Origin of the sequence: Chitinophaga sp. CF118, assembly GCF_900112615.1 — a bacterium.
In the GTDB taxonomy this organism is placed as follows: Bacteria; Bacteroidota; Bacteroidia; order Chitinophagales; family Chitinophagaceae; genus Chitinophaga.
The window spans coordinates 1,095,756-1,153,426 of sequence record NZ_FOMK01000001.1; the positions used below are offsets into that span (position 1 = coordinate 1,095,756).

The following is a 57,671-nucleotide window of genomic DNA, read 5'->3' on the forward strand; positions in this document are numbered from 1 at the left end:
TATATGATTGAGGGCTTAACCTGCATAATATTTTTCATAATAAAGCATCTTCGCTATAATTGAATCTGACTCAAGGTATAGCTAATATGCGGATTTTTTATGGTCAGATTTAAAAGACCGGCCGTGCCCGGTCCTCCGGTAATAATGAAGTGTCAAAGCGCTCGCAGCACCTTTGCAAGCACCTTAATTGCTTTTTCTATTGAATTGTTCCAAAGTGGACTATAATTAATCCTTATGTAATGATGAAAGAAATCAGAAGTAGAAAAGATGTGCCCCGGGCAAATACCAATGCCTTTTCTCAGCGCTGCTTTCTGCAAAGCAAAGGCATCTGTTTCCGGAGGAAGTTCAACCCAGATACTTAGCCCTCCCTTCGGAACGGATATCTTTGTACCATTAGGAAAACTGGCAGAGATAGTACTTATATACCTGAGCATCTGCGCCTGAAGGGTTAGCCGCATTTTACGGATATGTTTATCATACTGACCACTTTCCAGGTACTTTCCAATGGCGTCCTGCAAAACGCCGTTGGTTGACATATTTGAACCATATTTCAACTTCTCTATAGCCGTATGGTATTTTCCTGCCGATACCCAACCCACACGAAAACCGGGTGCCAGCGTTTTTGAAAAAGAGGAACAATAAAGCACATTGTCGAACTGATCATAAGCTTTTGCGGGCAGGCTACCGTTTTGATAACTCAGTTCTCCTAATGCATCATCTTCAATAAGAGGAATATTCCGCTTTCCCAACAGATGAACCAACTCCATCTTGTTTGCTTCCGGCATGGCACAACCGGTCGGATTGTGGCAGGAGGGCATAAAAACACAGGCTGTTACTTTATTTTTTTTCAGTCCTTCTTTAAGATCATCCAGGCACAGACCTGTTTGCGGATTGACACCGATCTCCAATGCCCGTAGACCTCTTTGTTCAAGACTTTGTAGTATGCCATGGTAAGTGGGAGATTCTACAGCAACGATATCACCTGGTTTTGTAATAGCGTCGAGACAAAGATTAACAGCCTCCATGCATCCATTGGTAACAAGTATTTTTTGCTGATCTATGCTGTGGGGCCATTCAAATGTTTTTAAAGCGATCTGTTTCAGCAATCCCGAATGTCCATCTACCAGCGGATATTGATAATTATCATTCCTTGCTTCATACAAAGACATGGTTACAAGCTTATTCAATTTGGTGATCGGCAGATGCTCATTAACGGGTGCCAGGATGGAAAAATTGACAATACCGTTTTCCTTTGCATTTTTCATCATCGCAGTTGCCATTGCAGTAATGTCAACCGTAGCAGGAAGTGCCAAACTGTGCTTTTGTTGTGATATGCTTAATTTTCCGGGCGGCACATTAACGAAATAGCCAGCCTTCGGTTTGGCATATATCAAACCTTTGGCTTCTAATATAGCAAAGGCCTGGAAAACAGTATTCAGGCTAACACGAAGTTCTGTGCTAACCTTCCGTACTGATGCGATCTTTTCCCCCGGCTGTAAATGGAGGTTTTTAATGCTTTCCTCTATCTTAAAAGCCACTGCTTCATATCGAAAAGTTTTCCCCGTCATTATTACCGCTGTTTATACGAATAAAGGTAAGTCGTGATTCCGGATATAGAAAACTGATCTCATTTTTTTCACAAAATCTGCATCTGTTTTCTTTTTATAAATAATGTCAATTTTGTGGAAAAGCAGGTATTGCTGTACAGTCGAAAAAAAATAATGATTGGAATAAAGAAGATATGAATAAAATAACAACCAAACCCGTAATTTTTATTACAGGCGGAACCGGATATATTGGCGGCACCTTTCTTCAGCTCATGTTGATGCGCGACTATTTAAACAGGTTCACTATTTCGGCACTGGTTCGCCGGCGCGACGATGCGCAAAGAATGCGGCAGTTAGGCATTGAGCCCGTTATTGGGACTTTGGATGATCTTGAAATTATAAGAAGGGAATCTGCCAAAGCTGATATCGTTTTTAATACAGCAAACTGTGATCATCGGGAAAGTGCTATAGCCATCATACAAGGACTCACAAAGCACTCGAAAGAAACTGGCAAGCGGCCCATTCTTATCCATACTTCAGGGGCAGGCGTACTATCGGATAATTCAAAAGGAATTGGGGTAGCTCCTGAGGATGATCCAACAGCAACCATATGGGATGACACTGATTTTGAGGCCCATACTTCTATTCCAATGCATGCACCTCATCGATTTGTTGACCTTGAAATTTTCGCTGCTGCCAAAACAGGGCTGGTGAAAACTTACCTTGTAGTTCCCCCAACTGTATTTGGTCAGGGGCTTGGCCACTTCGCCGAACAACGTATGTCCATCCAGGTTCCCCGGCTCGTTTATCACTCACTTATGCAACGCAGGGCGATGTATGTGGGCAAAGGTGAGAACCAATGGACCAATGTTCATGTAGTTGACCTGGCTGAATTGTATCTTTTGATACTCGACGCCGCTTTGAAAGATGCTGCTCCAGAAGGCTTGCAGGGATTTTATTATCCTGCCAATGAATATTTTACATGGTCCGCTGTTGCTCACCGTATTGCACAGGTGCTGCATGCAAAACAACTACTTGCGACGCCCGTTGCCACAACTGGTTTGCAATCGGGATGGTTCTGGGGAAGTAATGTCCGGATGAAATGTTCAAACGGGGTCCAACTCGGATGGCGACCAAAAAATGGAGGCACTCAAAAAATGTTAGCAGATGTGGAGTGGGATACAACGCTGATGTTGCGGATGCTTTCCATGCATAAATAATTTCGTACCATAAAGATTTTAAAAAATGAATGATTCAACAATTAAAAAAAATATGATTAAGTTAATTGCCTATTACAAAAACCTTGAAGGTAAAAAATTCAACCTGGATTATTATTTGAACAGCCACCTCCCTATGATTAAAAGATTAACCGGAGATGCATTGAAGCAGGTTGCAGTAGATAAGGGATTTTCAGGAGGGGAGCCTGGTTCAAAGCCATTCTATCTGATAGTAGCGCACTTGTATTTTGATAATATAGATGCATTTCAAAGTTCGTTAGTACCACACTTTGCAGAGATCATGAGTGATGTACCTAATTATACTGACATAGAACCCGTATTTCAGATTAGTGAAGTGTTACGATAGTTAGATTACAAACTGTAAGAAATCAAATTAGACATGGCGAATAAAACAACAAAAATGAAAGCCTGGCAATTACACGCCTTTGGTTTAGAGAACCTATCATTAGATACCGTTGAAATACCGACTCCAAAACCAAATGAAATTTTGATAAAAGTTGGAGCAGTATCACTGAATTTCAGGGATAAAGCCATTGTTGATGGAATTTATGAACCGGAGATGGTTCCGAAACCGTTAATCCCGGTATCAGATGCTGCAGGTACAGTGGTTGGCATCGGTTCAGATGTAACCCGTTTTAAGATCGGTGATCGGGTAATATCTCATCTTTATTCACACTGGATAGAAGGCACACCTGCTCCAAATGAACCGGATTTCTGCGTGGGTATGCCATTACCCGGTGGATTGGCGGAATACATGATCCTGGAAGAAGAGTCTGCTGTTTTAACTCCTTCAACATTAACAGATGAAGAAGCCTCGACTTTACCCATTGCTGCGCTCACTTCATGGTTTTCACTCGTGACATATGGTAATCTTAAAGCTGGTGAAACAGTCGTTCTGCAAGGCACCGGGGGAGTCTCCATTTTTGGATTACAAATTGCTCATGCATTGGGAGCGAGGGTGATTTTAACTACCAGCAGTGATGAAAAAGGAGAAAAAGCAAGAGTACTGGGAGCTGATGAAATTATCAATTATGTTAAGACGCCTGACTGGGCAAAGGAAGTGCAAAGATTAACCAATGGTAAAGGAGCCGATCAGTTGCTGGAAGTTGTAGGAGGTGAGGGCTTAAATGATTCTGTACAAGCCACAAAGGTTGCCGGTCAGGTTGCAGTAATCGGATTTATGGCTGGTCAAACTACAAACCTGGATTTGATGAGTGTTATATTTAAACAAACCAAAGTTCAGGGTATTGCGGTAGGTCACCGTAAAGCATTTGAAGAGATGAATAAAGCTTTCGATAAATATAATATCAAACCAGTTATTGAAAAGGTATATTCATTTGAACAAGCTATTGATGCATATAAGCATTTGGCAAAGGGGGCGTTTGGTAAGATTGTAATAAAAATTTCATAAGGCAGACGATCCCGGATAACAATGTGATCATTTGCATTTGTACCAATCGGATTATTATTGAACAAGGCAGCTGTTTAAATTTTTAAGACTTTTTAAATCTATAAACAGCTGTGTTCTTATCACCTGTTTTCCCCAGAATACCTGCTTCGATAGCTTCTTTCAGATCTCGGCTTGCAGTAGCACCTGATATGTTTTTAAAATTCGCAAGGTAATTTTTTCTGGTAAAAGAAGCATCTTTTATTAAGATCTGAAACTGCGCCATTCGATCTTTTCCTTTTATAGGAATAAGCTGGTTCAAGTTTAATTCTTCCAATGCCTGTTCTATAACAGACAGAATGAATTCGATAAAAAAGGTGGAACTTCCGGATTTATCCGAGATATTGAATGCTTTATAATAGTCTTTCTGTCTTTTTTTTACCACCGTTTCAATTGGCAGGAACTCAAAGACCGGATAATGATCTTTGAGAATAATGGTTTGCCAAAAACGTCCCATTCTCCCATTTCCATCTACAAATGGATGAATAAACTCAATTTCGTAATGGAAAACACAACTTTTAATCAAAAGCAAGTCCTCATTATTCTTTAAATAAGCAAATAATTCATTCAGTAATGGTTTTACCATCTGTCCCGGTGGTGCAATATGGGTAATCTTTGAACCTTTTACAATTCCAACGGCCGTACTGCGTATCTTTCCAGGTGCCGCAATAAGCCCCTGCATAAGTATTTTATGCGCTTTTAAAAATGATGTTTGGCTATTGGGTTTAAATTCATTGATAGCATCATAAAGAGCTATTGCATTTTTCACCTCAAGGATATCTTTTTGAGGAGCCAGCACCCTCTTGTTGTTTATAATGGCCGTCACCTGTTCTTCAGTCAGTGTGTTACCTTCTATTTCCAAAGAAGATTGTATTGTTTTAATCCTGTTTGTTTTACGTAACGTAGCGGGAGCTTTTTGTAAATGTGTGGCATTAATCTCCCCTATTTTCTCGGAAATGGAGACAATTAACTGAAGTATTCGATTGGTAATCTGGTATGGTGGATTCATTTCTGGCTACATTGATAGTATCATGTGATACTATCAAATGTAAATATTTACATTTATCCGGCAAAAAGAAAACTAAAAGATTTTTTACTTTGGGAATGAATGACTAAATGCTGCGGGAGAATATAAAATAAAAAAGGAGGCAATTGCTCTCCTTTTTTATTTTTCGGTCAGATTGATTAGACAGGTTTCAAACTACTTCATAATAGATTTGGTTCAAATTCAAGAGATTGCTAAATTGTTGGGGTGGAAAATAATAGTTTCACGTTACATTAAATTATGCCTACATCAGAATCATCAGATATAATATTTTACAGCAGCCCCCAGGGGGATATAAAAATTGAAGTTGTTTTTAACGATGGGACATTCTGGCTTACGCAAAAAGAAAATGGGAGAACTATTTGCAGTTGAAAGCCATACAATCACTTACCATCTTAAAGAAATTTATAAAAGTGGTGAATTACAGGAAGATTCAACTACTCGAAAAATTCGAGTAGTTCAAAATCTCCTAACCGTAAAGAGGAATAATATGGTTCTACCTGATCCCCAGTAATCCCGTTAACTATTATTATGTCAACGACTCCAAACACAGCACCACAAAAGGAATCCATACAAAAGACGGTCTTCCCGGAACTATTCGACTTGATCCCTTGATCCCTTGATCCCCAATATTTGGAACTATTTTAATTTTTCGTTCGGGGCGAGCGGACAGATTTCGAAATTGAGTGGCTACCAGCTTTACCTCTTTCGTAGCTGTTCGAATAATCATGATGGGGTATTTACAATTTCGGAATTGGATTCCGAAATTGTAAGAAAAGTAATTTATTTATTTTTTTCAACACATGATGAAAATCAATTAAATACGCATTTAAATTCATTTTAAAAAACCAAGCCGTAGATGATCTGTAAGGGTTGAATGTATTGATATTAATACATGTATATCATTTGTAGTAGTGCGTTTTATACAAGTGTTGAATACAAGTTTGACATTTGCCGTTCATCTTATAACAATGAAGTCTTAAGTAAGAATATAAATATCGAAGATGAGCTTGATCAAGCCCGTCAGCGACCGGGACTTTTATAAATTAAATCAATAAGCAGATGGGCCTATGCAAGCAACAATCGTATTGACAAAAGCGGATCATCACCTAATTTAATCAACAAAGAGCAAATTATGCTAACAATAAAAGAAATGGAGAAGCGTCTCGGATTTACTCCAGGTCCAACACTTGTTGAATTGGCAAAAAGAGCTTACGAAACGTCCTCAGCCTTACCGTCTCATGCGTTTGCCAAACTTTGGTTTATACTTCCTTGGCTTGATGCAAAATATGATGGTTATAATACTTGTTTTGGTGGCAGCGGCACGCCAAAAAACGTGAAGGCTTTTGCTTTTACGGGTGGAGATCTGGTTCATTTTGGCTTTCTTACTGCACCAGACCTTGAAAACGAAGAATCCCCTATTGTGTGTATTGACCCTGGTGATCACGCTCAAATTGTAGCGCCCAACCTGCGTGCGTTTCTCGGATTATTGAGTATTGCTTTTGGTGAAGTCATGGGAAAGCATACAAATGAACATTGGTTTGCCTTTCGCCAAAAATGGTATGGTAATGAGCCTGATCACCTGCAGGAAATGGAGCGCTTATCTCAGACCATTCTAACTATTCCAGGCGTTACCCGCCCGAGCGATCCTGAGCGCATCGTTAAAATGACAGCTGATATTACATTTGAACTGTCCTGGGATTGACAGGTAGCAGCCACTTTAATTTAAGGGACTGACAAAGTAAACGAAGGGTTATGCGAATCCTACAACTGAACAGCATTTCAGAAAGTGATAAAAATAAATAAGGCATCTGCTAGCTAGCGGATGCCTTGTCCAATTTCGTAGCGAGGAGGGGATTCGAACCTCTGACCTTCGGGTTATGAGCCCGACGAGCTACCTCTGCTCTACCTCGCAATGTGGGTGCAAAAGTATGGGAAAGATTTAACAAAGCAAGATTAAAATAGAATTTATTTTTTTCTGAAATATTTTATCTGCTCAAGCCGCACCAGCGCCTGTTCTTCAGAGAATTCATCTTTACTCAATTGTTCTATCCACCTGTAATTTCCAAATCTCAACTCACGGATATGCGGACCTTTATTAAGTAAATTGTATTCATTACAACTATCACATTGAATAATATCCCAACAGAGATCAGGGATATCATCTCCTCTTTCAAGAATAAAAGTATCGAGTTGAATTTTGCAGTTACTGCATTCCTGAGATAGTGTTTCCACTACTACCCTGGCCTTTCTGAATAAGGAACTAATTCTGATCAGTGTACCTAATACAATTCCATACAACCAGTTGTTTAGCTGGTGTTTGAATTCTATATTTAAAATGGAAGCGAGTTTATAAAAGAGATCGGTAATAAACTCTCTTTCTTCAGTATCATAATCTGATTTGCTGAATCCTGATAAATGCTGAGAAAGAATTGACTTTAACTGCCTGCCGGAAGCATTGTTCTCAACAGCCTTTATTAAAGCATCAAGTGCATCATTAAACAGCAAAGTCAGTTGCTCACAAAGTTCAGAAGATGAAGGATTCACTCCTCTTCGTTCCCATTCCTCTGCAGAAAATTTATCCTTCCGTTTAAGTGCTAAAAGTTTATTGATAGTGTTTAACTTTTCCATCTGATGAGTGAATATAGCATATAGGTATCAATATTTTTAATATCTATAAAAAATGGCTGATTTCATTTCTTCCTTAAGAAAAATATCATAAACCTGCTTCTATATGATAACTCTTTCTATTTTTAAATAAGTACTTATAAATTGTTGTTTATCCCCTATAAAAGTGTTAACTTAATACTACTTGGCAATCGATTGCATAAAACCATAAATTCTGAACTAAAACCCTCAAAATTAAATTTTCACTTATGAAATTTCACCTCATCGTGCCTCTTCTGCAGAGGCACAGAATCTTCTCATGTAAGTCGGCCTCACTATTACTGGCTTCTCTCCTGTTATTTTTTCATAGCCATGCCCAGGTAACCCTTTCAGCCAATGGTCCGGGCAGTACCTACGAACTAATTGAAAGTGTACTGGGTAGTGGTACAACAGGCGAAGTGCCGGACTGCGGACACACTTCTTTTGGACGTCACATCACAGAAGTGTTTGATGCAGATCTGAATAAAAATGTTTTCATTTTTCATATCCACACAACCCCGGATAATGACCGCTGCGGATCCAATACAGATCGTCAGCGAAATGAGATTAAAACATTTGGATCATCTCCTGCAAATGTAAAAGCCGCCTATGGAGAAACTGTTACCTATCGTTGGAAATTTAAAATAGATGCGGGCTTCATACCCACTACCGGATTTTGTCACCTGCACCAGATTAAGGCCGGCGATGGCGATGATGGCGCACCTCTGATCACCCTTACACCACGTGCCGGTAGTCCGCAAAAACTGCAGGTTATCTATACTCCAGGCGAAGGCTTACCTGGTAGTGGAGAAAAAGCCAGCACTCCTCTGGCTCCGTTTAAGGGTGCCTGGGTAGAGGTAGTAGAAAAGATCAAATTCAGTTCCACTGGTACTTACCAGGTAACCATCAAAAAAGTAAGTGACGGCACTACCCTATTATCGTATACGAACAATAACATCGATATGTGGAGAAGTGGTACCACTTTCTGCAGACCAAAATGGGGAATTTACCGTAAGCTGGTAACAGGTATGCGCGATGAACAGGTACGTTTTGCTGACTTCTGCATTGCTGAAGGCAGCGCTACCTGCGGCAGCACTGCTGCATTGACTACTCCAGAGATTGCATCTGTAAATGATAAAACCGATGCTACGGCTGCAATATCTGTCAACATTTTCCCTAACCCTTTTCAGCAGACCACCAACATTGATCTGCAGGTAAAAAAAGCAGGTAATACTATTGTAGAAGTATTTGACATGCAGGATAAAAGAGTTGCGAGAGTACTTAATACCAGCCTGAAACCCGGCATCCACCGGAGCTTACTGGATACAAAAACGCTACCGGCAGGTTCATATGTAGTAAAGATTTCTCATAACGGAAAGACTTATACGAAGGTAATTTTGAAACAATAAAAAGAATGGGCTTCCCATAAAAATAAAGGTTGTGAGAATTGCTTAAACAACTACCTTTCTCCATTAAGGAAGAGCCTGTATTCTATGTGAAATACAGGCTCTTCCTGTTTATAAACAGATAGTATATATAGCTTCAATTGATTATTAAATTGCGACATACAGAAAGCATCTGATAAAAACACATCTGCTTCTATTTCTTAATCATGATTAAGATTTTTTCCGGCACTTCAATAGAACTTTGATAAAAACTTAATCATATGAGCACAAGAATTAAAATCAATGAAGTAGCGCCTGATGGTTATAAAGCGTTATTCCCTCTGGAATCTTTTTTATCAAAAAGTGAATTAAGTAGCACTCATAAAGATCTTATCAAGATAAGGGCATCTCAGATCAATGGCTGCGCTTTTTGTATAGATATGCATACTAAAGAGGCACGCAAAGCCGGAGAAAAAGAACAACGGATTTATGCTTTGAATGCATGGCGTGAAACTTCTTTCTTTACTGAAGAAGAACGTGCTATACTGGCACTCACAGAAGAAGTGACCCTTATTCAGCATCACGTATCTGATGCTACATATAAAAAGGCATTGGAACTGCTGGGCGAGAAATACCTGGCACTGGTAATCATGGCTATTGTTGCTATCAATTCATGGAACAGGATAGGTATTACTACTCAGTTAATGCCTCCACAGGAATAAATTATTCTGGCCTGGAGTTTAAAAACCCCGGGCCAGCTTTTTTATTGTAAACTTTCAATAAAAGGAAGCCATCCCCAGATAATCCTCATTCACTCCCCCGGCATCTGTTTGTTGAATAAATGACCCTAATTTGTTGATAACCAGCTAGCCCGTTGCATAAACATAGAGCAGTGAAGAAAAAGCACAGCTTTAGCTATTGTATAGGTTTTGTTCTTACAAAAGATTGAAAATGCATGGGGTTTGCCCGCCAACATTGATTGTTAACAAATTATCCATGACAAGGGTCTCTGATTAAGGGTTCGGCCTAAATTACTGTCTGCCGGGTCCAATCCATTCAATTCTTTGCGAGATTGATGATTTTTCAACTTCTTTTGGTGAATTATTATCAATCCAATCATTATCTATATAATTATTTTTAATATTAAATAATAATAACAATTGTTTAAGAGTTTTATATTTGCCTGGTTTTGCTTGCAGCAGGGAACGCAGCAGGCAAAAACTGAATATCCAGGAAGAACCCATTATCCCTATGAAGAGAAAGACCAGCCAGGTGTTATTGAATTTTTTCAATCGCACTACGTGTAAGATTATTGATCTACCTAATGCTAAGAACTATTTTCTTTTAGTGATTACCGCATCTTTAATGGTAATCAATCAGGTTAGTGGTGCTCAGGATATTGGACACACTGATGTCTCCCAGCCTCCGGTCCAGGCCCCGGAAGATACTATTCCTCTCATACTGGTAAACCTCACTTCAGTAAATATCAGGTGCAGCGAGTCGAAAGACGGACAGATCATTTTTTCTGTATCAGGAGGAACCCCACCCTATAGTTATAGCATCCCCGGATATGTGGTTCAGTCAGACAGTATTATTAAAAACCTGGATGCTAATAAATATACCTGTCGCGTTACAGATAGTAAAGGCGAATTTATAGAAGGGATTATTACGGTACAAAAAGAATGGCGCTATTGCCACATATTTGTACCTTCTGCATTTAGCCCTAACGGCGATGGACTTAACGACATTTTCCGGGTAAAGATTCAGGACGATATCAGCGAATTTCATATGCAGGTATATGATCGCTGGGGCCACCAGGTATTTGAAAGTAAGGATCCCTTAAAAGGATGGAATGGTTCAGTAGGAAGTGTTCAATCATTACCCGCAAGTTATTTATGGGCAGTAACTTATCTGGACAACAGAAAACAACCAATGAAACAACAAGGTTCTGTAACACTGGTAAGATAGCACCGGCGACCCATGCAGCATCGCCGGTACTTTATAAATTACTGATTATCAATTGTAGCCTCTACAACAGCCTGCACATTCGTTGGCAATGCAGATAAGATATCATAACCGCTTGCAGATTCGATAGCATCTACAGAAGTGCGGTAAGTTTTCCAATCACTGTTTGTTGTATTAATATTAGGAGTATTCACCGCTATCACACGGGTAGAAGTAGTAATACGGGCCAGATCTCCATTTCCGTTAGGAATCACTACCACCACTTTCCAGATATTTGAAGGAACGGTTACATGACCACCGTCTATGGTATTGGCAGATCCATTAGACCCTGTACCACCTGTGCCATAACTACCCATTACAACATATACTTCATTACCGGCAGATACAAGAGTTCTCACATACTGCTCCATATTATTCCAGGTTTGCTGATTATTCTGCGGAGCCTGCGGAATCATATTGTCCATCAGGAAGGTAGCACTATTGGCCGCAACAGAAGAAGTACGGTCTCCCGAAGGGCAATTATGCCCTCTGTCGAAACCAGAGCCTGAATAAGAAGTGCTGCCCACCTGGTACCAGCTACCGGGCAGAGTTACATCCGCACGGAAATCGTCCTGCCGGTCAGTACTGCCAATATCTGAGGAATTAATGTGCCAGCTTACCCAGTTAGGCGTACCCCGCACGCTGTTGTAAGAAGAGGTATAGTAAGTTTTGTCCATCAGGTAGTTGGTGTTAAAAACAACAGAAGTTGAAGCATTACTTGGATTCCCCATTAACAGATTGCTGTTGTCGCCGGTAGTACCACCGCCGCCGCCGCCGGTGCCTGTTGTAACAGTAATATCATCAATGTTGATACGGTTGGTACCACCACTGATTTTACGGATAGATAAACGATAACTGCCGGTTACAGAAGCTGTAAAAGTAGCAGTTTGAAGAGAGGTGGTAGAAGTAATGGTACTGCCCACCTGGGTGTAGGAAGATCCACTGTTGGTAGAGATCCACAGTTGCCAGGTACTGCTACCGTCACTCCCGAAAATACCATGCGAAATGGTGATAGTTGTAGCACCTCCAGTCGCATCAAAGTTCATGTTTACAATACCTGTGTTCCTGATACGTAAGGACTGTGTACCGTTTTTAAGATCGGTAGATAAATTGCCGATCAGGGCGTCATTCAGGCTCCAGCTACCGCTGCTGAGTGTAACGTTTCCGGTAGCATAAGCGGTTTTTGTACCGGATTCAAAAGTTTCTGATAATGTAGTGGTTAATTCTGTTGTAGCTTTCCGGGGTGTTTGATCGACAGAATTTGCGGAAGGTGTTATTGCATCTTTTTTACATGATGCGAAAATGGCTGCTGCACACAGCACAAACAGGATTTTTTTAGTGGCTCTCATATAAATGGGTTTTATGAGCTCCTAATGTATGAAGTATACCTGCAGTACGCAGTCAGAAAACGAGAATTATTATAAACTTAAAATTGGCGTTATATTACCTGTATGCTTCGCCCCATTGACAACTATTTTTTACAAAAAGAAGAACCAGTAAGAAGTTGCTTACTATTTTTAAGAGAACATATCCTTAAACAGGATGTTAATATCTCGGAAGCCTGGAAATACGGTATGCCGGTTTACTGTTATAAGGGAAAGATGTGCTGTTATCTCTGGGTACATAAGAAATATCAGCAACCTTATATTGGAATCGTAGAAGGAAAATTAATAGATCACCCGGATCTGATTGCGGAGAAAAGAGCGAAGATGAAAATACTACTGCTGGACCCTTCCAGAGACTTACCTATTGAAACAATCAACCAGATTCTGACGGCAGTAATTATGCTTTACCGGAACTAACGGAAATACTTACGTCTTACCGGAATGATTAAATACCGTTTCCAGCTGTTATGATGCATATGTTTCTGGTACACCATAAATGCAAATACAATCAGGATACCGGCAATACCTTCTCCAAACACAACCATATTCACTCCCATATAATGAGCAAGGAAACCTATCAGCAAACTACCAATCGGTAAGATCCCCTGGTAAGCCATAATATAATAACTCAATGTTCTGGCACGCATTTCTGAAGAAGCATGCATCTGTATATAGGTATTGATAGCAGAGTTCTGCACCATCAATCCGATACCAGTGATAGCAGTTGATGCCAGCGCCAGGAACAAGGTGGAGGATACAGACAATGCAATCAATGCAATAGCGAATATAGTACCCGATACAATTGTAAGTGTGTTCAGATCTTTGCCAGGCCGCAGTTTAGCCATATACACAGCGCCAATCAGTGCACCAAAACCGGCAGCACTTTCGAACCAGCTGAAAGTAGTAGCATTTCCCTGAAATACATCTTTAGCAAATACGGGTAACATCGTTGTAAAAGGAATCACAAGCAGGCTGGATGCTCCCAATACCAGGATCAGCGAAAGCAGATCGGGTGATTCTTTCAGGTAATCATATCCTCTGCGGAGATCTATCCAGATATTTTCTTCAGATCTGGCAACAACTGTAATATTCAGCTTCATCATCAGCAAACAACAGATCACAGCTATAAAACTCAGAAAGTTGATTATGAAACAAACATCTTCACCAAAAGAACTCAGTATGATACCAGCAAAAGCAGGACCTATCAACCTGGCGGCGTTAAAAACAGATGAATTCAGCGCTATTGCATTGGGAAGGTCTTCATTGTCGTCTACCAGATCTATCATCAGAGACTGCCGGGCAGTGGTGTCAAAGGCATTAATAACGCCTTGTACCAGGCTAAGAAGTGCAATCCAGGCTATGCTGTAATAGTTTAACCATACCATTCCCGCCAGCACGCCTGCCTGTATCATCAATGCTATCTGGGTGATCTTCACCACCCGGAATTTGTTATGCCTGTCTATGAAAGTACCAACAAAAGGAGACAATATGAGGGAGGGAATTAAACTCAGGAAAGTAACTAACCCAAGTAATAAGGCGGATCCTGTAAGCCGGTACACTAACCAGCTGATGGCAACTCTTTGCATCCAGGTTCCTATAAGAGAGATTGATTGTCCTATGAAGTGTAAGCGAAAATTATAATGTTTAAGTGAACGAAAGAGTGACATTGTATTAAAGTAAATTAGTAAAGTAACTTTACAAAGTTAGGGGTTTTATGTATAATAGCCAGGCTAAAAATTAATTTTACTTGTTAAATAAATGTAAAGTAGCTTTGCTAATATTGTGTAAATAAATATGTCATCTACAAATACTTATGAGGTAGCGGCCTCATTACGGAGCACTGTCACACGTCTTATCAGGCAACTGCGAAAGCAAAACATTTCATCTGACTTTTCCAATGCAGAACTGCTCACAATGGGACTACTGGATCAACATGGTAAGTTATTACCTTCAGAACTGGCTGAAATGGAAAGAATTTCTGCCCAGGCTATCTCCCAAATTGTGAACAGGCTGGCAGAAGCAGGATGTGTAGATAGGGTGGCAGATGAAACCGACAGGCGCAAACTGGTTATCTCCCTGACAGAAACAGGTACCCAACATCTGATTGAAACCCGCCGGATCAAAGAAGAATGGCTGGTTAAAGCCATGGACCACCTCTTCTCTCCGGAAGAACTGGTACTGATAGAAGCATTCCTCCCCCTCTTGCAAAGACTTGCAGAATATAATGGCTAAGTACAAGCCTATTCCATTTTAATAATATGCATTAAATTATTTATATTTGTTTATAGAGTTGATCATTATACAGGCCCGCTCCTAACTATGTGAATGATATGGCCTTTGACAGTAATTCCTAAATAGAAAAACGTTTATACCCTTATCTATGAGAAAAGTATGGTTATTGATCATTACTGGCTGTATTATGAATACAGCAGATGGTCAAATACTGACGAAGATAGCAGATAGTATCAGGATAAAAAATGGCATTCCGGAAATGAGTTATGCTATAATAGGCCCTACCAGCATCCTTGAATTACATACCAGTGGTCATCACAGGATAGACGATCCCAATACCAAAACACAGTCAGATATAAGGGACCTTTTTCATCTTGGTTCCAACACAAAAGCAGTTACTTCATTTATTGCGGCACTCCTTGTGGAAGAAAAAAAGATTAACTGGGATACCCGTTTCTTCGAGCTCTTTCCTACATGGTTATCAATGTCCAATCCGGCTTATGAGGATATTACCCTGGGAGATCTCCTGTCGCACCGGGCAGGCATACCTGCTTATACAGAAGGATCAGAATTTGCCGTACTTCCTATGTATGAAGGAGAAAAAGAACAACAGCGGAAAGAATTTGTGCAGCATGTATTGAGAAGTACACCACTGGGGCCCATCGGACAATCATATCATTATTCCAATGCAGGATATTCACTGGCAGCAGTAATGCTGGAAAAGGTGTCCGGCAAAACCTGGGAAGCTCTTGTTACAGACGTTATTGGTGAGCAACTGGGCATGCGGTTCAAATTCGGATGGCCTAATTCAAATAAGGATACAACACAACCTTTTGGACACTGGGTAGAAAACAACCGGATCAGGGCATTATTACCGGACAATCCTTACAAATTAAACCTTATCCAGCCGGGCACAGATCTCAGCATGCCGGTAACAGATTATGCCAAATTTGTACAACTGCACCTGAATGGATTGCTGGGGCAGGATAATGAACTGAAAGCGGATACTTATAAATTTATGCACTTTGGCCTGAAAGATTATGCAATGGGCTGGAATAATGGTCTGATAGGAGAAAAAACAGTTTCTTTTCATATTGGATCTGCAGGCACCTTTTATACTTATGCTTTAATAGACAGCGCGGAGAGAAGAGCCTATGTGATTATGATGAACTGTGCACATCCACTCGCAAAACAGGCAGCTACCATCTTCATGAATATCATGATGAAAACCAAAGTGGCTGATTAAATGATTACATATCTCCTTCAGAGACCAAAATTAAAATAGCCTGTATCGGTCTTCTGATACAGGCTATTTTTTTGTAAAAAAGTTTAACAATTCACCTTACTTGATCGCCTGTAATAAGTTACAGAATTCAAGTTTTTCATCGGACGTTAAGAAAACATTGGCTATTGTTTCATTAATCAAATCGCTGGTAAGCGAAAACTCATCGTACAGATCATGTTGCTCAACGCCATACTTTTTTGCTGTAGAAAAACGTACAGCAACAAGGATGTCTTTTGATGGTACTTTCTTTTCAACTAACAGCGGTCTGATAGAATATAACATTTCATTGTTAGCTGTTTCTATCTTTTTCCGGTAGTCTGTTTTGTTCCTCTTCGTAAAAAAATAACTGGTTACGAGAAAAACAATTAAAGAAAGTAACAATCCAATAATTGCTGTTAAAACAGTGTTGTTTTGTAATTGTTGCGTCATAGGTAAAAAGGTAAAGAACTCTTTAATACATTAAAAATATACACAATGTATGTACAAACTGTTTTATAAGAATTATATTTTTGGATGCAATATAGATGTTTTTCTATAGCAGAAATTTAACTACCTGGTTATCAATACACGACAGTATGGTGTTATCACTGATAAGTGTCACACATTATTTAATAAATGAGTACTTATACTTCACTTAAAGTTATTTTTTGTATTCCACAACAATCATCACCGGGAAGTGATCTGAAGGCTCCCTGGCAGTATATTTCTGCATAGAAACTTCTTTCGGAAAATTGCCGGTATTTGCAGTACTGTTATCCTCATTTTTATTCCGGTAGGTATCCGTCAGCACCCCGTATTTTTCCACCTTGAATTGTTTAGTCAGGAAGATATGGTCTATGCGACTATCTGTTTTACCATTAACATTAAAGGAGTTGAATGTACCGTTCAGTGCAAATCTGAAAGCAGCAGTTTCATAGGCATCTTTTAATATGCCGGAGTTATTGATCAACGCATAAGATTCATTGTTCTGATCAACGTTAAAATCGCCGGTTAAGATAACTGGAATATTTCCTGCCATCGCTTTCACTTTTGCAAGTACCAGTTTGGAACTTTCTGCGCGGGCCTGTACACCAACATGATCCATATGCAGGTTAAAGAAATAGAAGGTAAAACCTGTTTTAATATCACTGAATTTCCCCCATGAACAGATCCTTGGTAATACCGCATCCCATCCCTTGTTGGGCTTATCTGTAATAGTAGATAACCAGAAGTCCCCATTCTCCAGCAGCTTAAACTTTTCAGTGTTGTAAAAGATAGCAGAATGTTCACCCGCCTCTTTACCATCATCACGACCTACACCAATAAACGTAAATCCGGGCAGACTGTTTTTGATATCTCCCAACTGATGTCGCAAACATTCCTGCGTACCAAAAATATCAAATCCATGAAAGCGGATCATACCTGCTATTACCGGGTAACGCTGCTTCCAGCCATTGCCTTCTTCTTCATCGTCTTTATTATCATACCGCATGTTGTAAGTACCCACTGTTATCCTCTGCGCATCAGCAGCGGTGTAAGCCAGTAAGCCAAAACACACCACCCAAAAAAACCATCTTTTCATTTCTATTAAGTTTATTATGATTATAAAAGATAATACTTCCGCTATTGAACAATATTAATCTTTTTTTGTCCTACTGACATAGGGTTGTCACTTACCCTTCTTTTCTTTGTTATCAATAAAAACATACTACCATGGATATCATTAAAGCACTACTTAAAGAAATGGAACAGGAAGCTGAAACGACCCGTAAAATGCTTTCCATCATCCCCAACGACAAATATAGCTGGCAACCTCACCCCAAAAGCATGACCATTGAACAGCTATCCAATCACATTGCAGAATTACCATCCTGGGTTTCGATGACGCTGACTACAGATGAACTCGATTTCGCAAAGATCCCGTATACACCTGCAGGCATCAGTAATACTGCCGGTGTGCTGGAACTCTTCGAGAAATCATTTGTCGGGGGCAAAGCAGAACTGGAAAAGGCTACAGAAGCAGAACTGGAAAAGCCCTGGGTACTGCGTAATGGCGACTATATCATCAGCACATCCACCAAGGCAGAAACAATCCGGATGGCATTCTGCCAGACAGTTCACCACAGAGCACAGTTAGGAGTTTTTCTCCGCCTGCTGGACGTAGCTATTCCCGGTAGTTATGGACCAAGTGCAGACGAAGACAGCTCAGCATTTAAGGCATAAATAATTATCAGGACTGGCCACCGGTCAGTCCTGAATTTTTAAGTCGCAGGTTAAAGTGCCGGATTATATATTTGTATTACCTGCGCTCAATGGAAAATGAAACAAATAACATACAACGTAAAATCATCCATATAGATATGGATGCATTTTATGCATCCGTTGAGCAACGTGATAACCCTGAATACAGGGGCAAGGCAATAGTAGTAGGAGGCTCTCCCGAAGGCCGTGGTGGCGTGGTAGCAACCGCCAGTTATGAAGCCCGTAAATTTGGAATAAGATCTGCCATGCCATCAAAAAGGGCATTACAGCTTTGCCCGGAAGTTATTTTTGTAAGGCCCCGCTTTGATGCTTATAAGGAATCCTCCCGTAAGATCCGTGAAATATTCAGCCGCTATACAGACCTGATAGAGCCATTATCACTGGATGAAGCATTCCTGGATGTTACTACAGACAAATTGCAGATAGGCTCTGCCATAGAAATTGCCAAACAGATAAAACAGGCTATCAAAGATGAACTACAGCTAACTGCCTCTGCCGGTATTTCCGTTAATAAATTCGTTGCTAAAATTGCTTCTGATCTCAATAAGCCAGATGGCCTTACGTTTATAGGTCCCTCTGCGGTAGAAGAGTTTATGGAAAAACTACCGGTAGAAAAATTCTTTGGTGTAGGCAGAGTTACAGCAGATAAAATGAAACGGATGGGATTGCATACAGGAGCAGATCTCAAGAAATTATCTGAACAGGATCTTCGTCAGCACTTTGGGAAAGCTGGTGGTTTTTATTATAAGATAGTGAGAGGAATAGATACCCGCGAAGTACAACCTCATCGTGAAACCAAATCACTGGGCGCAGAAGATACCTTTGCCTACGATCTCACTACTATAGATGAGATGAATGCGGAACTGGATAAAATAGCTAAAACAGTACATGAGCGCTTGTTGAAATATGGATTAAAAGGCAGAACCATCACTCTGAAAATAAAGTACAGCGACTTTAAACAGATTACCCGTAATCAGTCATTCCCTCACCCTGTTAATGCTTTGGATATTATCATAAAAACAACACAACAATTACTGCTGTCTACTTATCCGGAAGATAAAAAGATCAGGTTACTGGGTATTTCTCTTTCTAATTTTAATGAAGTAACACTCCCACCGGAGAATAAGAATGGGCAATTATCACTGTTCGATGATATGTAGTTTCAAACAGGACTCAGAGATTTTGTAATTAGAGTTACATCGTGCTTGAAGCCATGTTTTCTTTTTCAAGCATAAAAACTCAAATGCAGCAAGCATCCTCATTAAATTTAGATACTTGCAGGAGATGATGTTTTATTTAAACGCTGTCCTGTATAACGCGAACGGTCACCAGTAGTTGGCCGGCATGCCGCATAGTATGTTCTGCGGCATGAAACAGTAAGCCCATTACAGTAGAAGGTAGTTGTTTACGACCTACTGTTCGTGCGTCCGTTAAAGTTTGTTCATCTGTCATTTTTAGTTTCGCTATAGCAGCTGCTATCTGGTCATCAAATTTATTTAATAACAGTCCCACGGATAACAACTCATCAGGCTGTCCTTCTGCGGCCAGGTATGCCAGTTGTTGATCAGAAAGCGCATGACCGGCAGCATAAGTCAATAAGCGGTCAAGTACGCCGGCCATATGCTGCAAATGAAATGCAACAGCCGCCACTCCGGCCGGTCGAAGCCAGAGTTGTGCATCAGAAAAATCAACCAGCAGTGCATGGATCTCTTCCTGTGCCTGCAATAATGTATGTGCTACGGGTTGCAGCAATGGGGAAATACCATCTACTGGTCCCCGCATCCATACTTCTGGCATATTAGTATGATTTTAATTTTAATACTACATGTTTAATATTTTGCCTGTTGTAGGTATAGGTAATATGTAGTAAGCCGTCTTTTGTCTGGATAACCGCCGGATAGCTGAATTCACCTTTGGGTTGTTTTTCCAGTTCATATACATCCTTCCAGTTTTCACCATCTTTAGAAACGGCTACACGAAGTTCATTACGACCATCAGACCAATCCGCTCCCATTTTAGCCGGATTATAGATCAATACCTGCAGTCCGTTTTGGGTTGTTACGGCATCAATACCTGAATTGGGGTTCATGATGGTTTGTTTTGTGAGCGGAGTCCATGTTTCGCCATTATCATCAGAGAATGTTTGTACTATCACATTTTGCCGGCTTCTGCACAACAGCTGCAACCGGTTGCCCGGCTGGAATAATGCAGCAGGCTGGATTACACCAAAGGTATCGCAATCTATAGCCACTTTCCGCCAGTTATGCCCGCTACTGTCTGACAATTCCACGTGGATATGCCATTGTTTTTCGTCTTTACTCTCAGTGCTGGAGGGGTGCAGGATATTTCCACTGGCCAGTTGTACCGGTTTATTCTTGATAGGGCCCAAAATCCCATCAGGCAGCTTCTCTTCTTTCGACCAGGTACGACCTTTATCAATACTGTATTTCATCAGTCCCCACCACTCCCTGGGAGACGGACCTACTTTATAGAACAGCAACAGTTTATTAGCCCTGGTGGTGATCAATACCGGGTTCCAGGCAGCATAGCGTATTTTTTCATCTATAATCCCTGTAGCTGCAATAGCAGGAGCAGACCATTTACCCTTTGTAAATACGGATGTATAGATACATACATCAGGAGCACTTTCCCGGCTGCCACCAAACCAGGAAGCCACCAGCTGGCCACCAGGCAGTTGAGTAATAGTAGATGCGTGAGCGGCAGGCACGGGAGGATGCTGCATCAGAAATTCCTGCTTTACAAGACTGGCAGTTGTTTGCGCCACGGAGGACATTAAACTGCCTGTTAAAATACACGACAATAATACTTTTTTCATAATCTGCTTAAATAGACAAGGCCACAAAGATAACGATGTCTCGCATTGTTATCTTTGTGGCCTTGTTCCCATCTAAATTATAAATCCTGCCTTATTATCTTTTTATATTATCAAGGTTGTGGTACATCCCAGAATATTTTCGCATCCCGGGTATCTTTTGCTTGTACGTCCTTGTAACTGGAGTTGTAAGAAATTTCACTTGCAGGATATCTAAATCTGGAAGGTGCACTTTCATATCCTGAAAGGGTAGAAGCATATGTTTTAGGGAACTTAGGATAATCAGTTCTGCGGGTTTCTGCCCATGCCTGAGGAGTTTGCGTGAATCCAAAATATAACCATTTCTGGTTCCATATCTTTTCCAGTTTCTCCTGTGTTGTACCTGTATACGCAATTGTTGGCTGGGCAATAAATGCGTCCACGTCAGCAGTAGATGGCTGTGTCAGAGCTTCTGCCTTGTTTGGATTCAGGTTATACATGAAATATAGAAATGCAATTGACTGACGAATACCTAATTCATAGTACTGTTGGGCCGATAATGAGCTTCCGACAGTACCCCAGCGTTCTACAGCTTCTGCCAGGAGGAAGTTAACTTCAGGAGCACTCATCATCACACCAGGTATCTTAGAGTTATAACGGTAAGTGGTAGAATCGAGAGTAGAAAAGGATGTAAGACTATCTAGCTGCGTTGTGCTACCCCAGTCGGCAGGCATTGCCCTATAAGTTTTATTTGGAATGAAAGCCTTGTTATCATCAGTTCTTCCAAATTTATCAAACATAAAAGGAATACGAGGGTCATTTGCAGGCAACATCAATGTATTCAGCATATAATCAGGTGCTGCATATGGCATTTTCAGGTCACCAAATGCGCTCGACAAATTATCCGTATAAACAGTTGTCTGCATCAGAAGTACATCCGTATTACCTGGATTATAATTATCTCCTACTCTATTACCATCTATCAGCAGGAATTGTTGATCCTGAGCTAATATCTGCTGTACAGCAGCTTTTGAAGTTGCTTCATCCACAAAAGAAGTACGCATCAGCAGACGTAATCTTAATGAATTTGCATATCTGCGCCATTTCACAATGTCACCATGATTCACATAATCCTGTACAGAAAAAGATGCCTTTGCACTGGAATTCAGGAATGCACTCGAAAAATAAGCCTGGCATTGAAACAACCCATTCATAATAGAATCATACAATTCTTTCTGACCATCGAACTTTGCATTGGTGATTGTATTCGATACGTCCAGACCGCCAGCTTCGGAGTAAGGAATATCTCCAAACATATCAACCATTTGTGAAGCCTGATCTAGTAACAAGGTGTACGCTGCCCAGGTAAATATCTCCACGTTTTCCTGCTCTGCACCTTGCGGAAGCGCATTATACAAACGCATAATAGTCCGGTATTGTGCCATAGGGCCGGAGCCAGAGTTATAATCACCCTGGTTATTTGTAAAGTTATTGGGAACGTAAAAATCATTCCAGCGTGACTGTACATAACCATCTGTCTGGCGGTATACAAACTGATCGTTAACACCAGTAATACTCTGGCTGTATACCCCGGTTTGAAGGAATTGGAGTGTACGCATATCCCAGTACTGGGGCCTAACCCTGTTATTATCCATCATACCCGAAAACAGTTTTTCAATGGTAGGATTGGTAGTTTTATCAGGATCGGTATACATATCTTCCAGTTGTTTCTTACAGCTGGACATAGCAACTGCCAGCAGAAGAACACAACCTATATTTCTCACTAGTTTTTTCATATAATAAAGTTTTTACAGATCATTTGTTTTTTCTTAGAAACTGGCATTTAAGCTAAACCCAAAACTGCGGGTAGCACCGGTAGACCCTTCATCAATCCCCTGTCTCATCCAGCTACCACCCAGTGGAGCTTCTGGATCCAGGTTCTTCATTGTTCTATAAACATACAGCAGGTTTCTGCCAATCAAAGAAACGCGAAGGTTCTGTAAATGCAGTTTGTTCGCAAATGATTTAGAAACATTATATCCCAATACAAGTTCGCGCAACTTAATATAGTTGTTCTTGTATACAGCGTGCATACCATCACCAGTTTCACCCCAGTTGGATGCATTCATGTAATAAGTAGCAGCCTGTATAATCTTGTCGTTTTTAGTCCCGTCGGCTTTAACCCCATCTACAATCACACCATCATGATAAACAGTAGCACCACCCGGAGCAGTACTGTTATGGCTATCCAGTTTTACAAAGACACCTGCAGCATTTACATAATAAGGAATACCACCATTATCAGCATCTCTATACTGCATTGTGCTCTTATACATACCGGCACCATATTGATATTTCTGCGGAGTAGAAACGATTTCACCACCAAAACGATAATCCAGCATAAAGTCCAGGAACAGGTTATGATAAGAGATTGTATTCGAGAATCCACCAACGATCTTTGGCAATACGTTACCAACTTTCTCATATTTGGTGTTATCAAATTGCATTATCCCATCACTGTTGATAATATCATTCCCTTTTGCATCTTTTACGCGGGGGAAGATATAGATGTTACCGATTGGCTGTCCTACTTCTGCTACAACATGTATGGATTGCTGATCGAAGTCTTTAAATACGATCTGGTTTACACCGGGAGCCAGTTCTTTTACACTGGAAGTGTTGAAGGCAAAGTTCAGGCGGGTGTTCCATTTAATTTTACGGGATACCGGGGTAGCATTGAAAGCTAATTCCAGACCTTTACTTTGCAGTTTTCCCACATTCGTGATCCTGGTAGTAGCACCATTACTTGCGGCAACGGCTAAACGCATTAACAGATCAGTAACCACGCTGTTGTAATAGGAGATATCTACACCAATCAGGCTATTGAACATTTTTGTTTCAATACCAAATTCGGTCTCCGTTTTCTTCTCAGACCGGAGGCTCTCGTTTCCGTAAGCGCTTTGTGGGATTAATACAGGAACAGAACCAGTAGTTGTTGGTAAAGGACGTTGTGTATAAGTTACGTTAGACTCAAATGCTGGAGGCGCATTACCCACCAGACCGTAAGAAGCACGTATTTTTCCGTAGTTGATAAACCTTGGCAGATGAAATGCTTCTGTCAGGATGAAACTCGTATTAACAGAAGGATAGAAATAGCTGTTATTTGCAAGAGGTAATGTAGAAGAGGTTTCCTGACGTGCAGTACCTTCTAAGAACAGGAAGCCTTTATAGCTCAGGTTCAGGATACCCAGATAAGCATACTTTATCAGACCACTACGTCTTTCAGAAGTAGACTGCTGGTTGTATGAGTTGTTGATACTAAACCAGTTTGCAGTAACCAAACCACCGCTGGTAGTAGAGCTCTGATCACTGAAAGTTTCTTTACGTGTCTGGTAACCACCGCTGATAGAGTATCCGAAATTCTTCATCGGATCGTTCGCGTAGGTCAGTAACACATCTCCGTATGTAATGCTGTAACGACCTTTGGCAACACCATAAAGACCAGTACTGTTGGTTACATTGAATGCAACAGGAATTGTGTTATACTGACGGGTTTCTGTATTCAGACTGGTAAAGTCATTACCAACTCTCGTACGGAATTTCAAACCTTTTGTTATGTCAACGTTTAAGGTAACACTTGAGAGCAAACGATCCTGCTTTTCAGTTTCATTGTTACGCAACTGGTCCCAAACGAAGTTAAGCGTCTCATATTTGGTACTATAAGCCAGTGCTTCGTCCGGATTCAGCTGAGTGTTATCATAAGGAACATATTTATATCCCTGAGAGGTTTTGTATTTATCAAATACAACCGCCATATCTTCTGCACGGCTAAAGAAACCACCAAAAGAGTTGAAAATGTTCATCATCTGCATTGGTCTGTTAACGATCCTGGTATTTACATACCCACCTACTACGTCCAGACTGATTTTGCTATGCAGTTTGATTGTACTGTTCAGGTTAAATGTATTACGCTGCTGAGCGCCACCTATCTGGATACCTTTGTAATCACTGCGGGTATATGAGAAACGGTAGTTCGCCTTATCATTCATATTCGAAAGGGATACATTCAAATTTGAATTGTATCCCTTCTGGAACATTTGTTTAAAGTTATCGGGTTGTGGTGAATAAGGATGCATTGAGCCATCCCACCAGGGAACCATCTGGCCATCCATTTTTGGCCCAAACTGCGCATAAGCGTTAAAGTTAGGGCGAACCGTACCATCAGTACCTACTGGTACCCAGCCATCTGCGCGTGCTTTGACAGACACATTATCAGATCTGCTGTAACCAGGTCCGTAAACATTCTGGTACTGGGGAGCGAAAGCAACTCTTTCCGCAGTAGCTGAGTAGTTTACGTCAACACCTAATCCCCGGCCTTTAACACCTTTTTTAGTAGAGATTACCACAACACCACTAGATGCATCTGAACCGTATAAAGCGGTAGCACTCGCACCTTTCAATACTGTTAAACTTTCGATATCCGTAGGGTTGATATCAAGGATACCATTACCACGGATACGGGAATCCTGCCAATAACCATCGGAGTTACCACCTTTACCTCCGGTTTCATTATTGTTCCTGATCTGTACACCATCCACTACGTATAATGGTTGTGTGTTATAGTTCAGTGAGTTAATACCACGGATCTGAACGTTCACCGCACTGGTAGCACCACCTGGAGCGGTGGTGATTTTAACACCAGCTGCCTTACCATATAAGGCAGAGGCGAAGTTGGTGTTACCAGAAGCATTGATCTGTTCAGAGGTTATAGTACTAACCGCATATCCCAGGGCTTTTTGTTCCCTTTTGATACCCAGTGCCGTTACAACAACTTCACTCATCATTTTTTCATTAGGCTGCAGGGTAATGTTAAGTGTGGTTTTGCCGGCCACAGGAATTTCCTGTGTCTTGAAACCAACATATGATATTACCAGTACGGCATCATCAGGAACACTGATGGTGAACGCACCATTTTCATCTGTAGTTACCCCTTCTGAGGTTCCTTTGATCTTTACCGAAGCTCCGATCAGTGTTTCACCTGTCTGGTCTAATACTTTACCTGTTATTTTAACAGCGTTAAGTCTTACTCCCGCAGGCATTATCACGATAAGGTTATTAGCCAGTTCCTGGTAAGTATACCCGGAATTGTCCAATATCATATCCATCACTGTAGAAATCTGTGCGTCCTTTACAGAGATATCCAGTTTGTTATTACTGGGGATATTCCTGTTGCTGAACATAAAACGGTAGTCACTCTGACTTTCTATAGTAGAGAGTACCTGTTTAAATTCTGCGGAACGGAGATTCAGTGTGATCTTGGTTTGAGAGGAAACATTAGCATTCACATTCAGATTCATTAAGAGAATGAATCCAAACGTCAATTTCATAATTAGCAATGGCTTTAGGAGCCCGTATGGGATCTTTACGCCCCTCGGGCGTAGGAAAAAATTCATAACTTAGATGTTAAAGGTGATTAAAGTATTTATAGGTAATAAGGCATCTTTCCACGAAGATTATGATGAGTAATCCCCATGTTTTTTTTAGTTGTCGCTTTCTTCTCCCATAGACAAAATTTTAAACGTTAATACTTTGTTTCTGGTGAAATGAAAGGGCAAATACATAGGTATTACATAGGTATTGGCATAGGATCTTCATCTCACTTTTCACGATTTATGAAAGGATATTTTTTACTGATTAATTACTTACTCCTCCCTCTTAGTATATTACTATCGTCGAATCTTCTATCCTGTAATTGAAATTCTCGGTCATGTGTAATGCATGCAATGCTTCTGCAATTGTTTCCCCCTCCAGTATTCCGGTAAATCTTAACTGCCTGGAACCTGTTGTGCTAAATCGGATGCTGATATTATACCACCGTTCCATTCTTTTTGCCAGGCTTTCGAAATCTTCGTCCTGGAACACCAGTTTATTTTGCAGCCATGATGTTTCCACAATCATAGTATCACGTTGCTGGAAATAAGTCATGGTTGTTAATGCAGGATATACATTTTTGACTGCCACCGACTTGGTTTTGGTCGAATCATGATTTACTGTATTATGCACGATCAGCTTCTGAGAAGGCTTCAGTACAATCCTTTCCGAAGGATTATCAGGTACTGTCACCTCAATAGCTCCCCTGAGCAATGTAGCCTCTGTAGAAGCCTCATTGGGGTATGATTTAATATTGAATGCTGTGCCCAGTACCTTTATATTCATATTTTCGGTATGAATGATAAAAGGCTTTTCAGCATCTTCATGTACATCAAAGAAAGCCTCCCCCGTTAAATATACTTCCCGGCTCTTTTCCGGGAAACTTTTAGCATATTCAAGTTTACTATCTGCATTTAAGGTAACCCGGGTACCATCTTCCATAATGAAAGTGGACTTTTCACCCTTTGCCGTTGACTTTGCAATCAATGTGCTGCGGTTACCGACATAAAAGAACACTGCACCTGCAGTAATCAGTAGCGCTACCGCGGCAGCTACTCCTGAAACCCAGCCAAGTCTTCTTACCCTGCCAACAGGTTCCATGAATGGTTCCATCTCTGCAATACCAGCCTCTTTCTCCAACTTATTGATGCGTGACTGCACATTCTCAAATAACTGCCTGCCATCAATATAGTCGTGATGATTCTGAGCCCAGTACATGCGGAACAGCTCATACTGTCTGGCGAAGACAGTATCCTCACTCATGATATGTTGCAGTTCCTGGCCTTCTTGCGGTGAGATGTCACCTGCCAGGTCCTTAATAACAATTTCAAAAAAACGTTCGCTCATTGTCCGATGGAATAACCCTTTGTATATAGGACAACTTTTAAGAGGCGATATGCGTACAAGCTTTAAAAAAAAATTTAACATATACATCGGGAACCTAATTACTCATAAATATTAACAATATAAGCAATGTGGTAGTTATATTATCTGGAGCCGTGTTTCCTTTCTTTGTCAGATAGGGATCCATGGCTTTTGTCATCTTTTTCATGGCACGCATCATTTGTGTATGAACCGTGCGGGGAGAAATGTTCAGAATTTCAGCTACTTCCTTGTATTTCATGCCGTTCTCTTTGATCAGCCGGAAAATAATCCCGCATTGCTTTGGTAAGGATGCAATTGCCTGATCCATTTTGAAAAGCAGCTCTTTCTTTTCTAGTTCCATCTCGGGAGAGGCACTGTTTATGAGCTGAGATCCCCCTGAATGATCGTCAATATTGACGATTTGCATGCTGGAAAAGCGCTTATTATAGTTCAGGGCATGGTTCTTAACTGCAATAAAAAGATAGGTTTCTGGCTTCAGAACCTGCCTCATCTGTGCCCTGTCCATCCAGCATTTCACAAAAACATCAGAAACAATCTCTTCTGCAACTTGTTGATAATGAACATACAATGTGCAAAATTTAATGAGTTTGGGGTTTAATTCATGGAATAAAACCTCAAATGATTTAGAGTCGCTATCAACAGTGATGCGCTCCCATAGATCATTTATATTAACCTCTTTTTGCATTCTAAATTTTCATTATATTTCAGACGGCAATGTAATAAAAGTATATGTCAAATAAAAATAATAAATCTTTCTGGATTAATTATTTATAATATATATTATCTACGATAAACAATGAAAAAGAGATATATAAATGAAAAAAAAGAGAAAGGGCGATATGCTGAAATACAACATATCGCCCTTTCTCGATTTATTTCTTTTCCCTATCTCCTTTCCCCGTTCTCCATTGTCATGATATCCCTGTCAAAAAGATACAAACCACTTTTATCATCCCCTATCAGCTCCAGCTTGTCATTACACTCCCTGGCCAAACGCTCTTCTTCAATTTGTTCATTTACATACCATTGCAGAAAATTATGCGTGGCATAGTCCTTTTCCTGCAAAGACATATCTACCAGCTCATTAATCCCTTCACTCACTTTTACCTCATGGGCAAACAATTCTTCAAAAGCCTGTTTCAGGGAAACGAAAGTTAACACCGGTTGTTTTAATGCCGGCACAATGGCAAAACCTCCCCGCTCATTAATATAGTGGATCAACTTCAGCATATGCATCCTTTCTTCGTCACTATGTTTAAAGAAAAATTTAGTAACTCCTTTTAAACCAGGCTGTATGTCGGCCCAACTACCCATTGCCAGATAGGCCTGTGAGGATTGCGCTTCCATTACTACCTGTACATTCAGTGCTTCCTGCATTCTTTGTGATAACATATATTCGCGTTTTTTAGGGTAAAGATATGAACGTCATAAATTTAGCTAAATAATTACTACTTTAGGAAATCTTCACGGCTGGGATTAAACACGTCTATCAATACTCCCGCTTCCAGACAAATAACCCCGTGTACTGTATCCGGAGGTACATAAAAAGCATCTCCTGCCCTGAGCACCTTCTTTTGTCCGTCTATCTGTACTTCAAAAGCTCCACTTTCCACATGAGAGATCTGGGAATGATAATGTTCATGCAGCATTCCCACTGCTCCCTGTTCAAAATCAACTCTTACCAGCATCAGGTGTTCATTATATGCCATTACTTTGCGGCGAATACCCGGATCTGGAAATTCCCATGTAATGTCTTTATCCTCAATAAATATGGCAGATTCTTTTCCCATGGTCTAATTATTAAAAAAAGCCGCCCCTTGGTCGGAAGCGGCTTTCTATAAAGGTGAATATACTATTAGTTAGGTAATATTTCAGCCAGTTTCTTGTCCAATGCTTCCCCTCTGAGATTCTTGGCAACAATCTTACCCTGAGGATCCAGCAGGAAGTTCTGAGGTACTGCTCTTACTCCATACAGCTTGGCTACTGCATTATCCCAGAATTTCAGATCAGAAACATGTGTCCATGTCAGATTATCTTTATTGATAGCCTTTAACCAGGCGTCACGGCCGGTCGACTGATCAAGGGATACACTTAATATAGTGAACTGTTTGGATTTGTATTTATTGAAGGCTGCTACTACATTCGGATTTTCTGCACGGCAGGGACCACACCATGAAGCCCAAAAGTCAATCAGTACATATTTACCCCTGAAATCTTTTAAATTCACAGGCTTGCCCAATGTATCATTCTGTGTAAACCCAGGTGCTTCTGCTCCTATGGACGTATTTTTCCAATTAGTTATCAGGGTAGCATACTCTTTCCCTTTCCTGCTGCTTTTTACGTCAGGAGATAATTTGCCAAAGATGGAATCCAGTTCTTTCAGGTTGTCTGGTACACCACCGGCATAACGCTGCAATGCATCCAGACTGATGATAGATTTCGGATTTGCTTTTATATATTCCAGGTAAACTTTTTTCTCATCACTACGGATTGCCTGACTTTTCGCTTCAATACTTTTCTGAAACTCTTCCGTTTGACGGTTAGCTTCGGGAGTAGCCATATACTCGGCATACAGTGCCATATTCTTCGCTTCTACCGGCTTTAATGCAGTTGTCAGGCGCTGATTGTCAGCATTGACAGGAGAACCGCTAAATGTAGCCTTACCCAGTGAATCCGGGCTGTTCAGCGTAATCGTTCCTTTTTCTACATAAAAGATGATAGCATCCCTTTCATTGGGGTTAGGATTAGGCACCACATGCTGCAATATCAGCATGGCCTGGGTAGGACCATCTGTAATGCCCTTAAACTCGAATATACCATTCTTCAGTTCTACAGAATCCTTTACTTCTATACCATCATTACGATACCTCAGGAGGAGTTTTGCAGGGGCATTCAGGCTACCGATCTTACCCTTCAGCACAAAATCGCCCTTCTGGGCAAAAAGTACTGCGGGAAACAGCAGGAGAGAAAAAAGCAGTGTCTTTTTCATGTTGGTTCAGATTTTTTCGTTGTAGCTTAAAAATACCACAATTTAATGAAGTAGAACGTCCATCCATACAGGCACTCTCACCATTCATCCACCGTCTATTCAATGCCCAGGTCTTTCTGAATTTCTTCCAGTGAGCGCCCTTTTGTTTCCGGCATAATCTTCCAGATGAAGAGTAATTGCAACAACATCATCACGCTATAGAACACAAAAGAATAAAATCCACCATGTGCACTACCTTCCACAATTACAGGGAACGTCCAGGAAATAATAGCAGCCATAATCCAATGGGTAAAACTACCCAGGGAACCGCCTTGTGAACGGACAGAATTAGGAAATATTTCGGAGATAAACACCCAGATAACTGCACCCTGCGAGAAGGCAAAGAAGGCTATAAATCCAATAAGGTAGATGAGTACATTACTGTTAGCTGTATTGATATCCCTGAAAGCATAAGCAGTGAGCCCAAGAAATACAATCATACCAATAGAACCTATCAGCATCAGCGTTTTACGGCCAAACTTATCTATCACTGTCATAGCCAGCAAAGTAAACAACAGGTTGGCGGCTCCTATATACACGGGTTGCAGATAAGCAGCACTCTTGTCAAAACCTGCCATTTCAAAAATACGGGGAGCATAATACAAAATAGCATTGATCCCTGATAATTGATTGAACATCGCCAGCAATACTGCATACAACACAGGTTTCATATATCTTTTCTGAAAGAGAGATTCCTGATGAGCTTTTACAGATTCGCGGATGGCACGCACAGCACCGGGTACATCTTTTTCTTCCAGCTTGTTCATTACTGGTATCGCCTCTGCTTCCCGGTTGTTCAGAATAAGCCAGCGGGGACTTTCAGGAATCGTACGCAGCAAAATCCAGAACAGTCCGGCTGGAATTACCATGATACCCAGCATCCAGCGCCAGGAGTTATCACCCAAATCTACAAACAGGAAGTTGGTGAGATAAGCAATGAAAATCCCTCCCACAATATTCAGCTGGAAAGAACCAGCCAGCCGGCCTCGTAAATGTGCAGGAGCTATTTCAGAGATGTACATTGGGCCTACTACTGAAGAAGCACCTACTGCAATACCTCCGGTAAAACGGAAAAATACAAATAACAGCCATGTGGAAATGGAAGCACAGCCGATGGCAGACAACAAATAAATAATAGCGATGGTAAGTAGTACTTTTTTACGGCCATATATTTTTGCAGGTGTACCTACGATTAATGACCCAAGTACCGTACCAATAAGACTGGAGGCGACGGTAAAGCCATGCCAGAATGAGTTTAACAACCATAATTGCTCTATCGTTTTATCCGCGCCGGATATCACCGCCGTTTCAAAACCAAATAAGAAACCGCCTATCGCTGCGATTAATGCTATTCTAACAGGGTAAGAGAACATGTTTAAGGATTGATTGATGTTATTGTATGGAATATTCCGTGGATGTTACGTGGATCGTTTTAATGTTTATTTATCGCCGAAAAAATTAAACATAAAAAACTACATATACAATAACTGATTATATTTTCTCCTCTTATAAAAAGAAAAGCCAGTCTTTTCAGACCGGCTTCAAAAACTTTTTAACTTTAAACAAAAAGGTTAATACGGACTGTAGAAATCCAGTGTATAACCTGCCTGATTAGTGTAAATACCCAACTGTACACCGGAAATATTTAATGATGCTTTCATACCGGTAGCAAGGTACACACTATTGCCAGTAGCAGTGAAACCGTAAGAGCCAACTGAAACATTACTTGAATTGTAGAAAGTAATAGAAGAAGGTATCTGACCACTTCCGGAAATAGAGTAAGTCATTATACCCTGAGAAGTTTGGACATCACCCGTTAAAGGCCATGACGAAATAGTTAATGGTGCTTTAAGAACTTTGTGTGTACGGTGATTAACAACCGTAAAGCTGGACATTGAGAAAAACGTGCATACTAATGCAAAGGATAACAGTGCTTTCATTTGATGGGATTGTGGGTTGGGTTTAAAATTATATCATACTAAATGTATAATTATTTCTTCGTTTATGCTTAATTTATTTTGTCTGTTTTAAATCCATCTATAAAAAAAGGTTGGCCTTTAACAGACCAACCTTTATACAAGATCAAACAAAATTATTTCGATAATTCTGTAAATTCTTCTTCAGATAATTCGATGTTTGCAGCCGCCATATTTTCCTTCAGATGCTCCAATGATTTAGTGCCAGGAATCAGCAGAATATTGGCAGATCTTTTCAGTAACCAGGCCAATGCTATCTGCGATGTTACAGCTCCATGTTTAGCCGCTATTTTGTTAATCTTATCTGCCAGTTTATCCGGGCCGGAAGCAAGCGGATACCAGGGAATAAATGCCATATTACGCTTTGCAGTGTAATCCACAACCTCTTCCCATTGCCTGTTACCCAGATTGTATAAATTCTGCACAGATACAATAGGCAATATTTTCTCAGCCTGCTCTATCTGTGTAATGTTTACCTCAGATAAACCCACATATCTGATCTTACCTGCTTTCACAGCTTCCACTACAGGAGCAAGCGTTTCTTCTACCGGCACCTTCGGATCAAAACGATGCAATTGCCACAGATCTATTGTATCCACTTTCAGGCGTTTCAAACTACCTTCTATATTTTCGCGGATAAACGCCGGCGTTCCATTAGCTATCCATTGACCAGGACCGGGACGTTCAAAACCTCCTTTGGTAGCAATCACCACATCCTTTTTATAAGGATACAAAGCATCTGCTATCAGCACTTCATTGGTTTTAGGACCATATGCTTCAGCTGTATCAATAAAATTCACGCCTTGCTCAACAGCTTTTTGCAATACTTTTTTCGCATTCTCACGATCAGCTACATCTCCAAATACACCAGTTCCGGTTAACTGCATTCCTCCATAACCAAGACGATTGATTTCAAGCTGACCTCCTAATTTAAATGTCAACGATTGTTTAGTTTTCATCTTTAAGCAATTAAGTTTAAAAAATCCTTTCAGCTACTGCTGCATTATACATGCCAAAGGTTATTTAATTGCCCGTAATTCCTCATTACTAATTTTAAAGATAGTTCCATGACGGATGCCAGTGGGCAAACTGATCTTATCAGACACATCTTTCCAGTGTTCCAGATCTGTAGACATAATGGCACCATAACGATGATCCGTATACCGGTCAAAATACACCAGCCACTCCTTGCCCAATTGCAATGTTGTAGGACCTTCTGCCCAGTATTTCCCGGTAATGGGAATGCCAGCTTTGCTATAAGGACCTGTAAGTTTGTCACTGTATGCAAGTCGCAGGTTTTTCTGTGCCGGTTCTATCGTCTCATCCTTCATTACCATCATGAATTTTTTGCCTGCTTTTACAATAGTCGCATCAATCACATTAAATCCTGGATCGTACAAAAGTTGAGTGGGCGTATACGTTTTAAAATCTTTGGTGGTAACATAATACAACCTGTGGTTGTAACCACTCTCCTTTCCGGAAGCGGTTTCCTGGTATTTACCGGTAATAGTGGTAGCCCAGTAAATCATGTAGGTACCGGTTTTCTTATCATAAGTAATTTCAGGAGCCCAGCAGTTTCGTGCACCGGCTTCCTGGTCCATTACTGGCAAGTATTCCTGCTGCGACCAGTGAATCAAATCTTTTGAACTGGCATGTCCGATTCCCTTATCATTCCAGCTAACAGTCCATACCATATGAAACAGTCCATCTCCACCCCTGATGATACAGGGATCACGCATCAGTTTATCATTACTGACCGTAGGAGTCAGAAAGGACTGATCATTTTTTAAGGCTGTCCACTTATACCCATCTTTACTATAAGCCAGGTGTAGCCCGTCTTCACCATTTCCTCTGAAATAAGCAAACACATACACATTCTGCGCGGTAGCAGAAAATATGGTAATGAAGATGGCCAGTATACTTAAGAAACTTCTTTTCATGTACTAAAGTTACTTTTCAAAAACATATAATTTACCTTTTTGTGCCTGCACATCATATAGAAAAGTAGCAGGCAATGTAAGCGGTTGTACTTTTGCAGGATTCACAACAAGGGGTTGAGCAACAACAGGTGTCTGATAGAATGGATTAGGATTATCTCCTGAAGCTTCTTTCAGTGCCACACCAGCGGATTTCAACTTATTCGGCACACGCAGACGGCAGTTACCATCCAGGTTAGCTTTGATAATTAATTTCACTACCTGCCCATCTTTCCACTCAAGCTCCATAATTTCAAATCCTCCCCTGGCACGTAATCCTTTAATGCTTCCTTTTCCTGCCCATGCTGCCGGTAAGGCAGGTAATAATTGAATAGCCCCATCATAGCTCTGCATCAGCATTTCTGTGATACCGGAAGTACATCCAAAGTTACCATCTATCTGAAATGGAGCATGTGCATCAAACAGGTTGGTGTAAGTACCTCCACCTTTTTTACCTACAGGCATTAACTGGTTCGTGATTAATTTCAATGCATGTTCACCATTTAGTAAACGTGCCCACCAGTTTACTTTCCAGCCCATACTCCAGCCGGTAGATACATCTCCGCGTTGCAATAAAGTTGTATTCGCTGCACTGTATAATGCAGGTGTACGATAGGGAGAAATCTGTGAAGAAGGAAACAATCCATATAAGTGTGAGATATGACGATGATGATCTTCCGGATCATCGAGATCATGCAGCCATTCCTGTAGTTGCCCATATTGCCCTATCTGCATAGGAGGCAGACGTTTGCGGATCATTTTCAATGTGTCGGTAAACGCAGCATCCTTCTTTAATATTTCTGCTGCATTAATAGCCGCACTTAACATATCAAATACAATCTGGTTGTCCATTGTGGTGCCTGCATCAAAAGAAACTCCTGGTCTTTCTTTAGGTGCATTTTCAGGAGAAGTGCCGGGATTGATGACAAGCCATTTATGTGTAGGTTCTTCCTGTAAGTCATCTACAAAAAACATTGCAGCACCTTTGATGGCAGGATATACATCCGCTAAATATTTCTGATCTCCGTTATACAGATATTTCTCCCATAGATGCTGACTTAACCATGCCCCTCCCATACTCCAGATACCATGAAAAACTTTATCTACCGGCCCTGTGATACGCCACAGGTCTGTATTATGATGCGCTACCCATCCTCTTGCACCATATACTGTCCGTGCTGTTCCCTGCCCGGTGACAGACAACTCTTTTACCATCTGGATCAAAGGTTGATGCATCTCCGGCAGGTTGTCTTTTTCTGCCGGCCAGTAGTTCATTTCTGTATTGATGTTGATGGTGTATTTACTATCCCATGGTGGTAACATTTCACCATTCCAGATGCCCTGTAAATTGGCTGGTTGTCCGCCGGGTTGTGAACAGGAGATCAACAGATAACGGCCAAACTGGAAATACAATGCCACGAACTGCGGATCATTCACTTTTGAAAAATTCAGCAGTCGTTCATCTGTGGGCGCATTGGCAGCATCAGTTGTTCCCAGATCTATTTGCACCCGGTTAAAATAATGCTGGTATGCAGCTATATGTTCCTTTAATAATTGCGGATATGGTTTAGTTGGGAGATAACTTACCGCACGTTTTACAGCATCTGCACTCAAATCATGATAGTTCACATAATTAGTAGCGATGGAAATATAGATGAGCGCTGTCGTGGCATGACTAACACTCACAGCAGTATCGGTAGTGGAAATCTTTCCATCAGGGGTGGTGATTCTCGCAATACCATGAAAGTTCACCTTTCCTTCCACGCCTTCATGACTGCCAGTAGTACCATTCACTACAAGGTCTTTACCATTGGCCTTGATAGTAGCATTCTTCTGCGGTGTAGACAAGTAAGCATTAAAAGTCAATGTTCCCGGCTGACTGCTCGTTAGTCTTACAATGATACACTGTGCAGGAACAGAGGCAAAAACTTCTCTTTTATAATGCACCCCTGCTACAGTGTAGGTAGTGGTTGCTATTGCCTTTTCAATATCCAGTTCACGGTAATAATCTGTGTAGTTTTCATGACCGGGAAAAATGATGTTCAAATTGCCCACCGGCTGAAACATTTGCCCCATTGAGGTACGGCTCTGTATTTTTTGTCCTGCAATGTCCTGTGCTTCTTTCTGTTTGCCGGCAAAGATTAGTTTTCTTATTTCCGGTAATGCCGCCAGAGCATCGGGGTTATCATTACGATTAGGACTACCGGTCCATACGGTTGATTCATTCAACTGTATCCTTTCCATGCCGGGATTACCAAACACCATACCACCAAGGTGGCCATTACCAACTGGCAATGCGGCTGTCCACGTATCTCCGGCGGGCTGCCGGTACCATAACTTCAGGGGTTGTTGTGCAAATGTTTTCAGCGTGAGCAGACTCACGAACAGAAGGGTTAATTTTTTCATAAATGGAATTATTTCGGGTAAGCAGGGGACTCAATCCTGCTTACCTGTTATATTTTTCGTTTCATTAATAAACAGTATTATTCCGGATTATTTTTAATTGATAAATATTTCCGGAATAATAATTTCGACCTGTCAGTATTATTTTACACAATATAATTATCCTGCTATTTATTACTTAGCACCGGAATATTTTCCGGTTACTAGGCTAATTCATCAATGAGTACAACATCCCATGATTTTAATGATTTACCTACCTGTAATACACCTGTAGTACTAGCAAGGATTTGTTCTTCTCTCACAGCCATTGCCATCTGTTGCAAAGTATGCGCCTGTTCTTTTGTTGGCACTTCCGGACTGCCGGCATCTTTCCAGGAATGTACAGCATTTCCATTATCACGATCCAGTATTTCTACATTAAAGCGCGCATCAGGATGCACGTTTGTCAATTTTAAATTAAAGGCACGCTCTTCTCCCATATTCAGTATCTGCTCTGGAGCACCAGTTGGTACTGTCCTTATACCAGTCGGGTAATTATACACGATTGCAGTGATCCTTTTGGAATCTTTATGACGTGTTATTACAATCCCATCTTTATTATATAGCATTTCATCGCCCAGTAAATGCAGCAGACGATAAGCATGAAACGATGGTTTAGGAATACCCTGATTGTTCAACAATCCAACACCGCCATGAAAAGCATCACCAGCCCCGGTTTCATCATATCCATCTGTGAATGATGTATAAGCAAGAGAATCTACCAATCCTATACAATCTGCATTTACCCGGATGATATAAGCCGCTGCCGGTAAACTATCATGCATAACATCGCGGGGGCTTGCACTGGAATTCCATTCTGTCAGATGAATTTCTGCCTGGGGAAATGCACTCTTGCGTACCACTCCGTTCAACCATTGCAGATCTTTTAATGTAGCATCCACCTCTCTTGCCATACCAGCATCAGTTGGATAAGGATGAAGAGACACAAAATCCAATGCTAATTTTTCAGTAGCACAATAAGCCAGGAACTCTTCTATCCACGGGCCTTTACCATCAGCACCAAAACTGCTGGTAGCAGGGCCGCCTACACGCAGACGGGGAGAAACTGCTTTTATTGCCTGTACCGATGTTTTATACAGTTCAAAGTATTGTGCTTTGGTACCTTCCCACCAGTTGTGCTGATCCGGTTCATTCCACACTTCAAAATACCAGGTGCTTACCTCTTCAATCCCCCAGCGTTCTATACAATGTTTTGCAAAACCAGTCATCATATCGCCCCACTTAACTAATTCTGAGGGTGCCATTACGTGTGCTTTCCACCAGAACTGGGTGCTCTGACTGCCCGCTATTTCTTTTGGGAAAACACTTAACTCTACGAAAGGCTTCACACCTGATTTTAACATCTTATCGTACAGTTCATCTACATATTGCCAGTTGTATACTGTAGTTCCATTATTGCTTTTAAACACATACATGTCATCATGGAATATTCCATGACAACGGCTATATTCAAATCCACACTGTTTCTTGCTAAACTGTAACTGCTCCAGCCAGGTAGCACGTAATCCTTCACTTGCCCTGCCTCCACCTACAGTTTTACTCCAGAAATGAGTAAAAGGCTTCCCCGGTGCCTTCCCATCAATAATAATTGGTTCCCATAATGTATTTCCTTTCATCATCCCAGGCAATAGCGCAGTACCTGCAGCTGTAATAAATGCCTGCTTTAGAAAACGTCTTCTTTCCATGATATATATAGGGTTCTTTTAAAACTACTGTGCCTCATCCCTGATTTGCAACCGGACTGTTTTCCATAATTAATACCGCAGTACGGCATAGGAATAGTGCTGATTATTTAATACCAAAATATGCGAATAATATATTACAATGTTACAGCTTTTTCTGAAAGTTGCAAACGTTTGCACAAGTCATTGATAACTACTAACATATAATAGAAATTCACTACAGTTCCTAAATTACTTAATTCATTCAATAAATTCAACATATTTATCAACCTATTTGCAAAATATTTTACAATTGATTGATTTACAACAAGCGTACGATATTAAGTATTTCAAGTATCACTTATTTTAGAGTAGAATTACTTTCCTAACTGATCGATCAGCCCGGTATCAGATAATACGGATTCGGGACATATATTGTCACTTTGTCGCAGGATAAAAAACACTTTGCCAGATTCCCTGTAGTAATGACAGGAGGGGGCATGCAATTTGCTAATCCTATTAAAAGACTTTCCATGGAAAAACGAATACTGGGCATCATCCTCACATTACTAGGAGTGGCCGGTCTTATCCTGTCGGCTGTTAACTTCCTGAATAGCAGTGGTGCGGAGAGAAGTGTAAAGACAATTATCGTCTTCTCCATTCTCGGTGCTATCTTCTTCTTTGCGGGCATTGGCCTGATCCGGAATACCAAAGATAAACCATCCTGATAATGGTGTAGTTTTTGCGCACACTGCGGCATGAAGATTTTCTGGAACTATATGCGGCCCCATCGCTGGCTGATATTATTGTCAATGCTGCTGGCCGGAACGGGTCAGATCATGACAATGATAGACCCGATGATCTTTGGAAAGATCATTGATAATTATGCGCTACATCCGGATGGCAGACCGGAAAAAGAACTGGTAAAGGGTGTATCTTTCTGGCTGACCGTAGCAATAGCGGTAGCCATGGTGGCCAGACTGGCAAGGTCTCTCCAGGATTTCGTTATGCGTAAGATCGTACAGCGCTTTGGTATGCAGGTTTTCAATGATGGTCTCAAACAAACCCTCCGCTTATCTTTCCAGGAATTTGAAGAACAACGTAGTGGAGAAACTGTAGCGCTGTTACAGAAAGTGCGAACAGATACTGAACGGTTCATTAATTCCTTTATCAATATTCTTTTTTCTTCTGCTGTAGGAATTGGCTTCCTGATATGGTATGCTATCAATAAACACTGGGCGCTGGTGCCCGTATTCTTTTTTGGTGTAGTAGTTCTGGGAACACTTACCGGGATGCTTAGCCGCAAAATGAAAAAAATCCAACGGGCCATCAACAAAGAAACACTGAAGATGTCCGGCTCCATTACAGAGTCCCTCCGGAATATTGAACTGGTGAAAAGCCTGGGATTGACATTCCCCGAAATACGCCGCCTGCGCACCTTTACGCGAAATATTTATGATCTGGAAATGACGAAAGTAAAGCAGGTACGCACTCTTTCCTTTCTGCAGGGCACTACACTCAACCTCTTACGGCAATCTATCCTGTTCATCCTGCTTTGGCTCATTTTCCATAAAGTATTAAGTACCGGAGAACTGATCACCATGCAGTTCATCTCCACTACCATTTTCATTCCTTTACAGGATCTGGGTAGTATCATCCTGTTTTACAGGGAAGCTGAAGGCTCCCTCCAATTGTTTGACCAACTGATGAAGAAACCTGTGGAAGAACGCCCTGCCAGTCCGATAGAACTGGGTTTGCTGGACAGGATCCACTTTTCCGATATCGTTTTCCGGCATCAAACGGCCACACAGAATGCACTGGATGGGATCAGCTTCAATGCAGGGATGGGCGATACGGTGGCTTTTGTTGGCCCTTCCGGATCCGGAAAATCCACACTAGTAAAATTGCTGTTAGGCTTGTATCAACCGGTTTCGGGCGAGATCTATTTCAATGATATTCCGTCCAGTGAGATCCGGTATAACCAATTGCGCCGGCAAATAGGATTCGTATCTCAGGATACCCAATTGTTTGCAGGAACAATCCGGGATAACCTCCTGTTCGTGAAAGCAGATGCTACTAATGAAGAAATGATTGAAGCCTTGAATAAGGCATCCTGCACACAATTACTTGCCCGTTCTCCCAATGGTCTTAATACCGTACTGGGAGAAGGAGGATTAAAATTATCCGGTGGAGAAAAACAACGGATCTCCATTGCACGGGCACTGATACGTCACCCACGGCTTCTTATCTTTGATGAAGCCACATCTGCACTCGATTCCCTTACAGAAGAAGCTATTACCGATACGGTACGTAATATCTCCGCCCGCAGGGAACAAATCAATATCCTTATTGCTCACCGGCTGTCCACGATCATGCATGCAGATACAATTTATGTACTGGAAAAAGGGAAAGTTGTGGAAACGGGTAGCCACAGCGAATTATTGGAAATAAAGGGCCTCTATTATGCCATGTGGAGACAACAAATAGGCGAACGTAGAAATATCCCGACAAACTGATTATTTTTGTTCCAAGATGCCAATTATTCGTAAACGTTATTTTCTGGGGATTATCCTCTTATTGTCATGTCATTCACTGAAAGCACAGTCTATACTCATAGACTCCCTGAAAGAGATTCTTGCAAAGAAAGAAACGACGGTGGAAACCCGGATCATGACAACAGCACAACTGGGCCGGATAACCGGGGGCAGTGATCCGAAAACAGCTATCGGAATGGAACAACAGGCCCTTGCAATGAGCAATGGCTTAAAAGACAAGCAGTACAAGGCCTTCGTCTACGGATGCCTGATACACCTTTATGCACTGAATGATAGTATGCAACTGGCAGGAAAAGCCGCGGATAGTGCTGTATGGTATGCAGACAAAACAGATAATAACATCACAAAAGGGTTTGTATGGTTCCGCAAAGGATGGCTACAGATGCTGACAGATCAGCCCGACAGTGCCGTCAATGACTTATTGCAGGCATTACGCTATCTGGAAAAACAACATGCATATAACTACGAGAGCAATATCTATTATTTTTTAGCAGGCATTTACGGCGACTGGAAAAACTCAGAGAACGAATTAAAATATGCCCGCTTATGTTTACAGAAAGGCCTGCTCTCGCAAAAACCAGATGAGATCTGCATGGCTTATCAGGCATTAGGCAGCTACTTCATCATAACATACCGCGAAAATAATAAAGACAGTCGTTTACTGGATTCTGTACTTTACTATAACAGGCTGGCACTCGCCACAGGACAAGCACAAAAACAACGGTTAATCAGTCCCAGTACTCTCTCTTTAATAGCATTAAATACAGCTAATTCTTATGGAGAATTTTATCCTGATAAAAAAGACAGTGCTATAAAATATATTAACATTGCGCTTGCATTAGGTAAAGAAACAGGGCAGCAGGAAATCGTTGCCAGTTGTTACGGACTATTGAGTGATTATGCTGTACAGGAAGGTAATTATAATGATGCAGAAGTATTCCTGAATCTAAGCCTTATAGCAATAGAAAGTTTTCCTTTAGGAAGCAGTCTTACCAAAGCAAAGATCATGCAGGCAATGGCTAAAGTGGCAGAGAAAAAAGGAAACAACGCACAGGCACTGCTCTTCTACAAACAATATATCGACTATTATAAAACAGCCTTTGATGCACAGCAACAGGCAACTGCTAAAAAATTTGAGACGCAATATGAGTCTGAGAAAAGAGAAAAAGAACTGGCATTATTACAGCAACGTGCAGCCTTCAACAAACAACTAAACTTCTTTTATATCTCACTGGCAGTAGCGGCATTGCTCGCACTGATCTTCTTTTTCCGCGCCTATCATTTCCGGCTCAGAGCGTCTCTGCAAAAACAACAACTGCTCACGAAACAACATGAGGAAGCTAATCTTCAGTCATTGCTGAATGAAACCAAAGCCAAACAACTGGAGCTTGAAAATCATGAAGCACAATTACAATTACAGTTACAGGCAGAAGCTACTGCAAGACTGGAAGCAGAGCAACTCCTGTTGCAGGAGCGGCAGGAACGCCTGCAGAACGAACTACTGGCAGGCGCTCTGCAGGTAGAAGAAAAAAATGAACTGCTGCAAACATTACAGAAAAAGATCACTACTCATAATAGTACAGATCCCGTACTCCGGCAAATGGATCGTATTATTACTGACAGTCGTAAGATGGATGAGGAGTTTGAATCTACGAAATCTGACTTTGCAGATATTCATCCGGAATTCATTACACGTTTACAGGAAAAAGCAGGCGAAACGCTTACCAGACTGGATCTTAAATATTGTGCTTATATCAGGATGGGGTTATCAAATAAAGAGATTGCCAACAGGCTGGCAGTAGAAGCCAAAAGTATTCGTATGGCCAGATACAGGCTAAAGCAAAAACTGAATTTGCAAAAAGATGATAGCCTGGATATGTTTTTAAGTACAGTGGTGTAATCCCTGTGGGGGCATGGTTTTTGGGCTCACATCCTGTAAAATCATTCTTCTATGGAACTGATGAGACACCTTGCACTTAACATCCCCGATACTTCAAAACCCAGGGTAGTAATCATAGGCGCAGGCTTTGGAGGACTGAATACCGCCATGGGCCTATCCGATGAGAAATTCCAGGTGGTCCTTTTTGATAAACACAACTACCATACTTTTCAACCTTTGCTCTACCAGGTAGCATCTGCGGGCTTACAGGCCGATTCTATTGCCGGTCCACTCCGTAACCTGTTCCATAAAAGAAAGGATGTCCACTTCCGGATGTTGAAAGTACAGGCAATAGATCCTGCTGCCAATACAATTAATACCAGCGCAGGTGATTTGAAATATGATTACCTCATCATTTCCGGCGGAGCCAAAACCAATTACTTTGGTAATGAAAATGTGCAACGATTCACTTCTGCCTTAAAAACTATTCCCGATGCACTCAATCTGCGCAGCCAGCTCATGCAGTTGTTTGAGTGGGCCAGTTTGAATGCAGATCCAAATATTGCCGACCATTTACTCAACTTTGTTTTGATCGGCGCAGGCCCCACAGGTGTGGAAATGGCCGGGGCATTGTCTGAACTGAAAAGACATATCCTTCATAAAGATTATCCCAGGCTGGACTTCACCAAAATGAGGATTTACCTGCTGGATGGCCTTGACCGGGTGTTGCCTCCCATGTCGGCCAAAGCCAGTGCGCGTGCGCAACGTGATCTTGAAAAAATGGGGGTGATCATCCGGCTCAATACAATGGTACAGGATTACGATGGAGAAACAGTAAGGATCAAAGATGGAGAATCTATCAAATCATTCTGTGTGATATGGTCTGCCGGCGTAACCGGAGAAACTATGCCCGGTTTACCGAAAGAATGGGCGGAACGCGGACGGTTGTTAACGGATTCCAACTGCCGTATCATAGGCAGTTCCAATGTTTTCGCCATTGGTGATATTGCCCTTATGAAGCAGGAAAAATATCCTAAAGGACATCCTGGGATGGCGCAACCTGCAATACAAATGGGGAAATACCTGGCCAAAAACCTGTGGGCCCTACATCAGCAGCAACCCATAAAACCGTTTAATTATTTCGATAAAGGCTCGCTGGCAACTATTGGCAGGGGTAAAGCTGTGGCAGACCTTCCCGGGAATATTTTTTTTGGAGGAAGGATAGCCTGGTATATCTGGCTGTTCGTACATATCAGTTTCCTGGTCACTTTCCGGAATAAATTACTTGTACTGACCAACTGGATATGGAACCTGTTCACTTATGATAAAGGCAACAGGCTAATCATAAGGCCATACATCCGGAAAGGCGATGAACGGGCAAAAGAAGTATTTAATAATAATGAGAGTGGTAGCTAATTCCCAGACTCATGACATGATGTTTGCAGGTTAATTAACGAATTGTTTAACTAGTTATTAACCTTATTACATGAGCAATCGCATAATTTGCTTTTGCATAGAAAGTAGCCACTGCAGCTTTTTATTGATTTGTTTTCATAACGTGGAAGTATATAACGATTGCCTTTCCAGGCAGTCGTTTTTTTTGCACAGATGATAAAACGTACCTTTGCACCAGTACGTGAATACAAATCCATACATAACATTATCGCAATTAACCGCGGCTATCCAGGGCACTATCAGAAATGCCTTTAACGGAAAAAGTTTCTGGGTGATAGCTGATATTACCGGTCACTCTTATTATCCGGCCAAAGGGTTTCATTTTTTCGACCTGGTAGAAAAGGATCCGCATACACATCAGCTGACAGCTAAGATCCAGGCAAACGCCTGGAGCCAGGGGACTGCGCGCATTGCCGAATTTGAACGTGTTACCGGGCAGCGTTTTGGAAATGATCTGCACCTGTTGATAAGAGTATCAGTAGAATATCATCCCCTGTATGGATTAAAACTATCATTACAGGATATTGATACCAGTTTTACCAGGGGGCAGTTGGAACAACAAAAACAGGCTACCCTGTTACGTCTTGTGACAGAGTGCAGTGATATTGTCCGAAAAACAGCAGATGGCTATTTCACCCGTAATAAATCTTTGCTGATGAAGTCTGTGATCCAACGCATTGCCGTGATCACCTCTTCTTCTGCAGCAGGTTTTGGAGACTTCAGAAAATCGTTGCAGAATAACATCTATGGGTATACTTTTTACATGGATAATTACTTCACTACGGTACAGGGTGAGGCCAATGTAGCACAGGTATGTGCCCAGCTGGAAGCAATCAGGGCATCCGGTAAAATATACGATACGGTAGTAATCATTCGTGGTGGTGGTGCTCAAACAGATCTACTGCTTTTTGAGAAGTTTGAAATAGGGAAAGCAGTAGCAGGCTTTCATATTCCCATCATAGCGGGTATTGGTCATGAGATCAATGAAACCATCACAGACCTGATGGCACATACATCTGTTAAAACGCCCACTATGGCAGCGGAAATGATCATTTCCCATAACCGCTCTTTTGAAGATGCCCTGCTCAAAGAGCAACGGAATATCATTATCCGAATGCAGCAAATGGTATCCGGCCGGCAACAGCAATTATCGTCCCTGCATGCGCATATCGTGAACCGTTCCCGCGATGTGCTGACAGAATATAAAGAAGGATTAAGCCAGTGCCGGCAGGTGATTCCGCAGGCAGCCAGGCATTTGCTGCTCCGGCAACGTTCTGCTATGACGCAGCTATCGGGCCAACTGCTGGCAAAACCCGGACAGGTAACAGCGGGACGCCTGCAGGAACTCATACACATACAACAGCATATCCAGGTTTTTGCCCGCAAACTATTGCAGCAAAAACAACAGCAATTACAACATCATGCTACTGTAATCAGGATCATGAGCCCCGCAGCCCTGCTACGCAAAGGCTTTGCAATGGTATATCACAATGGACAGATTGTTACCGGTGCTGCCGCATTGGAAACAGGAGACTCCATTACCGTACAACTGGCAGATGCCGCCGTACATGCTACAATCACTTCAAAAACAATTATCGATGGAAACGAGTCTGACATATGAAGCAGCCTATAAAGAGCTGCAGGAAATAGCCCGGGAGATAGAAACAGAGTCTGTATCTGTCGACGTACTGGCTGCCAGAGTGAAACGCGCCTCAGAACTTATTACCTTCTGTCAAACCCGGCTACGTGCCACTGAGGCAGAAGTAGAGAACATTATCCAGCAAATGGAGCATAAAACTATTTAATTTTTTAAGCAGCCTGCGCCACACATCCCCAGTGTGGCGCCACACACAACACATTATAAATCAAACATTTCTACTACATTATTTGTTAATCCCTCTGATAATAACGCGTAATAAAGTTTAATTTTTAAATTAAAAACGGGTTAAAATCATGCCTGCATATTCTCTGGCTTATAACCATTGTTAACCTTTGTGTTGGAATTATAAATAAAACCGCGGACAAACAACATCTCATGAAGCGAACGATTGTCATGGCTGTAGTAACATTGATACTCTCCTGTATCCAACATGTTACCAACGCCCAAACAACCTACACTTTGGCAGCAGCAATAGATACTGCCAGATTAAGCAGCCCTGTGTTAAAAGCGCGCTATATGAATATTGGCGCCTCACAGGCAGATGTTATTACAGCCAAACTAAGGCCCAATCCCAATCTGAACAATCAGACCCTGCAACTGATCAGCTCCGATCATTTTGCTCCAGATACCAGATGGTCATCGAAAGATAACCGGCAGGTATGGTACCAGGTAACCAAACCAATTCAATGGCCCAACCAACGTAAGTATAAGATTGAAACGGCCAACAAGGATGTAGTTCTTGCGAACAATGCCTACCAGGAAGATGTAAGGAACCTCTCTCTGCAGGTAGGTAGTAGCTGGATCACCTGCTGGGTTTTAAAAAAACGGCTGGCACTGTTGAATGATAGTAAAAGCAACCTGGATACATTGGTAAAAATCAACGAACTCCGGTACAAAAACCAGGTAATTACCCAAACAGATCTGTCAAGGACCAGGGTATTACTGGATCAATACAACTTACAACTAAGCGTATTTGCGCAGGACTACCAGAACGAACTGCAAAACCTACAACTGCTCACTGGTACTACTGGCAATGTAGATGTTGATACCAGCAGCCTGGTACAAACAATTTCACCCTCAGCTGCGCTGGATAGCCTGATTTCTCAAACCATGGAAAACCGCACGGACGTGGTATTGGCAAAGAACAACATTGATGAACGCAGTAGCAACATCAAGTTCCAGAAAGCTATGGCAGTTCCTCAGCCGCAGCTGGGAGTGATCTACAATCCACAGAACTCGGTGCCTTACATCGGATTCTATGGTTCTATAGACCTCCCCTTTTTTAACAGGAATCAGGGCCAAATCAAAAAAGCACATATCCAGCAGGAACAGGCCGAACAGGAATTATCTGCTACCCGCCGGCAAGCGCAGGCAGATGTAGCAACGTCCTACAAAACCTACCAGGTGCAGAAACAGAATATCAAAAAATATGAAGGTATTCTGCAACAATCACAACAGATCCTGGACAATGTAAAATATTCTTACCTGCGTGGTGGTACAACTATCATCGATTTTCTCGATGCCCAGCGCAACTGGTATGATACGCGCCTGCTTTACTATGATGCCTTACAGACATACTACCAGAGTTACATACAATTATTATTCGCCACCGGCCTTATAAATCAATTATAATATGCAACGCATCACCGGATATTTTTTAGTGACATCTCTCCTGCTGGCGGGATGTGGCCATAAGGAACAAAAAAGTACAGTAACGGATGACCCTGGTCCAACTATTACCAACAACGGGCAACTGATCACTTTCCCTGATACTGCGTCTTCCAACTTTTTTACGGTGGAGCTGGTAGGTGATTCTACACTCAGTGGAACATTACGTGCTCCCGGAAAAGTAGGAGCTACTATCATCCGCTCTCAGGAAGGTGGACAAAACATTGTATTGTTCGACAATCCAGACCTGGAAAGTGATTATTCACAACTGATTCAGCATAAGGTTAACATCAATCATATCCAGGAGATCAATATCAAACAACGGAAAATAGAATTGGACCGCACACAGGATCTGTACGATCACGGCGCTGCCAGCGGGAAGGATATCCTCGAAGCCAAGTCCAACCTGGCTGTGGAGCAGACGAACCTGGCTAATGAAAAAACACAGCTGATAGAACATGAATCCAGCCTGAAAGCGGCAGGATTTGATCCGGAAGGATTACGCAATACAGCTCCTGGCAACGCCTATATCATCTGTGATATACCGGAAAATCAGTTGAGCAATGTCAGCAAAGGCTCTCCCTGCACCATCACATTATCATCTTTTCCCAATACACCATTCTCCGGTCATGTAGAAGCGATTGCTGATGTGATAGATAATGTTACCCGCATGGTAAAAATGCGTATCCGCCTGGCTAGTCCGGATAGTAACATACGCGCCGGCATGTTTGCCCTCGTTACTTTCAACGTAAAAGGAGACAGTAAAGATATTAACGTAAACAAAGATGCACTGCTTACCTCCGATGGACAGAACTACGTTTTTGTAAAAACTTCCGCAAATGTTTTTGAAAGACGTGAAGTACACACAGGACAACAGATAGGAGACCGCATAGCCGTTTACAGTGGCCTGAAGAACGGGGACAATGTAGTGGTGCGAGGAGTGATGCAACTTAAAGGTTTAAGCTTCGGATACTGATCTTAAATCATCTGATAAAGCTGAATGATTCAGCTTCGGACATTGATATTACAAACCATACAACATGTTACAAGCACAGATATTTATAGATAAAGATGAAGTATTCGGCTCACAACCTTTATATGAATTCATTGTACAGTTCTTACTCAAACACAAAGTAGCAGGTGCTACGGCTTTTCGCGGAACTATTGGTTTTGGAGAACACCACCAGGTAAAACGACCGGATAGCCTGTTCAGTTTCGATGAACCTCCTATGCTGATCACTTTTATAGATGAAGAGGAAAAGGTGCTGGATGTATTAAAAGAACTACGCAAGCGGGTAAGCAGCGGATTCATAGTTACCAGTAAAGTAGAACGATTTTAGATCTTGATTGAAACACACACGCAATGATTCGTAATCTATTAATATTCTCTTTAAAAAACAGGTGGGTAGTTATCCTGATGGGGCTGGGCCTGATGGGCATCGGCTACTGGTGTTTTACCATGCTGAAAATAGAAGCTTACCCGGATATTGCAGATACCAATGTGATCATTGTAGCGCAATATCCCGGCCGTGCTGCTGAAGAGGTAGAACAACAGGTAACCATCCCCATAGAGAGGGCTTTACAGAATACCCCGAATGTGCTCGACCGCAGAAGCCGTACCATCTTCGGCCTCAGCGTAGTACAGCTTACTTTCACCGATGGCACTGACGATTACTTTGCCCGCCAGCAGGTAAATGAAAGACTCGCCACGGCAGAACTGCCCGAAGGTGTAGCGCCGGAACTGGCACCACTCACTACCGCTGTAGGTGAAATATTACGTTATGTAGTAGAAGCACCTCCCAATTTTACACCAACAGAAATCAGGGACCTGCAGGACTGGGTCATAAAACCTTACCTGTTACAGGTACCGGGGATAGCAGACATCACCACCTTTGGCGGTCCGCTTAAACAGTTCCATATTCTTACTGCTCCCGATAAGTTGCGCAAATACAGTCTAACTATCCAGGATGTGATCGATGCGGTGCAGAAGAATAACCAGAACACCGGTGGGAATATTATTAACCGTGGGGAACAAGGCTTTGCCGTACGCGGACTCGGGGCGGTAAAAACAGAACAGGATATCCAGAACATTGTGCTGAAAGCAGCCAATGGTATGCCGATATACCTCCGTGATGTGGCAACTGTAGAAGTAGCTCCTCCCCCACCCAGTGGTGTAATGGGGTACACCATCAACGCTACTAAAACAAACTCGAACAATGGCGTAGAAGGAATCATTCTGCTGAGACGTTATGAGAATCCCAGCGAAGTTTTGAAAATACTGAAAGAAAGAGTGGAGGATCTGGAGCGGGACGAACTGCCCAAAGGAGTACATCTGCGTACGCTGTACGACCGTAGCTTCCTGATAGACCACTCTCTTGAAACAGTTGGTCATACATTACTGGAAGGGGTATCTATCGTAGTGATCATACTGATCTTCTTCTTAGGCAGTTTACGTAGTGCACTGGTAGTGGCGCTAACCATTCCATTCTCGCTGCTCTTTGCATTCATACTTATGCGCCTCACCGGCATACCGGCTAACCTGTTATCGCTCGGCGCAATCGACTTCGGAATAATTGTAGACGGCGCCTGTGTAATGGCAGAACATCTGATACGAACGTACCGGACAGCACCACCGGAAGAGAAGAAGCGGGGAATTATCGCCCTCACTCTTCGTTCTTCCCAGGAAGTAGGCCGCGAAATATTCTTCTCCGTTACCATCATCATCCTGGCCTATATGCCTATCCTGCTGATGACACGTGTAGAAGGTAAACTGTTCTCTCCAATGGCACTTACCCTGGCATTTGCAGTGATAGGTTCCATGTTGGCAGCATTAACATTAATACCAGTACTTATCTCCTTTGCATTCAGAAAGGCATTCTACAATACGGATAAACCAATGAAAGAGCATCGCAATGTGGTGCTTGATTTCCTCGGCAAGTATTATGCAAAAGTGTTGGGAGTCACGCTTAAACGGCCTAAAACAACCGTTTTGGTGGGATTCTCGGTAGTGATCATGTTAGTATTATTCGGAGCCAAACTGGGATCAGAGTTTTTACCTGAACTGGATGAAGGATCTATCTTCCTCCGTGGCAACTTCCCGGCAGGTATTACCATCCAGGAAAATGCGCGTTATTCTCCCCTTATAAGAAAGGTGATTGCCAAATATCCGCAGGTCTCTTTTGTGATCACACAGGCGGGCCGTAACGACGATGGTACTGACCCATTCCCCGCGAATCGTAATGAGATCCTGGTAGGATTGAAAGAATATAAACTGTGGAGCGATACCATTTCTAAAAAAGAACTGGTTACCAACATCCGCCACGATCTGGAAAGGGCAATGCCTTCCGTAAAATTCTCTTCCGGTCAGCCGATCATTGACCAGGTAATGGAAATTGTGACCGGCAGTGCAGCGGATCTGGCCATCTCCATCGTAGGCGATGATCTTACCATGATGCGGGCGAAAGCAGATACCATCTCCGACATTGTAAAACATATGCAGGGCTCCGAATCAGTGAACATCGAGCAGGAAGGCCCGCAGGAACAAATAGCAATCAACATCAACAGAGAAAATGCTGCCCGCTTCGGAATCAATGTGGCAGATATCCAGAGTATGATTGAAGCAGCCATTGGTGGTAAAACTATCTCCACCCTTTATGATGGCACCAAACGCTACGATCTGGTAATCCGCTACCTTCCCGGCGAACGCAGTACGATAGAATCTGTGAAGAATCTGCAGGTGCCTTCTGCCACAGGAGCGCTCATTCCCATGAACCAGCTGGCAGATATCTCCTACGTAAAGGGACAAACAAATATTTATCGCTACAACAGCAAACGGATGGTGACTGTACGTACCAACATCCGCGGCCGTGATCAGGGAGGTTTTGTGAAGGAGATCAATAACAAGATCAACACTCAACTGCATATCCCTAAAGGATACGCGATTGTATACGGCGGACAATATGAGAACCTGGAACGTGCAGGCAAACAATTGTCTATGACCATCCCGCTGACTATCATCATGGTATTCCTGGTGTTGTTCATCTTATTCCGTAACATGCCGCAAACCATTGTAACGGTGAGCTGTATCCTGTTTGCACTGGCTGGTGGTATCGTTGCCCTGCTCATCAGGGGATATCACTTTAACGTATCTGCAGGGGTAGGATTTGTGAGTATATTCGGTATATCTGTAATGGCAGGAGTACTGCTCGTATCAGCTATTAACAGGGTCAGGGTACGACCCGATCTTACATTGCAACAAAGCGTATTCCTGGGAGCCAAAGAACAACTAAGCGCAATTCTTTCTATCCTGATAGTAGCGATTGCAGGTCTGATACCTGCTGCTACTTCTTCCGGGATAGGTTCGGATGTACAAAGACCATTGGCCACTGTAATTATCGGTGGGCTGACAAGTACCCTGATCTTTGCACCATTACTGATTCCAGCGTTGTATTCATGGGTGGAAAAGAACAGGTCCGCGAAACATGCTGTTAAAAATGAAGAAGAGATAGAATAGGGAACAATACAGTGGACAGTGCCGTCTCGGAGTAATTCTGAGGCGGCTTTTTTTTATGTGGTATTAGCTGGTTAATTTATTGAAAATTTCAATCTCACCAAAATGAACATACAGATAAGCATATAAAATAGCTATTGTAACAGAAGCCAGATTACCTATAAGGTAGTAATCATTAAATCCATTACGCTCGCTTTCTGGTTCCTGATGTTTTAACCTCGTCGCCAATTTTAGCGCACTAAAAAAAGTTAACGCATTTGTCTGATTATTGATTAGCGCAATGGCTAAGAAAATTCGTTCGAGCACGCCTTTAAATACTGCTCTTAAATCTATCCCATTCTTTTTATACCAAATCTGGGCTATAAGGCTAAATAAAAATGCTAATATTAACTCTACGATAATAATTATTATAATTAATATAATTACTTTGGCCATTTGAAGTTGCCTCATTTTAACGGGCACAAGTCATGTTGCAAAAGCTCCAATTTAGTAATATGGCATAGAGAAAAATTTGGTAGTAAAACTCCAGGTTAATCTTTTACTTCTCCCAGGTAGTTTATCACTTCTTTTAGTGCAATGTATTCATCAAGTTTTAATGACTTTTTCCTTTTCCACATAAGTGACCGGTCCTTATCTAATTCTTTTGCTACTAACTTATAGTCTTTATACACAAGGAACGCATCAATTAATGTGCTATCCTTTAAAAGGTTCCAGTCGTCAGTCAAACCCTGAAGAACTATAAATGTATCGTTTATCGCATTTTGTTTTTTCTTATCCCGTAACCTGGTTATAAATTTCAAATTTGATTCTTTCATTTCTGCAAGACACTGTCTTGCTTCAGTTAAACCGGGACCCAACATTTCATATGCTATTTGCGTATTAATTTTTGTTTCGATTTTACCTTCAACAAGAACATATCTGAGTTGGAAACTCTTTTTAGATTTGAGTATGTTCTCTTCAATATTAATAATCGTATTTAAAGCAGATGGAAGATCACGAAGAATTCCTTGAAATTCGTCTCCTAGTGTTATTGTTAGGGGCGATAACACTTTTTCTCCCATCTCCTCATTAATATTATCAACAACTTCTTTAAAATCTTTTATAAGAAGCTGTTGATTCTTGTCCCGACTGTTTATTATATCAGCCATTAATATGAAATTCATAAGTTGATATTTAGTTGCATAAAAAGTGAAACATTCGACATTATTGCAAATTTAGTGAAACATTCATCATTATTGCACAAATAATGAAACAAAGGCTTCGTAGAGTATGCTATATTATTCTCATGGGCCTGATATTTCCTGTATAGGATGAGTGAATTTTAAAAATTACAAGCAACTTACGTGACAATCCGACCGAATTCTCAATCCAAAAAGCAGATATTCGTAATATGTAAAGAGATCAGATATAGTCTGGCAAAAATCATCCTTCGTTCATCCTTCGTTTATTAACGGAGGATGAACGAAGGATGATTGAATCTCTACTGGATCTAAACACCACCTCGGATATGTAAATTAACCTCAGGAAGAATAAACTACATCTCTAAAAAAACATTTTCCATTTCATTTTATCACCGAAGTATCGTAATTTAGAAGAAATAACTCTGAATTTAACATGTTGATAGAGTTTAAAATATCAAACTATCGATCTATTGGAAAAGAGCAGATACTCAGCCTTGTTCCAGCACCTAAGCAAAGGGATTTCCCCGATAACATAATAGAAAAGGGGAAAAGTTATGCCCTGAATGCGATTGCTATATATGGACCTAACGCCAGTGGTAAGAGTAATCTGTTAAAGGCAATGGGATTGCTGGATAAGCTCTTGCACAATTCTGCAAGAGCTTCATCTACCACCAAATTACCTTATGATCCATTCCTATTAAAAAAGGGATGGAATGAAAAACCGACTTTCTTTGAGATCACTTTTATATTACAAGACTATCGTTATAGATATGGCTTAGAATTTAACCAGAAGGAAATCCTTACCGAATGGCTATTCAGAAAAGGGCAAGGGAGGGAAGTGAATCTCTTTCAAAGAAAAGGGGATGTAATTGATACTTCTAATGGGTTCAAAGGATCAGGGAAAGTAATTGAAGCTGCAATTGAAGCAACAAGGGATAATGCCTTATTTCTCTCGACTTGCGACATGCTTAATGTTGAAGAGGCAAAAAAAATATTTCAATGGTTCAGGTATTTCAATATGGTTGATGGTCTTCAGACTGATGATGAAGAAATTCACACAGTCGAGTTATGGCAAAATCCAGAATACCAGTCTAAAATAAAGGACTATTTCTGTACACTGAACTTATCAATTGTTGATTTGGAAATTACTACCAAAACATTTGATGCGAGTGAAATCAACCAGGGATTCCCAGAAGAGATTAAAAATATTCTGATAAAAGAGCTTGATGGGAAAGAGAGATTCACAATCTGGTCTAAACACAATCTATACGATAATGCCGGTAACAAAACAAAAGAACTATTAAGTTGGAAACTGGAAGAAAGAGAATCTGCCGGAACAAAAAAAGCATTTCACTTAAGTGGACCTGTAATCTGGGCATTAGTGAATGGAGGCATTTTAATTATTGATGAAATTGAGGCTAAAATGCATCCGTTAATGACCTTGCGCACTATCAACCTCTTTCTTGACAACAAAACCAATCCCAATAAAGCTCAAATCATTTTCGCAACTCACGATACAAATCTTTTATCATACTGCAATTTGAGAAGAGATCAGATTTATTTCTCTGACAAGAACGATTGGGAATCTACTGAGATTTATTCTCTTTCTGACTTTGTATATGTAGGAAAAGATGATCCCTTTGCAAAGAGTGAAAAAGAACGTCCCGACACAGATAAAGAAAAGAGATATTTTGAAGGAAGATATGGTGCTATCCCGGATTTTAAAGAGTTATCATCTTTAAAGGTTACAAAGCATGGCGAGGAAAGGTAAACTTGGATTAAAAGCAGAAAAGGATACTATTGAAAGACCTGTTCGATTTAAGAAATACGAATATTTATTTTTAATAGTCTGTGAAGATCAGAAAACAGAACCTGAATACTTCCAACAATTTGCTGACGCTCTTCCGGCAGAAACTCTTTATTTAAAATCTGTAGGAATGCATATACATTTGAGAAGAATGGAAAAGAAACCTTTAAGGTAGAATATTTAGGAGAAGATGTATTAACCGGTACAACAGGCTTCTGTCATATCGTTAAATTCACAGCCAGTGGTATTCCCGGGCCTGGATACGTCTGGATAGATGCATTAACGGGACATACCCTGAAATTTATCATTCAATTACAACAAGGGCTCATGGTAATGACTAAAATATAAAAACGGCCATTCTAAAACTTGTATTATAAAAAAGGCGGTTAGTTCATCACTGACCGCCTTTTACTTTATTCGCCTTATAACGAATATTCAATTATTCTGTGATCATCTCACATTTTATCTTCGCGCCTTCTTCCACCTTTTTGGCAATATCAATTCCACCTTCCTGTACAAGACATACAGAGAAATTCTCATCCTCTACCTTTGAAACAGCTATTTTGCCCAATGTTTTCTTACGCGTCATTTTCTTACCATCCACGGTGAGTTCTGTCAGTTCATATACCCGGAACTCATCCAGTTCCTTTACTCCTAATAAACTGCCTGCAACTATCAGCACCTTTGCTGCACCACCATTGCTGTTCTTTTCCTCTATTTCAGCAATGGATACGGTGATCTTAAAATTATCTTTCATAAACCGCTCTACCTGCGGCTTAAGATCCCTCAGGGCATCTTCAAACGCAATCTTTCCTTTACCAGTGCTATTGATGGTAGTGGTGGCTATTACCTCTTCCCTTGCAACATCGATTACACTCATAGTGAATGAAATTTCTGCAACGTTGGAAGTAGTCACTCCTATTACAGGAATATTGGTTTGTTTAATTTCAACGGCAGCTCTGGATACATTTCCGGTGATAATATATTGAGCTCCTGTAGCTTTTGCCTGTTCCAGCAATTGGGGATCCAGTTTATTCTGTTGGGAAGCAGAATCAGCCTTCACCTGGGTCATTTTCTCCTTTTCTACCAGTAATAACCGCTTGTTCCTGGAAAATACGTCAGATACAGTTTCCTGAACAGAGATCACATTATTACTATTCTGAGAAGCACCGGCCCTAAAGGGTGCTATACCTATTACAGTCTTACTTTGTCCGAAAGCGGCAGTAGAAACAGCAATGCTAATAAATACTGAGAGCATTCTCCTTGTCATAATCAGGGATGTTTAAAGTGGCAAACGTTTAATCCGCGCAAAATTAAGGAAAATTACCCTGCTTCCTGTTCCTGTTTTACAGGTAGTATGATTGTAAATGTAGCGCCTTCCTTTTCACGGCTGTGTGCTGTAATAAGTCCGTTGTGTTTATCTACGATCTTGCGGGTAACTGCCAGGCCTATTCCTGTGCCCTCAAATTTGTCTTTCGTATGTAAACGCTGGAACAATACAAATATTTTATCGAGATATTTCTCGTCGAAGCCGATACCGTTATCTGAGATTGTAATACAGGCATAAGACCCTGCCGGATCTGCCGGACTGTCGAACTGTTTATACTTAATACGTGATGCTGTGATGCTGATCATCGGCTGAATATCTTTACGGGAGAATTTAAATGCATTGCTTAAAAGGTTCTGAAATACCTGCCGGAGCTGCCCTGGAACTGCTTCTATGATAGGTAACGAACCTACAGTAACAATTGCATTTTTCTCCTGTATAA

The 57,671-nt window shown here is 41.3% G+C and carries 50 protein-coding genes and 1 tRNA gene (1 of these 51 only partly in view); 24 read left to right on the forward strand and 27 right to left on the reverse strand.

Features of this window, described 5'->3' with window-relative positions; genetic code table 11:
• Window positions 1–152: 152 nt before the first annotated feature.
• A complete protein-coding gene (locus tag BM176_RS04260) occupies window positions 153–1,568 on the reverse strand; it encodes an aminotransferase-like domain-containing protein (RefSeq protein ID WP_090099879.1) in 1,416 nt (471 codons plus the stop codon).
• 173 nt (window positions 1,569–1,741) lie between these two features.
• Here BM176_RS04260 and BM176_RS04265 point away from each other — a divergent pair, with 173 nt between their 5' ends.
• Genes BM176_RS04265 through BM176_RS04275 form a run of 3 tightly spaced genes read left to right on the forward strand, consistent with a single transcriptional unit; the run spans window position 1,742 to window position 4,196 of the window.
• Window positions 1,742–2,767 carry an NAD-dependent epimerase/dehydratase family protein gene (locus tag BM176_RS04265; protein WP_090099881.1) on the forward strand — a complete coding sequence of 342 codons (1,026 nt, stop codon included), beginning with the start codon at window positions 1,742–1,744 and terminating at the stop codon, window positions 2,765–2,767.
• 52 nt (window positions 2,768–2,819) lie between these two features.
• Window positions 2,820–3,131 (forward strand): EthD family reductase, encoded by a 312-nt coding sequence (locus BM176_RS04270; RefSeq protein WP_090101627.1) that lies wholly within the window; start codon window positions 2,820–2,822, stop codon window positions 3,129–3,131.
• Window positions 3,132–3,164: 33 nt separating this feature from the next.
• Window positions 3,165–4,196: a zinc-dependent alcohol dehydrogenase family protein gene (locus BM176_RS04275; RefSeq protein ID WP_218162143.1), complete on the forward strand. Its 1,032-nt coding sequence runs from the start codon at window positions 3,165–3,167 to the stop codon at window positions 4,194–4,196.
• Window positions 4,197–4,278: 82 nt separating this feature from the next.
• Here BM176_RS04275 and BM176_RS04280 read toward each other — a convergent pair whose 3' ends face one another.
• Window positions 4,279–5,094: a Fic family protein gene (locus BM176_RS04280; protein ID WP_255373433.1), complete on the reverse strand. Its 816-nt coding sequence runs from the start codon at window positions 5,092–5,094 to the stop codon at window positions 4,279–4,281.
• Between the two features lie 1,336 nt (window positions 5,095–6,430).
• Between BM176_RS04280 and BM176_RS04290 the strand changes: the two genes are divergently transcribed.
• Window positions 6,431–6,982, forward strand: a complete 552-nt coding sequence (locus BM176_RS04290; protein WP_143097702.1) for a hypothetical protein — start codon at window positions 6,431–6,433, stop codon at window positions 6,980–6,982.
• A gap of 138 nt (window positions 6,983–7,120) precedes the next feature.
• Here the strand turns inward: BM176_RS04290 and BM176_RS04295 are convergent.
• Together BM176_RS04295 and BM176_RS04300 are read right to left on the reverse strand one after the other, a co-directional pair.
• Window positions 7,121–7,192, reverse strand: a tRNA-Met gene (locus BM176_RS04295).
• A 53-nt stretch (window positions 7,193–7,245) separates the two neighbouring features.
• Window positions 7,246–7,908: a DUF4844 domain-containing protein gene (locus BM176_RS04300; RefSeq protein WP_090099887.1), complete on the reverse strand. Its 663-nt coding sequence runs from the start codon at window positions 7,906–7,908 to the stop codon at window positions 7,246–7,248.
• Between the two features lie 245 nt (window positions 7,909–8,153).
• On the opposite strand from BM176_RS04300, the gene BM176_RS04305 reads away from it, so the two are divergent.
• The 3 genes from BM176_RS04305 to BM176_RS04320 all read left to right on the forward strand — a co-directional run bounded on the left by BM176_RS04305 (window position 8,154) and on the right by BM176_RS04320 (window position 11,276).
• Window positions 8,154–9,332, forward strand: a complete 1,179-nt coding sequence (locus tag BM176_RS04305; protein ID WP_090099889.1) for a T9SS type A sorting domain-containing protein — start codon at window positions 8,154–8,156, stop codon at window positions 9,330–9,332.
• Window positions 9,333–9,589: 257 nt separating this feature from the next.
• A complete protein-coding gene (locus BM176_RS04310; RefSeq protein WP_090099891.1) occupies window positions 9,590–10,030 on the forward strand; it encodes a carboxymuconolactone decarboxylase family protein in 441 nt (146 codons plus the stop codon).
• 529 nt (window positions 10,031–10,559) lie between these two features.
• Complete coding sequence (locus BM176_RS04320) at window positions 10,560–11,276, forward strand: T9SS type B sorting domain-containing protein (protein ID WP_090099895.1); 717 nt, start codon at window positions 10,560–10,562, stop codon at window positions 11,274–11,276.
• A 38-nt stretch (window positions 11,277–11,314) separates the two neighbouring features.
• Here BM176_RS04320 and BM176_RS04325 read toward each other — a convergent pair whose 3' ends face one another.
• Window positions 11,315–12,661: a DNA/RNA non-specific endonuclease gene (locus BM176_RS04325; RefSeq protein ID WP_090099897.1), complete on the reverse strand. Its 1,347-nt coding sequence runs from the start codon at window positions 12,659–12,661 to the stop codon at window positions 11,315–11,317.
• Between the two features lie 102 nt (window positions 12,662–12,763).
• Here BM176_RS04325 and BM176_RS04330 point away from each other — a divergent pair, with 102 nt between their 5' ends.
• The gene (locus BM176_RS04330; protein WP_090099900.1) at window positions 12,764–13,114 is read left to right on the forward strand and encodes a DUF1801 domain-containing protein; all 351 of its coding nucleotides are present in this window, start codon (window positions 12,764–12,766) and stop codon (window positions 13,112–13,114) included.
• On the opposite strand, the gene BM176_RS04335 is transcribed toward BM176_RS04330, so the two are convergent.
• The gene (locus BM176_RS04335; protein WP_090099902.1) at window positions 13,111–14,364 is read right to left on the reverse strand and encodes an MFS transporter; all 1,254 of its coding nucleotides are present in this window, start codon (window positions 14,362–14,364) and stop codon (window positions 13,111–13,113) included. The genes BM176_RS04330 and BM176_RS04335 overlap by 4 nt on opposite strands.
• A gap of 127 nt (window positions 14,365–14,491) precedes the next feature.
• Here BM176_RS04335 and BM176_RS04340 point away from each other — a divergent pair, with 127 nt between their 5' ends.
• A complete protein-coding gene (locus tag BM176_RS04340) occupies window positions 14,492–14,929 on the forward strand; it encodes a MarR family winged helix-turn-helix transcriptional regulator (RefSeq protein ID WP_090099904.1) in 438 nt (145 codons plus the stop codon).
• A 148-nt stretch (window positions 14,930–15,077) separates the two neighbouring features.
• Window positions 15,078–16,175 carry a serine hydrolase domain-containing protein gene (locus BM176_RS04345; protein WP_090099906.1) on the forward strand — a complete coding sequence of 366 codons (1,098 nt, stop codon included), beginning with the start codon at window positions 15,078–15,080 and terminating at the stop codon, window positions 16,173–16,175.
• Between the two features lie 96 nt (window positions 16,176–16,271).
• Here the strand turns inward: BM176_RS04345 and BM176_RS04350 are convergent, their stop codons facing one another.
• Together BM176_RS04350 and BM176_RS04355 are read right to left on the reverse strand one after the other, a co-directional pair.
• Entirely contained in the window at window positions 16,272–16,643 is a 372-nt protein-coding gene (locus tag BM176_RS04350) for a hypothetical protein (RefSeq protein WP_090099908.1), read from the reverse strand.
• A gap of 211 nt (window positions 16,644–16,854) precedes the next feature.
• The gene (locus tag BM176_RS04355) at window positions 16,855–17,775 is read right to left on the reverse strand and encodes an endonuclease/exonuclease/phosphatase family protein (RefSeq protein WP_090099910.1); all 921 of its coding nucleotides are present in this window, start codon (window positions 17,773–17,775) and stop codon (window positions 16,855–16,857) included.
• Window positions 17,776–17,906: 131 nt separating this feature from the next.
• Here BM176_RS04355 and BM176_RS04360 point away from each other — a divergent pair, with 131 nt between their 5' ends.
• Together BM176_RS04360 and dinB are read left to right on the forward strand one after the other, a co-directional pair.
• On the forward strand, window positions 17,907–18,416 hold the full coding sequence (locus BM176_RS04360; protein ID WP_090099912.1) for a DinB family protein: 510 nt from the start codon (window positions 17,907–17,909) through the stop codon (window positions 18,414–18,416).
• 89 nt (window positions 18,417–18,505) lie between these two features.
• Window positions 18,506–19,615 (forward strand): DNA polymerase IV, encoded by a 1,110-nt coding sequence (gene dinB / locus BM176_RS04365; protein WP_090099914.1) that lies wholly within the window; start codon window positions 18,506–18,508, stop codon window positions 19,613–19,615.
• Between the two features lie 136 nt (window positions 19,616–19,751).
• Here dinB and BM176_RS04370 read toward each other — a convergent pair whose 3' ends face one another.
• The 15 genes from BM176_RS04370 to BM176_RS04440 form a co-directional block, all read right to left on the reverse strand.
• On the reverse strand, window positions 19,752–20,252 hold the full coding sequence (locus BM176_RS04370; protein WP_090099916.1) for a DinB family protein: 501 nt from the start codon (window positions 20,250–20,252) through the stop codon (window positions 19,752–19,754).
• A 1-nt stretch (window position 20,253) separates the two neighbouring features.
• Window positions 20,254–21,291, reverse strand: a complete 1,038-nt coding sequence (locus BM176_RS04375) for a sialidase family protein (protein WP_090099918.1) — start codon at window positions 21,289–21,291, stop codon at window positions 20,254–20,256.
• A 110-nt stretch (window positions 21,292–21,401) separates the two neighbouring features.
• Window positions 21,402–23,063, reverse strand: a complete 1,662-nt coding sequence (locus BM176_RS04380; RefSeq protein ID WP_090099920.1) for a SusD/RagB family nutrient-binding outer membrane lipoprotein — start codon at window positions 23,061–23,063, stop codon at window positions 21,402–21,404.
• Between the two features lie 33 nt (window positions 23,064–23,096).
• Window positions 23,097–26,654: a SusC/RagA family TonB-linked outer membrane protein gene (locus BM176_RS04385; protein ID WP_090099922.1), complete on the reverse strand. Its 3,558-nt coding sequence runs from the start codon at window positions 26,652–26,654 to the stop codon at window positions 23,097–23,099.
• A gap of 328 nt (window positions 26,655–26,982) precedes the next feature.
• Window positions 26,983–28,044, reverse strand: a complete 1,062-nt coding sequence (locus BM176_RS04390; protein WP_177230294.1) for a FecR family protein — start codon at window positions 28,042–28,044, stop codon at window positions 26,983–26,985.
• A 94-nt stretch (window positions 28,045–28,138) separates the two neighbouring features.
• Window positions 28,139–28,768: an RNA polymerase sigma-70 factor gene (locus BM176_RS04395; protein ID WP_090099926.1), complete on the reverse strand. Its 630-nt coding sequence runs from the start codon at window positions 28,766–28,768 to the stop codon at window positions 28,139–28,141.
• A 200-nt stretch (window positions 28,769–28,968) separates the two neighbouring features.
• On the reverse strand, window positions 28,969–29,475 hold the full coding sequence (locus BM176_RS04400) for a ferritin (protein ID WP_090099928.1): 507 nt from the start codon (window positions 29,473–29,475) through the stop codon (window positions 28,969–28,971).
• Between the two features lie 56 nt (window positions 29,476–29,531).
• Window positions 29,532–29,873 (reverse strand): cupin domain-containing protein, encoded by a 342-nt coding sequence (locus BM176_RS04405; protein WP_090099930.1) that lies wholly within the window; start codon window positions 29,871–29,873, stop codon window positions 29,532–29,534.
• Window positions 29,874–29,938: 65 nt separating this feature from the next.
• Window positions 29,939–31,072, reverse strand: coding sequence for a TlpA disulfide reductase family protein (locus tag BM176_RS04410; RefSeq protein WP_090099932.1), 1,134 nt, complete (start codon window positions 31,070–31,072; stop codon window positions 29,939–29,941).
• Between the two features lie 95 nt (window positions 31,073–31,167).
• On the reverse strand, window positions 31,168–32,484 hold the full coding sequence (locus tag BM176_RS04415; protein WP_090099934.1) for a sugar porter family MFS transporter: 1,317 nt from the start codon (window positions 32,482–32,484) through the stop codon (window positions 31,168–31,170).
• Window positions 32,485–32,682: 198 nt separating this feature from the next.
• Complete coding sequence (locus tag BM176_RS04420) at window positions 32,683–33,051, reverse strand: hypothetical protein (RefSeq protein ID WP_143097704.1); 369 nt, start codon at window positions 33,049–33,051, stop codon at window positions 32,683–32,685.
• Between the two features lie 152 nt (window positions 33,052–33,203).
• The gene (locus BM176_RS04425; protein WP_090099938.1) at window positions 33,204–34,046 is read right to left on the reverse strand and encodes an aldo/keto reductase; all 843 of its coding nucleotides are present in this window, start codon (window positions 34,044–34,046) and stop codon (window positions 33,204–33,206) included.
• A gap of 60 nt (window positions 34,047–34,106) precedes the next feature.
• Window positions 34,107–35,027 carry a glycoside hydrolase family 43 protein gene (locus tag BM176_RS04430; RefSeq protein ID WP_090099940.1) on the reverse strand — a complete coding sequence of 307 codons (921 nt, stop codon included), beginning with the start codon at window positions 35,025–35,027 and terminating at the stop codon, window positions 34,107–34,109.
• Window positions 35,028–35,036: 9 nt separating this feature from the next.
• Window positions 35,037–37,469 (reverse strand): glycoside hydrolase family 95 protein, encoded by a 2,433-nt coding sequence (locus BM176_RS04435; RefSeq protein WP_090099942.1) that lies wholly within the window; start codon window positions 37,467–37,469, stop codon window positions 35,037–35,039.
• 200 nt (window positions 37,470–37,669) lie between these two features.
• Window positions 37,670–39,211, reverse strand: a complete 1,542-nt coding sequence (locus BM176_RS04440; RefSeq protein ID WP_218162144.1) for a GH39 family glycosyl hydrolase — start codon at window positions 39,209–39,211, stop codon at window positions 37,670–37,672.
• Window positions 39,212–39,720: 509 nt separating this feature from the next.
• Here BM176_RS04440 and BM176_RS04445 point away from each other — a divergent pair.
• The 10 genes from BM176_RS04445 (at window position 39,721) to BM176_RS04490 (ending at window position 52,917) form a co-directional block, all read left to right on the forward strand.
• Entirely contained in the window at window positions 39,721–39,915 is a 195-nt protein-coding gene (locus tag BM176_RS04445) for a hypothetical protein (RefSeq protein ID WP_090101634.1), read from the forward strand.
• 30 nt (window positions 39,916–39,945) lie between these two features.
• Window positions 39,946–41,703 carry an ABC transporter ATP-binding protein gene (locus tag BM176_RS04450; RefSeq protein ID WP_090099944.1) on the forward strand — a complete coding sequence of 586 codons (1,758 nt, stop codon included), beginning with the start codon at window positions 39,946–39,948 and terminating at the stop codon, window positions 41,701–41,703.
• Window positions 41,704–41,719: 16 nt separating this feature from the next.
• Window positions 41,720–43,642, forward strand: coding sequence for a helix-turn-helix transcriptional regulator (locus tag BM176_RS04455; protein ID WP_090099946.1), 1,923 nt, complete (start codon window positions 41,720–41,722; stop codon window positions 43,640–43,642).
• A 51-nt stretch (window positions 43,643–43,693) separates the two neighbouring features.
• The gene (locus BM176_RS04460) at window positions 43,694–45,037 is read left to right on the forward strand and encodes an NAD(P)/FAD-dependent oxidoreductase (protein ID WP_090099948.1); all 1,344 of its coding nucleotides are present in this window, start codon (window positions 43,694–43,696) and stop codon (window positions 45,035–45,037) included.
• Between the two features lie 208 nt (window positions 45,038–45,245).
• Window positions 45,246–46,697, forward strand: a complete 1,452-nt coding sequence (xseA, locus tag BM176_RS04465) for an exodeoxyribonuclease VII large subunit (RefSeq protein ID WP_255373434.1) — start codon at window positions 45,246–45,248, stop codon at window positions 46,695–46,697.
• Window positions 46,675–46,881 carry an exodeoxyribonuclease VII small subunit gene (xseB, locus tag BM176_RS04470; protein ID WP_090101636.1) on the forward strand — a complete coding sequence of 69 codons (207 nt, stop codon included), beginning with the start codon at window positions 46,675–46,677 and terminating at the stop codon, window positions 46,879–46,881. The genes xseA and xseB overlap by 23 nt, the downstream gene beginning before the upstream one ends.
• A 230-nt stretch (window positions 46,882–47,111) precedes the next feature.
• Window positions 47,112–48,368, forward strand: a complete 1,257-nt coding sequence (locus tag BM176_RS04475) for a TolC family protein (protein WP_090099952.1) — start codon at window positions 47,112–47,114, stop codon at window positions 48,366–48,368.
• 1 nt (window position 48,369) lies between these two features.
• Entirely contained in the window at window positions 48,370–49,380 is a 1,011-nt protein-coding gene (locus tag BM176_RS04480) for an efflux RND transporter periplasmic adaptor subunit (RefSeq protein WP_090099954.1), read from the forward strand.
• A 64-nt stretch (window positions 49,381–49,444) separates the two neighbouring features.
• Window positions 49,445–49,744 carry a DUF190 domain-containing protein gene (locus BM176_RS04485; RefSeq protein WP_090099956.1) on the forward strand — a complete coding sequence of 100 codons (300 nt, stop codon included), beginning with the start codon at window positions 49,445–49,447 and terminating at the stop codon, window positions 49,742–49,744.
• Between the two features lie 23 nt (window positions 49,745–49,767).
• Window positions 49,768–52,917: an efflux RND transporter permease subunit gene (locus tag BM176_RS04490; RefSeq protein WP_090099958.1), complete on the forward strand. Its 3,150-nt coding sequence runs from the start codon at window positions 49,768–49,770 to the stop codon at window positions 52,915–52,917.
• Between the two features lie 63 nt (window positions 52,918–52,980).
• Here BM176_RS04490 and BM176_RS04495 read toward each other — a convergent pair whose 3' ends face one another.
• Together BM176_RS04495 and BM176_RS04500 are read right to left on the reverse strand one after the other, a co-directional pair.
• The gene (locus BM176_RS04495; protein WP_143097705.1) at window positions 52,981–53,349 is read right to left on the reverse strand and encodes a hypothetical protein; all 369 of its coding nucleotides are present in this window, start codon (window positions 53,347–53,349) and stop codon (window positions 52,981–52,983) included.
• A 95-nt stretch (window positions 53,350–53,444) separates the two neighbouring features.
• A complete protein-coding gene (locus BM176_RS04500; RefSeq protein WP_090099962.1) occupies window positions 53,445–54,077 on the reverse strand; it encodes a SatD family protein in 633 nt (210 codons plus the stop codon).
• Between the two features lie 451 nt (window positions 54,078–54,528).
• Between BM176_RS04500 and BM176_RS04505 the strand changes: the two genes are divergently transcribed.
• Both BM176_RS04505 and BM176_RS04510 read left to right on the forward strand, forming a co-directional pair.
• Complete coding sequence (locus BM176_RS04505) at window positions 54,529–55,866, forward strand: AAA family ATPase (RefSeq protein WP_090099964.1); 1,338 nt, start codon at window positions 54,529–54,531, stop codon at window positions 55,864–55,866.
• On the forward strand, window positions 55,850–56,077 hold the full coding sequence (locus BM176_RS04510) for a hypothetical protein (RefSeq protein WP_090099966.1): 228 nt from the start codon (window positions 55,850–55,852) through the stop codon (window positions 56,075–56,077). The genes BM176_RS04505 and BM176_RS04510 overlap by 17 nt, the downstream gene beginning before the upstream one ends.
• 264 nt (window positions 56,078–56,341) lie before the next feature.
• On the opposite strand, the gene BM176_RS04515 is transcribed toward BM176_RS04510, so the two are convergent.
• Window positions 56,342–57,172, reverse strand: a complete 831-nt coding sequence (locus BM176_RS04515; RefSeq protein ID WP_143097706.1) for a hypothetical protein — start codon at window positions 57,170–57,172, stop codon at window positions 56,342–56,344.
• Window positions 57,173–57,225: 53 nt separating this feature from the next.
• Window positions 57,226–57,671, reverse strand: partial view of a CheR family methyltransferase gene (locus tag BM176_RS04520; RefSeq protein ID WP_090099970.1) — the final stretch only. 4,039 nt of this gene lie beyond the right edge of the window; 446 of the gene's 4,485 nt are visible here — the last part of the coding sequence; its start codon lies off the right edge, out of view; its stop codon occupies window positions 57,226–57,228.

Excerpts from the sequence above, each read along its gene's own strand:
- BM176_RS04260 (WP_090099879.1), bottom strand. The coding sequence starts at position 1,568 with ATGACGGGGAAAACTTTTCGATATGAAGCAGTGGCTTTTAAGATAGAG.
- BM176_RS04265 (WP_090099881.1), top strand. The coding sequence starts at position 1,742 with ATGAATAAAATAACAACCAAACCCGTAATTTTTATTACAGGCGGAACC.
- BM176_RS04270 (WP_090101627.1), top strand. The coding sequence starts at position 2,820 with ATGATTAAGTTAATTGCCTATTACAAAAACCTTGAAGGTAAAAAATTC.
- BM176_RS04275 (WP_218162143.1), top strand. The coding sequence starts at position 3,165 with ATGGCGAATAAAACAACAAAAATGAAAGCCTGGCAATTACACGCCTTT.
- BM176_RS04290 (WP_143097702.1), top strand. The coding sequence starts at position 6,431 with ATGGAGAAGCGTCTCGGATTTACTCCAGGTCCAACACTTGTTGAATTG.
- BM176_RS04300 (WP_090099887.1), bottom strand. The coding sequence starts at position 7,908 with ATGGAAAAGTTAAACACTATCAATAAACTTTTAGCACTTAAACGGAAG.
- BM176_RS04305 (WP_090099889.1), top strand. The coding sequence starts at position 8,154 with ATGAAATTTCACCTCATCGTGCCTCTTCTGCAGAGGCACAGAATCTTC.
- BM176_RS04310 (WP_090099891.1), top strand. The coding sequence starts at position 9,590 with ATGAGCACAAGAATTAAAATCAATGAAGTAGCGCCTGATGGTTATAAA.
- BM176_RS04320 (WP_090099895.1), top strand. The coding sequence starts at position 10,560 with ATGAAGAGAAAGACCAGCCAGGTGTTATTGAATTTTTTCAATCGCACT.
- BM176_RS04325 (WP_090099897.1), bottom strand. The coding sequence starts at position 12,661 with ATGAGAGCCACTAAAAAAATCCTGTTTGTGCTGTGTGCAGCAGCCATT.
- BM176_RS04330 (WP_090099900.1), top strand. The coding sequence starts at position 12,764 with ATGCTTCGCCCCATTGACAACTATTTTTTACAAAAAGAAGAACCAGTA.
- BM176_RS04335 (WP_090099902.1), bottom strand. The coding sequence starts at position 14,364 with ATGTCACTCTTTCGTTCACTTAAACATTATAATTTTCGCTTACACTTC.
- BM176_RS04340 (WP_090099904.1), top strand. The coding sequence starts at position 14,492 with ATGTCATCTACAAATACTTATGAGGTAGCGGCCTCATTACGGAGCACT.
- BM176_RS04345 (WP_090099906.1), top strand. The coding sequence starts at position 15,078 with ATGAGAAAAGTATGGTTATTGATCATTACTGGCTGTATTATGAATACA.
- BM176_RS04350 (WP_090099908.1), bottom strand. The coding sequence starts at position 16,643 with ATGACGCAACAATTACAAAACAACACTGTTTTAACAGCAATTATTGGA.
- BM176_RS04355 (WP_090099910.1), bottom strand. The coding sequence starts at position 17,775 with ATGAAAAGATGGTTTTTTTGGGTGGTGTGTTTTGGCTTACTGGCTTAC.
- BM176_RS04360 (WP_090099912.1), top strand. The coding sequence starts at position 17,907 with ATGGATATCATTAAAGCACTACTTAAAGAAATGGAACAGGAAGCTGAA.
- dinB (WP_090099914.1), top strand. The coding sequence starts at position 18,506 with ATGGAAAATGAAACAAATAACATACAACGTAAAATCATCCATATAGAT.
- BM176_RS04370 (WP_090099916.1), bottom strand. The coding sequence starts at position 20,252 with ATGCCAGAAGTATGGATGCGGGGACCAGTAGATGGTATTTCCCCATTG.
- BM176_RS04375 (WP_090099918.1), bottom strand. The coding sequence starts at position 21,291 with ATGAAAAAAGTATTATTGTCGTGTATTTTAACAGGCAGTTTAATGTCC.
- BM176_RS04380 (WP_090099920.1), bottom strand. The coding sequence starts at position 23,063 with ATGAAAAAACTAGTGAGAAATATAGGTTGTGTTCTTCTGCTGGCAGTT.
- BM176_RS04385 (WP_090099922.1), bottom strand. The coding sequence starts at position 26,654 with ATGAAATTGACGTTTGGATTCATTCTCTTAATGAATCTGAATGTGAAT.
- BM176_RS04390 (WP_177230294.1), bottom strand. The coding sequence starts at position 28,044 with ATGAGCGAACGTTTTTTTGAAATTGTTATTAAGGACCTGGCAGGTGAC.
- BM176_RS04395 (WP_090099926.1), bottom strand. The coding sequence starts at position 28,768 with ATGCAAAAAGAGGTTAATATAAATGATCTATGGGAGCGCATCACTGTT.
- BM176_RS04400 (WP_090099928.1), bottom strand. The coding sequence starts at position 29,475 with ATGTTATCACAAAGAATGCAGGAAGCACTGAATGTACAGGTAGTAATG.
- BM176_RS04405 (WP_090099930.1), bottom strand. The coding sequence starts at position 29,873 with ATGGGAAAAGAATCTGCCATATTTATTGAGGATAAAGACATTACATGG.
- BM176_RS04410 (WP_090099932.1), bottom strand. The coding sequence starts at position 31,072 with ATGAAAAAGACACTGCTTTTTTCTCTCCTGCTGTTTCCCGCAGTACTT.
- BM176_RS04415 (WP_090099934.1), bottom strand. The coding sequence starts at position 32,484 with ATGTTCTCTTACCCTGTTAGAATAGCATTAATCGCAGCGATAGGCGGT.
- BM176_RS04420 (WP_143097704.1), bottom strand. The coding sequence starts at position 33,051 with ATGAAAGCACTGTTATCCTTTGCATTAGTATGCACGTTTTTCTCAATG.
- BM176_RS04425 (WP_090099938.1), bottom strand. The coding sequence starts at position 34,046 with ATGAAAACTAAACAATCGTTGACATTTAAATTAGGAGGTCAGCTTGAA.
- BM176_RS04430 (WP_090099940.1), bottom strand. The coding sequence starts at position 35,027 with ATGAAAAGAAGTTTCTTAAGTATACTGGCCATCTTCATTACCATATTT.
- BM176_RS04435 (WP_090099942.1), bottom strand. The coding sequence starts at position 37,469 with ATGAAAAAATTAACCCTTCTGTTCGTGAGTCTGCTCACGCTGAAAACA.
- BM176_RS04440 (WP_218162144.1), bottom strand. The coding sequence starts at position 39,211 with ATGGAAAGAAGACGTTTTCTAAAGCAGGCATTTATTACAGCTGCAGGT.
- BM176_RS04445 (WP_090101634.1), top strand. The coding sequence starts at position 39,721 with ATGGAAAAACGAATACTGGGCATCATCCTCACATTACTAGGAGTGGCC.
- BM176_RS04450 (WP_090099944.1), top strand. The coding sequence starts at position 39,946 with ATGAAGATTTTCTGGAACTATATGCGGCCCCATCGCTGGCTGATATTA.
- BM176_RS04455 (WP_090099946.1), top strand. The coding sequence starts at position 41,720 with ATGCCAATTATTCGTAAACGTTATTTTCTGGGGATTATCCTCTTATTG.
- BM176_RS04460 (WP_090099948.1), top strand. The coding sequence starts at position 43,694 with ATGGAACTGATGAGACACCTTGCACTTAACATCCCCGATACTTCAAAA.
- xseB (WP_090101636.1), top strand. The coding sequence starts at position 46,675 with ATGGAAACGAGTCTGACATATGAAGCAGCCTATAAAGAGCTGCAGGAA.
- BM176_RS04475 (WP_090099952.1), top strand. The coding sequence starts at position 47,112 with ATGAAGCGAACGATTGTCATGGCTGTAGTAACATTGATACTCTCCTGT.
- BM176_RS04480 (WP_090099954.1), top strand. The coding sequence starts at position 48,370 with ATGCAACGCATCACCGGATATTTTTTAGTGACATCTCTCCTGCTGGCG.
- BM176_RS04485 (WP_090099956.1), top strand. The coding sequence starts at position 49,445 with ATGTTACAAGCACAGATATTTATAGATAAAGATGAAGTATTCGGCTCA.
- BM176_RS04490 (WP_090099958.1), top strand. The coding sequence starts at position 49,768 with ATGATTCGTAATCTATTAATATTCTCTTTAAAAAACAGGTGGGTAGTT.
- BM176_RS04495 (WP_143097705.1), bottom strand. The coding sequence starts at position 53,349 with ATGGCCAAAGTAATTATATTAATTATAATAATTATTATCGTAGAGTTA.
- BM176_RS04500 (WP_090099962.1), bottom strand. The coding sequence starts at position 54,077 with ATGAATTTCATATTAATGGCTGATATAATAAACAGTCGGGACAAGAAT.
- BM176_RS04505 (WP_090099964.1), top strand. The coding sequence starts at position 54,529 with ATGTTGATAGAGTTTAAAATATCAAACTATCGATCTATTGGAAAAGAG.
- BM176_RS04510 (WP_090099966.1), top strand. The coding sequence starts at position 55,850 with ATGGCGAGGAAAGGTAAACTTGGATTAAAAGCAGAAAAGGATACTATT.
- BM176_RS04515 (WP_143097706.1), bottom strand. The coding sequence starts at position 57,172 with ATGACAAGGAGAATGCTCTCAGTATTTATTAGCATTGCTGTTTCTACT.